Below are 54,588 nucleotides of genomic sequence, written 5' to 3' on the forward strand. Positions count from 1 at the left end.
GATATACGCCGTGATGCGCGACCGGGTGCCCTACCGGGAGTAGCCCCGACGGTTGACAAAACTATAGGAACACCCAATGACTGGGCCGCTTGCCTGCGATTTTTGACCGTTGGGCGGGCTTGCCGCCCTTGCCGCAAAAACGTTTTTGCATATCGGGTACAACGGGCTTTACGTGAGTAAAGTGCGCGCCGCGTCCACGTGTCGCGTTTTTAAAGGAGGCCCCATGCCTGGTGTTACCCCTGCAGAAGTTTTGTCCAACTTTGGTATTACGCTGGTCGAAGATCCCGCCGAGAATCAGCCCCGCCTGCTGGTCGATCTACCCGCCGCGGAGCTCGTCGAGCACGCCATCCGCCGCGAAGAAGGCCGCATGGCATCCAACGGCGCGCTGGTGATTGAGACGGGGGAGCGCACCGGCCGTTCGCCCAACGATCGTTTTATCGTTGACACCCCCGATGTTCACGACAAGATCGCCTGGGGTGCGGTCAACCGCCCGCTGTCCGTCGAGAGCTATGAGGCCATCAAGGCCGGCATCGTCGACTATCTCGACGAGCGCGACGTGTTCGTCACGCGCGGCATGGCGGGCGCCGACCGCAACCACACGCGTCGCCTGCTTGTTGCCTGCGAGCGTGCCAGCCAGGCACTCTTCATTAAGCAAATGCTCGCCCGTCCGCTCGCCCGTGAAATCGCGCGCACCGGCGAGCCCGACTTCTGCGTGCTCGCGGCACCCGGCTACCAGTGCGACCCTGCCATCAAGGGCCTCAACTCCAGCGCTGCCGTGGTCATCAACTTCCAGGAACGCGTGATTCTGGTCGCCGGCACCGGCTACTCCGGCGAGATTAAAAAGTCGATCTTTAGCGTCATGAACTATCTGCTGCCCGTCGAGGACGACGTGCTGCCCATGCACTGCTCGGCCAGCATGGATCCCGTCACGCACGAGACCGCCGTGTTCTTTGGCCTGTCCGGCACCGGCAAGACCACGCTTTCGGCCAATCCCACGCGCCTGCTGATCGGCGACGACGAGCACGGTTGGTCCGACATGGGTATCTTCAACATTGAGGGTGGCTGCTACGCAAAATGCGAGGGCCTGGACGCCTTCCACGAGCCCGAGATCTTCAACGCCGTCCGTTTTGGCGCCATTTGCGAAAACGTGGTGCTCGACGAGAACCGCAAGCCCAACTACGACGACATCTCGATCACGCACAACACGCGCGTGGCCTATCCCGTGGAGCACATTCCTAACGCGTGGACTAAGGGCATGGGCACCACTCCGAGTGTCGTGCTGTTCCTGACTTGCGACGCTTTTGGCGTGCTGCCGCCCATCTCGCGCCTGACGGCCGATGCCGCCATGTACCACTTTGTGACGGGCTTTACGGCTAAGATTCCCGGTACCGAGGTCGGCGTCACCGAGCCCACGCCCACGTTCTCTTCGCTGTTCGGCGAGCCGTTTATGCCGCTCGACCCCATGGTTTACGCCAAGATGCTCGGCGAGCGCATCGCCGACGGGCGTACGCGCGTCTACCTGGTCAACACCGGCTGGATTGGCGGCGGCTACGGCGTAGGCCATCGCATCGAGCTTGCCTACACGCGCTCACTGGTCGCTCGCGCCCTCGACGGTACCATCGAGGACAGCGAGTTCGTGCACGACGACATCTTTAACGTCGACATTCCCACGACGTGCCACGGCGTGCCCGATGGCATCCTGGTGCCGCGCCAATACTGGCAGAACACCGCGCGCTATGACGAGGCCGCGCACAACCTGGCGGTGATGTTCGAGGAGAACTTCGAGAAGAAGTACTCGCACCTGCCCGAGTCCGTCAAAGCCGCCGGCCCGCACGCTCAAGTACACGCCGACGCCCGTCATCGCGGCCGCGGGCTGCTGGGACTCCGCCACTAGCTTCGCCGTGAGTCCATATCCACCACAAAGGGGACAGGCACCTTTGTGGTGGTTTTGCTCGCGTGGATGACTCGGGTTACAATACGCCTGACATATCGTCCCCTTCTCCGGATGGGGACAGCGCAAGCGTTCTTGTGACGGCACCGTAGGACTTTGAAGGTGGCCGTTGTAAGGGCGCTTTTTGTTTAGGCGCCCTCACTCGGGCGCGCACAATGAAGGGAGAGCGTATGAAGAGCTTTATTGCCGAGGATTCATTCTGGGAGCTGTTTCCGCAGGCAGCGGTCGGTGTTGTGGTCGTGGAGGGCATGAAGCCCACGGCTCAGATTCCTCAAGAGGACGTGGATGCGATTGCGGCGTTTCTCGACCGCGCCAATATCGATGCGGAGCGTCATCTGACCAGCGACACTATCAGCGAGAACGCACCGGTCAAGGCATGGCGCGAGGCCTATCGTTTGTTCAAGACCAAGAAAGGCGCGCGCTGCTCGATCGAGAACTTGCTCAAACGCGTGCTCAAAGGCAAGCCGGTGGGCCACATTACGCCCGCGGTGGATATTTACAACACGGTGTCGCTGACCTACGCGCTGCCCGTGGGAGGCGAGGATCTGCATGCGATTGAGGGAGACCTTCGCTTGAAGGTGACCGACGGCGGCGACGCGTTCTTGCCACTTGGCGAGGAGGCGGATGATCCGACGCTGCCCGGTGAGCTTGCTTATATCGATGATGCGGGCGCCGTGTGCCGTTGCTGGAACTGGCGCGATGGCGTTCGCACGGCGCTGTCCGACGATTCGGCGGACGCATTTCTGGCGATTGAGTGCGTGGAGCCCGAGCGGATGGGGGATTGCCAGGCCGCCATCGATCGCTTGGCCGAGCTGCTCGAGCGCTATCTGGGAGCGACGGTTGTCGTTAAGACGCTTGTGACCCGCGACAATCCCTGCGTGGAGCTGTAGCGGCGCCTAGAACCTATTGATGCCCCAGACCACCACAAAGGTGCCTGTCCCCTTTGTGGTGGTTTTTATGTTGATGGGTTAACAATTGGGTCGCGTGGAGGCGGCAGTCGCTGAGTACGGCTAAGATGTTTACCCGTTAGCATCATGCAAGCGAAAGGCGGTCGTCTCCCATGCAGCAGAACGACGAGACACGTTTCGAGGATTTTGTCGGACTGATTAGCGGGCTGTACAAGGAGATTCAGCGTATCAAGACGTCCGAGGGCGCAAGGCTGGGCCTCAAGGGCTCCGACGTTATGTGCCTGTACTACCTGGAGCGCAGCAAGGACGGCATGACCGGCGCCGATCTGGCTCGCGTGGCCGGCGTGACGCGCGCTGCCGTTTCGCGCACGCTGGCGCACCTGGAGGAGGGCGGCTTTGTCGAGGTTGATGACTCGGGCGATGCTGCCGTCAAGTACCGCGCACCGGTTCGCCTGACCACGCTGGGTGGCGAGAGCATGAACGAGGCCGACCGTATCATCCACGACGTGCTCGACACCACCGGTAAGGCCATGGGCGTGGAGCAGCGCGAGCAGATGTATGCGTCGCTGCGTACGATTCTCAACACCCTGCGCGAGATCTAAGGCCGCCAAGGCATTTGCTTCCCATTAACAACTGCATAGTCCCGTTTGAGCGCGTATACCGTGCCGGGGCAATGCTGTCTAAATTCCCCGCGCGAGACCTGCGCAAGAAAGGATTTGTTATGTCCGTCCGCATTATTACCGATTCCGCAAGCGATATGTCGCCGGCGGAGCACCCCGCTCTGCGTGTTCTGCCGCTGTCCGTCACCTTTGGCACCGATGTGTACATGGATGGCGTCGACATCGATCACCAGCGCTTTTACGAGATGCTCGTGGAGCGCGATGAGCTGCCCAAGACCGGCCAGGTCAACCCGTACGCGTTTTCGCAGGCGATTGCCGAGGCGCGTGAGGCCGGCGACGAGGCCGTGATTATTACCGTGGGCGCCAAGCTTTCGGGCACCAATCAGAGCGCCCGTACCGCACTTGCCGAGGCGCCGGGCGGCGACGTGTTCGTCGTGGACAGCAATAACGTGACCTTGGGAGAGCGCGTGCTGGTCGAGTATGCGCTGCGCCTGGTGGATGAGGGCCGTAGTGCGGCCCAGATCGCGGCAGCGGTCGAGGCCGTGCGCGACCGCGTGGTGGTTATCGGCCTGCTCGAGACGCTGGAGTATCTGGTGCGTGGCGGTCGTCTGTCTGCTGCGGCCGGCGCCGTGGGTACGCTGCTCAACGTGAAGCCGGTCGTGGCCGCCGAGGACGGCCTCATCGTGCAGCTGGGCAAGGCGCGCGGTTCCAAAAACGGTCGAAACCTGTTGAACCAGAAGGTCGAGCAGGCGGGCGGCGTCGACTTCTCCATGCCGCTGGCGCTCGGCTATACGGGTCTTTCGGATGCGGTGCTCAAGAAGTATATCGAGGACAGCGCGGCGCTGTGGGCTGGCCATGCCGAGGGCGAACTGCCCGTTCACACCATCGGCGCCACCATCGGCACCCACGTAGGCCCCGGTGCCGTAGCCGTAGCCTTCTTCCAACCCGCCAACTAACCGACTTGCCATAAACCACCACAAAGGGGACAGGCACCTTTGTGGTGGTTTATGCTTTTCCGGGTGGAAGGGAGCGAGCAATGGCGTCTGAGGGCTTTTTTGAACGGGTGTACGAGGTGGTCGAGCAGATTCCCGAGGGGATGGTCGCCACGTATGGTCAGGTGGCGCTGCTTGCCGGTCGTCCACGAAGTGCGCGGTACGTGGGGTATGCCCTGCATAGTAATCCGCGTCCCGGCGAGATTCCCTGTCACCGCGTGGTGTTTGCCGACGGGCACATATGCGAGGGCTTCGCTTTTGGCGGTCCCGATGCTCAACGTGAGCTTTTGCTAGGGGAGGGTGTGGCGTTTAAGGACGACATGCACGTCGACTTGCCCGCCTGTCGCTGGCCAGCAGGGCTCTAGCGCTCTGCCGTGGCCAAAACCACCACAAAGGTGCCTGCCCCCTTTGTGGTGGTTTAGTTTACTTGGGCTAACTTATGGAGAAGCTATGGCGGCGGATATTGATGCTGCAAAGTAAACCACGGTGAACTATATTGGTTTCAGCAACGGAGCAGGCAATAGGCGATGAAAAAGCCTGCCCTGTTGAGTTTGATTCGCATTCCTCCCCTCTGTGCGATTCAACGGTGTACTTCGGGAACAGGCCCGCTGGCAACTAACTGCCAGCGGGCCTGTTCCTGTTTGTCGGGGGAGTGCGATGGACGGAGCCGAAGCGGTCCGCTCCAAAAAAGGCGGACGCCGTAGCGCCCGCCCTATAGCAATCGAAAGCTCAAGTCAGCAGATCGGCCTAGTACACCATACCCATGGCGTCCTGAACCTCGGCCAGGGTCTGCTCGGCGATCTCGTTGGCGCGACGGTTGCCCTCGTGCAGGACGTCCTTCACATAGTCCAGATCGTTCTCGTAGCGCTGGCGACGCTCGCGGATCGGTGCGAAGTACTCGTTGACGGCCTCGGTCACGTACTTCTTGAGCTGGCCGGAGCCGCCCATGCCAATCTCCTCGGCAATCTCGACCTCGGAACGGCCGGTGCAGATGGCGGCCGTCGAAAGCAGGCCGGACACGCCGGGGCGGTTCTCGGGATCGAACGTGATCATGCGCTCGGAGTCGGTCTGGCTCTTCTTGATGCGCTTGGCCGTCTCCTCGGCGGTCATCGAGATGTTGATGGCGTTGCCGTAGCTCTTGCTCATCTTGCGACCGTCCAGGCCGGGCAGCAGCGGGGTCTCGGACAGCAGCGCCTCGACCTCGGGAAATACCTTGCCGTAGCGGTTGTTAAAGCGGCGGGCGATGGTACGGGTGAGCTCGATGTGCGGCAGCTGGTCGCGGCCGACGGGCACCACATTGCCCTTGCAGAACAGGATGTCGCAGGCCTGGTGCACCGGGTAGGTGAGCAGAAGGCCGGTGAGCTCGTGGCCCGAGGCCTCCATCTCGGCCTTGACCGTGGGGTTGCGCGCCAGCTCGGCCTCGGACACCAGCGACAGGAACGGCAGCATGAGCTGGTTGGCGGCGGGCACGGCGGAGTGCGCGTAGATCATGGTCTTGTCGGGGTCGATACCGCAGGCAAGGTAGTCCATGACCATGTTGTACACGTTGTCCTGGATGTGCTCGGTGGTGTCGCGGTCGGTGATGACCTGGTAGTCGGCGATGAGTACGTTGGTCCTGGCGCCCATGTTCTGCAGCTCCACGCGGCCCTTGAGGGTGCCAAAGTAGTGACCCAGGTGCAGACGGCCGGTGGGGCGGTCGCCGGTAAGCATGGTGAACTTCTCGGGCGTCTTGGCCAGGCCCTCGCGAATGGCGTTGCTCTTTTGCAGCGCGACTTCGTAGCTGTTCTCGTTTGGCATGATTGCTCCTAACGTATGTTCATGGGTCAAGATGATAACGCGTTTATTGGAGGGGCGGGGCGTAAGTAGGCGAGGGGCGGGAGAGGGGTGGCTTGTGCGATGGGTGCGGCGCGGCTGCGCTTGGCCAACGGTGTCTGGGCACATCCTCGGCAGCTTATCCTAGAGCTTGTGGTGGCGCTCTTCTTTACGTTCCTCGGCTGCTTGCTCCTCCTGCTTAAAAGCGGGGTCGTCGGGGGTGACGAGCTCGTCCTCGTGCGTGCGCTTGTTGTAATGGTGGCGCAGCACGGGCTCAAACAGATGTAGATGCTTGGCAAAGGCCGCCGAGCCAATGGCGAGCACGGTAAAGATGAGCACGCGCATGGGCACCTCGACCTGGTTAATCGCGGCGGCGCCGGCCGAAAGCATGATGCACCAGGCATAGATGAGCAGCACAGCCTGTTTTTGGTTGTAGCCTTCTTGGATCAGGCGGTGGTGGATGTGGCCCTTGTCGGCCTGCCCGATGCTAATGTGGGCGCGCTTGCGGCGCACGATGGCGCTAAACGTGTCGATGATAGGCACGCCGGCAACGATGAGCGGGATGATAAGCGAGGTGAGTGCGGCGGTGCGGCTCACGTTGAGCAGCGAGATGGAGCCCAGCGCAAAGCCCAGAAGCAGCGACCCCGAGTCGCCCAAGAATATGCTTGCGGGGTTGAAGTTGTAGCGCAAAAAGGCCAGACAGGCGCCAAAGAGCGCAATGGAGAGCGCGGCGGCGTCGATGCGGCCCGAGAGAACGGCCATCGAAAACATGGTGAACGACGCGATGCCGCAGATGCCCGTGGCCAAGCCGTCGAGGCCGTCGATGAGGTTAATGATGTTGGTGAATGCCACCAGATAGATCACGGTGATGGGGTAGGCGAGCCATCCGAGCATGATCTCGCCGGGGGCAAACGGGTTGACGATGACGCCGATTTTTAGGCCGCCGATACAGGCGATGAGCGCGGCGAGGACCTGTCCGGCCAGCTTTTGCTTGGGCTTGAGCTGGAAGACGTCGTCGATAGCGCCGGTCGCAAAGATGACGGTAAAGGAGAGCGCCAGCATGGGATAGCTAATGTGAAGGCGCGGGTGCGGCACCAGGACGGGTGGCCAGCCTAGGTGCCAGGTGCCTAGGATTTGCACAATGCAGGCAACGACCAGGCCCAAAAACACCGCCGTTCCGCCCAAACGCGGGATGGGCTTGGTGTTGATGCGGCGCTTAGAAGGATAGTCGACGGCATCGAGCTTAATTGCCAAGCGCTTGACCAGGGGCACCGCGAGGAAGGTCGTGATAAAGGCCGCCGCTGCCACGCATAGGTACGGTATGTAGCTCGGGGATGAAGCCATGAATCTAAAAACCGCCAAGCGTCGAAGGAAAAGGTCAGAAGAACGCCATGCGCAAAGGGCATAGCCGAACCATAATACTCGACCAAGGGGGGTGCATGTAATTGCACGCAGCGATAATCACGCGCTTACCAGATATTGGGATGTTGTCGATGGCTTGTCGGGATGCCGGCGGGAATCCATATGGACTGTAATGGTGATTTTCGGCAAAAAAAACCACCCCCCACGTTACGAAAATGAACCCACCTAAAACAGGTGGGTGCCCTCATCGACTGTTCCAGCGTCCTTAACAACGAAGGATACCTGTACTAGGTACGACTGTGTGGGCTCCCTAAATAAACGCGACGGTTCACCCAGTTGCTCCGCGGGGGGCGGAATACCTACATCATAAAGCGGCACTTTGTGGATTCCAGTCTTGACATTACAAAAATCGTGTCGGACGATTACGGCGCCTTAGGGACGGAGCCGTCTACGCGGCCTGGCCCTTTACGTTTGAGCTGCTGAATCGTTGTTTTGGAGCATGTTTTTATGCCGACGTCGTTGACCGAACTTTTTTCGCCCGCCTGCCATTTGTGTCCGCGCCGTTGCGGTGCGGCGCGCGATGAGGGCGCGCACGGCGTCTGCGGTGCTAACGACACGCTCAAGGTGGCCCGCGCCGCGCTTCATATGTGGGAGGAGCCGCCTATCTCGGGCGAGGCCGGTTCGGGCACGATCTTCTTTAGCGGCTGCTCGCTCAAATGTATCTACTGCCAGAACCACGAGATCTCGACCGGCAATTTTGGCCTTGAGATTTCGCCTGAGCGCCTGGTCGAGATTATGCTGGAACTGCAGGACCAGGGTGCCAACAACATCAATTTGGTGACGGCGACGCACTATGCGCACCTGTTGCCTGCCGCGATTGCCGCGGCACGGGCGCGCGGACTGGTTATCCCAATCGTCTACAACACGAGTGGTTACGAGCGCGCGAGTGCCGTGGCGGCGCTGGGCGACCTGGTCGATGTGTGGCTCACCGACTTTAAATATGCCGATGCCGGGCTTGCGCAGTCGCTCTCCCATATAAAGGATTACCCGCGTGTGGCCGTGTCGGGTCTGGCCCAGATGGCGCGCGAGATCGAGCGCCGCGGGGGAGAGTTGGTGGACGAGGACGGGCTTATGAAGCGTGGCATGATCGTGCGTCACCTGGTGCTTCCGGGGCATGCAGACGATTCGTGTCGCGTGCTGGACCTGGTGTGGCAGACGGTGGGCGACGTGCCGATCTCGGTTATGAACCAGTACACGCCCAATGCGCTCATGCGCGAGCAGGGCGGCGACCTGGCACGCGCCGTGACGCGTGAGGAGTACGAGCAGGTGCTCGACCATGCCGACGACCTGGGTTTTACGACGATGTTCTGGCAAGAGGGCGGCGCGGTAGACGAGAGCTTCACCCCGGCCTTCGACACCACCGGTGTTCTTACCACCGCAAAGTAGCGCGTTCGTCGATGATTTTTCTGGGACGGGGATAAAAAATCATCGAGAGGATCGCCTGTTCGAAAAGTTGCCAAAATAGCCGCGCCCCAAAAAGACTGGTTATTGGGCGTTGACAGTTGGCGAGCCGTAGGTAAAATATCGACTTGTCCTGGGGACGTAGCTCAGTTGGGAGAGCGCTGCCGTCGCATGGCAGAGGCCGAGGGTTCGACTCCCTTCGTCTCCACCCTTGGATTTGATAAGCCGCTGACATTGTGTCGGCGGCTTTTTTTAAAAGAAAGGGCTATACCATGGCCGAGCTTGAGTCCCAACCATTGTCCGACGAGGAGCGCGCTGAGTTGGAAGAGCTCCGCGCTGAGAAGGCCCGCCGCGAGGCTCGGGAAGAGGCCCGTCGCGAGCGTGAGGAGCTGGCTGCCCTGCGCGCCGAGCGTGCGAAGGCCGAGGAGGTCGCCTCGAACGCCGCATCCGAGCGCAAGCCCGCGCCCGCACCCAAGCCCGCTGCTGCGAAGCCTGCACCTGCCGCGCCCAAACCTCAGCCTAAAAAGGCCGCTCGTCCCAAGTCCGTCGAGCCCAAGCCGAGCCGTGACGAGATGACCTTTGCCCAGCGCATGGTTGCCTCCAAGGAACCTACGGGCGAGAACGAGATCCCTGGCATGGCGCCGGCTCAAAAAATCATCATTGTCCTTGCCCTCATCGCGTTTGTCATCTTTATGGGCTACACGATCCTGACCAGCATGGGCCTGCTCTAACCGATTTGCATCGGGCGTCATGTCCGCATGCTCTGCTCTCGTCCAACCCTCAAATTCTGCACCACACATCTGAAAGGTCGCCCCATGGCTTTGACCGACATCTCGCATCCCACCGACATTGCAATGCTCACCGATCTGTACGAGCTCACTATGGCCCAGGGCCTGTGGGAGAGCGGCAAGGCCAATGAGCAGGGTTGCTTTACCGCGTTTTACCGCGACCATCCCTTTGGCAGCGCCTATGCCGTCATGTGCGGCACCGCCGAACTGCCCGAGCTGGTCGAGAACCTGCGCTTTACGCCCGAGGATATCGACTACCTCGCATCGCTTGAGGCCCCGGCCGGCGGCGCGATGTTTAAGTCCGCATTCCTCGACTATCTGCGCGATTTTCGTGCGCATGTAAACATCGACGCCGTGCCCGAGGGCGAGCTCGTCTTTCCGCGCGAGCCCATGGCGCGCGTCACCGGCCCCGCGCTGGAGTGCCAGCTGCTCGAGACGGCGCTGCTCAACATCGTCGGGTTCCAGACGCTTGTCGCCACCAAGACGGCGCGCGTGGTGCTCGCCGCTGACGGTCGCCCCGTGGCGGAGTTTGGCCTGCGCCGTGCCCAGGGCCCCGATGGCGGCCTAGCTGTTGCGCGCGCGAGCTACGTTGCCGGCTGCTCCTCTACGTCCAATGTGCTCGCCGGCCGCCGCTACGGTATTCCCGTCTTTGGCACGCATGCGCACAGCTGGGTGATGAGTTTCGATTCCGAGCTCGAGGCCTTCCGCGCCTTTGCCAAGTCGAGCCCCAAGAACTGCACGCTGCTCATCGACACCTATGACGTGCGCGAGGGCTGCGAGCATGCCATTACGGTTGCCAAGGAGATGGAGGCGGTGGGCGAGCGCCTGTCGGCTATTCGCATCGACTCCGGCGACCTTGCCAAGCTCTCCAAGTATGTTCGCGGCCGTTTTGATGCCGAGGGCCTGCCCTATGTGGGTATCTCGGTGTCCAACGACCTGGACGAGTACACGATTCAGTCGCTGCTCGACCAGGGCGCGCCCATCGATAGCTTTGGCGTGGGTACCAAGCTCGCGACCTGCTACGACCAGCCGGCGTTGGGCGGCGTGTACAAGCTTTCCGCCCGCCGTGCGAGCGAGGCCGACCCGTGGACGCCGGTGGTCAAGCTCTCCGAGCAGCCCTATAAGCGCACGATCCCGGGCGTACAGCGCGTGCGCCGTTATTACGACGGCTTTGGCGGCCCGGTCTGCGACATGATCTACGACGAGGACCATCTGGCGGGGGAGGGCGCCGCGCGCGGCAATACCCTCGTGGCCGTGAATGATGCCGCCCTGGTGACCGACGTGTCCGAACTTGAGTATCGTGAGCTGTTGGTGCCGATCGTGCGCGACGGCAGTGCGGTGGCTCCGCGTGAGAGCATCCAGGACGCGCGCGAGCGCTGTGTTTGGGCGCTCGATCATCTGGATGCGGCTTTCAAGCGCTTCCTGTATCCGCAGACCTACGTGGTGGGTATGGAACAGGGCCTGGCCCAGGTGCGCGACGAGCTCGTGCGCAAGAATATGGCCGCGGCCTCGGCTTTCCCCTGGGCAAAATGATTCCTTGGGCGGTAGGGGCGAGTCACGCTCCCTTGGCCGCCAGCTCGGCCGTTCGCTGAACAGTTGATTGGTTTGACGTATGACGACTTCTTATAAAACGATGGTGGTAAAGATCGGTTCGTCCACGGTGGTGGGCGCCGATGGCAAGGTCAACCGCGCCTTTATCGGCGGACTTGCCGATCAAGCCGCAGCGCTGCGCAAGCTCGGCTGGCGTCTGGTCGTGGTGAGCTCGGGCGCTATTGCCTGTGGCTATCCCGTGTTGGGCTTCGACCGCAAGCCGGTCGGCGACCTTCCGAGCCTGCAGGCCTGCGCCTCGGCTGGTCAGTGCATCATCTCGTCGGCCTACGACGAGGAGTTCCATGCGCGCGACCTGCTCACCTCGCTCGTGCTGCTCACGCGTCACGACACGGCGCGTCGCACGTCCTACCTGCACGCGCGCGACGCCCTGCTGCGTCTGGTGGAGCTGGGCGTGGTGCCGGTCGTCAACGAGAACGACACCGTTACCGTCGACGAGATCAAGTTTGGCGACAACGACACACTGGCGGCGCTCGTGAGCTGCCTGGTATCTGCCGATCTGTGCGTGACGCTCTCGGACATCGATGGTCTCTATACTGCCAATCCGCATGAGGACCCCACGGCCGAGTTTGTTCCTGTCGTGCATAAGATCGATGCCAAGATTATTGCCTCGGCGGGCAATTCTTCCACATCGGTGGGCACGGGCGGCATGATTACCAAGATCCGCGCGAGTCGCATCCTGATGACGGCGGGCATTCAGAGCGTGATTTGCTCGGGCGAGGAGCCCGATGCGCTCGTGCGCCTCGCCCGCGGCGAGAGCGTGGGCACGCTGTTCGATCCGCCGGCGGAGCGTCTGGACATCGCGCCCCGCAAGCTGTGGATCGCGCTGGGCGACAAGGCACATGGGTCGGTGACGGTTGATGATGGTGCTGCGAAGGCGCTGGTTAGCCGTGGCTCTTCTTTGCTTGCGGTGGGTATTCGCGAGGTCGATGGCCAGTTTGCCGAGGGCGATGTGCTCGATGTGTGCGATCCGAGCGGTATGGTCGTCGCCCGCGGTATCGCCGAGGCCGATTCGGACGTGCTGGAACTTGCTGCCGGTCGCCGCCAGGACCAGATCGCCAGCAACCGCCTGCTCGCTAACCTGGCCGAGAAGCCGGCGATACACAGGGATAATTTAATCGTCTTCGCATAACCAATTGACGCTGCAAACGCCCCTAAGCGGCAATCTGACGTTCAATCGTCGGGCATGACCAAAAGGTCAATGCCCTCCTCTTTCACGTCACCTTGCTCGCTTAGGGGCGTTTTCGCTTTCCGTTCTCTACCTGCGGCATTGTCGTTGCCGGCACTTGTTCGGCACTTGGGGACGTTCTTTTTGTGCCGGCAGGTGGGGACACTCCTTTGCTAGAAGATCTGGCGCAGGTCTCCGCGGTTGAGTGCTTCGTCGAAGAGGTGCTTGAACACCACGCCGCCGTGCAGGCCGTCGTGCTCGAACTCGTTGGTCACCCAGGCATGCGAGTTGCCCACGCGGCTGAGCGTATCGAGCTGCAGGCCCGAATCCACGTACATGTCGTCGAAATACACCGCGGCCTGGAGCGGAACTTCGTTGCAGGCCAGGCGCTGCGGGTCGTAGATCTTGTCCCAGCTGGTGTCTTCCATCAGCAGGTCCATGGCGGGCTTAAACGGCTTAAGCTCGGGCATCTGCTCAAACATCCACGGGAACATGGCCTCGCCGGTAAACATGAGCGGGCGTGCGAGCGTGTCGAACTCGGCGCGGTGCGCCTTCTCTTCAGCCGCGGCCCAGCCAATGGGCATAGTGTCGCCGTCGGCGTATATGAACTCCTGCAGCGTCCAGTACAGCGGATTCGTGCGCGTGTTGGTGCGCTCGAAGGCGCGCATCAAAAAGCTGTCGGATACCGAGGAGCCGCAGGTCAGCGTGCCGTCGCCGTCAACAAAAGCGTGATCGATAATCCAATGCATGCGCTCAAAGCTCGGCTTCATGCCAAAGTCGCTGCCCATGAGCTGTAGACGCTCGACCGTCATCGGCGAGCCGTCGGGCAGCACGGGCTTCTGGGCCTCGAGCGTATCGGCCAGGGCCGCCACGCGTTCGACGTCGGCGGGGTAGCGGTCGTAATACTGCTGAGTTTTAGCTGCCATGCGCGGGAAGGTGTGCGCGTAGACCTCGCTGGCGCTCGCTGGCACGTGTGGAATGCCGCCGCAGGTAAAGCTTGCCGCCACGCCTTCGGGGAAGAGCGACAGATAGCTCAACGTCAAAAAGCCGCCGTAGCTCTGGCCGAGCGTGACCCAGGGCTTGCCGCCAAAGCCCACCAGACGCAGGTACTCAAAATCGCGCACGATGGAGCTGGCGAGGTGGCGCTTGAGGAAGTCGGCCTGCGAGCGTGCTGTATCGGCGCCGGCGGCCGTTGCGCGATCACCCAGTGCCTTGATCGTGCGTCCGTCCACGCAGCTACTGCGTCCGGTGCCGCGCTGGTCGGGAAGGACCACACGGAAGTGCTTGACGGCCTCCTCGATCCAGCCGTCGCTTGTAGGCGACAGCGGACGCGGGCTCTCGCCGCCGGGGCCGCCCTGCAAAAACAGGAGCAGCGGCAGATCGTCGTTGATGCGGTCGGGCGCGCAAACCACGCGGTAGAAGAGCTTGATGCTCTCGGGCGCGCCGGCGATTGGTGCCGGCATAGCGCCGCGGCGCATGGTGCTGCCGACGGCCAGGAGCATCGGCTCCAGGCCGCGCCAGTCAAGGGGGACGTCGATGCTGTGGTCCTCGACGTAAAGGCCGGGGACGTGGTACGAAGTGATGAGGGCCATGTGAGTCTTCCGTTCGTTGCGGTGTTTCGGGTTGACCAATTCTACCGCCGCGGGCGAGGCCATGCGCAAATCGGCTACCATGGTTGCAAACTTCTAGGAGAAAGGGCCGCCCATGTCGGTCGATATAGCCACGTATGTCCACGATCTTGCCGTTGCCGCCAAGGCAGCGTCGGCCTCGCTTGCCACGGCGAGCGATGAGCAGCGCCAGGAGGCCGTGCGCGCCATGGCCGCAGCACTGCGCAACGGTGTCGACTCCATCGTCGCCGCCAACGAGCTCGATATGTCCGCCGCGCGCGATGCGGGCACTTCGGCGGGGCTCCTCGACCGTCTGCTGCTGACGCCTGAGCGCGTCGAGGGCATGGCCGCCGGTTTGGAGAAGCTCGCCGAGCTGCCCGATCCCGTCGGCCGCGTGCTCGACCACCGCGTGCTTGCGAGCGGTGTGGACCTGACCCGCGTGAGCGTGCCGTTGGGCCTGGTCGCCATGGTCTACGAGGCGCGCCCCAACGTGACGGCCGACGCCGCAGGCATCTGCATCCGTACCGGCAACGCCTGCATTCTACGCGGCGGCTCGCTGGCCTATCACTCGTGTGCCATGATCGCCGAGCTGCTGGCCGATGCGCTCGAGGCCAAGGGCTTCCCGCGCGAGGCCGTGTCGATGATCGAGTCCACCGACCGCGAGGCCACCGGCGAGCTCATGAAGCTCCGCGGTATTGTCGACGTACTCATTCCGCGCGGAGGTGCAGGCCTGATCCAGCGCTGCGTGCGCGAGTCGCTTGTGCCGGTGATCGAGACGGGCACGGGCAACTGCCACATCTACGTGCATGAATCCGCCTACTTTGATAAGGCGCTCAACATTATCGTTAATGCCAAGACCCAGCGCGTAGGCGTGTGCAATGCCGCCGAGTCGCTGCTGGTCGACCATGCTGTGGCCGATGCGTTTTTGCCTGCGGTCGTTGCCGTGCTGCACGATCACGGCGTGCTCATTCACGGCGACGAGGCCACGTGCGCCGCGTGCGCCGACGCCGGCTTTGTGGAGGGCGATGACTACGTCGCCGCGACTGAGGAGGACTGGGGTCGCGAGTACCTGGCGCTCGAGATGAGCGTGAAGGTCGTGGCAAACGAGGACCAGGCCATCGCACACATCAATCGCTACGGCACGATGCACTCCGAGGCCATCGTTGCCGAGGACACGGACGCTTGCGAGCGCTTCCTCGATGCGGTCGATGCCTCGGCCGTGTACGCCAACGCCAGCACGCGCTTCACTGACGGCGGCGAGTTTGGCCTGGGCGCCGAGATCGGCATCTCGACCCAAAAGCTCCACGCCCGTGGCCCCTTTGCCGCCGAGGCCCTCACTACCTACAAATACAAGCTCCGAGGCACCGGCCAGGTCCGCCCCTAACGACCGCGCAAGAAAAACCGCCACAAAGGTGCCTGTCCCCTTTGTGGCGGTTTAAGGTGGCGTGGGCGGTTAGGCCTGGAAGGTATCGCGGTCGGGGGCGAAGGACTGCATGGCCGCGATGGTGCGGTCAAAGAGCTCGGTGAGCTCCCAGCCCAACATCTCGGCGCCCTGCGAAATCACGTCGCGCGAGCAGCCGGCGGCAAAGCGCTTGTCCTTAAACTTCTTCTTGAGCGACTTGGTCGTAAAGTCCATAACGCTCTTGCTCGGGCGCATGATGACTGCAGCGCCGATCAGGCCGGTGAGCTCATCGCAGGCAAACAGGATTTTTTCCATCTGCAGCTCGGGTTTGGGCAGCGAGGTGTTGAAGTCCGACGTGTGCGTCTGGATGGCGCGAATGAGCTCGGGAGACGCACCTTCGCCCTTAAGAATCTCGGCAGCATAGATGGTGTGGTTCATGGGGTCGTCCTCATGCTCCTCCCAATCCAAGTCGTGCAGCAGGCCGACGATGCCCCAAAACTCCTCGTTCTCGGGGTCGAACTCGCGCGCAAAGTAGCGCATGGTGCCCTCGACCGTCTCGCCATGGGTGATGTGGAACGGGTCTTTGTTGTGCTCGTTAAGCAGTTCAAACGCGCGGTCGCGGGTGATTCCGGCGGAAAGCGGCTCTGCCATAGGAGACTCCTTGTGCTCGTGGGTAACGATAAGAATGAATACTACTAGAACAAGAAAACCACCACAAAGGTGCCTGTCCCCTTTGTGGTGGTTTTTGGCGCGGTTGGGTTAGTTGAGGGCGGCTTGGGCTAGGCGGGCTTCGGCGTCCTCCTCGGTGACGCCCAAGGCCACGGCGAACTCCTCGATGGAGCGGCGCTTGGCTTCCTTGAGTACGCGCATGTAGTAGGAGCTGGGCTTTTTATCAGCTTCCTCGGCCTGGCGAATGCGGTGCATCATGGTCTTTGCCACGCGGACCGTCTCGGGCGCACCCAGCTTGAGCTGCTGCTTAAAGTGCGTCTCCTCAAGTGAGCTGTTGCGCTCGGTGAAGGTGTCGCACTCCAGCTCGTCATAGTGGCTCAGCAGGTGCTCGGCATCTTGCTGAGAGATGGCGGCGTGCAAACGATCGGCCTGCGCCACGGGGTACATGAGGATCGTCTGCGCATGTCCCTGCTTGGTCTCGAGCAGCAGCATGGGCTGCGGCGTGTCGTCCCTAAAACCGACGACGGTGCAGACTCCCTGACCCGGATGAATGACGTGTTGACCGATTGAGAACATGCTACCTCCAACTTATACGAATTTACGTATGTCTAGAATAACACGCTGACGTGCGCAAATTCTCACTTTATGCAGGAAAAACACACAACTCCGATAGGTAAGAGTATTCGATAACAGACGCAGCTCATTCACACCTTTATGCATTTTCAACGCCTGCATAATCTGCAGGCAGACCGGCATCTTTGAGTGACTCCATACAAGCTGTAGTCAATTTTGTGCATATGCAATATCGATTGGCTTTACCCTGCGACAGTGCCCGTCGCTTGTGATAGAGTGCTACAAACTCTGGCTTTTGCCCTACGAGTGACCAAGAGCTCGGGGGCTTTAACACAAGGAGGATCTATGCCCGAGAAGATTGAAGAGCTGGTACGCGCTGCGCTTGCTGCGGCCCAGGAGGCCGGCGACCTTTCCGCATTTGAACTTGACGATTGCGCTATCGAGCGACCGGCTGACACTTCTCATGGCGAGTGGACCTCTACCATGGCCCTGAAGTCCGCCAAGCTGGCCCATTGCGCCCCGCGCAAGATCGCCGAGGCCATCGTTGCCCATATGCCCGAGGACCCCGCGATCGAGAAGGTCGAGATCGCAGGCCCCGGCTTCATCAACTTCTACCTCTCCGTTGCCGTCAAGAATGCCATCTTTGGCGAGGCTCGCGAGAAGGGTATGGACTTCGCTAAGTCCAACGTCGGTGGCGGCCTGAAGACCCAGGTCGAGTTCGTCTCCGCCAACCCCGTCGGCCCCATGCACATCGGCCATGGCCGCTGGGCCGCTCTGGGCGACTCCCTTTGCCGCGTTATGGACCACGCCGGTTACGACATCCAGCGTGAGTTCTACATCAACGACCACGGCTCTCAGATGAACACCTTCGGCAACTCCATCAGCACGCGCTATATGCAGCTTGCCGACATCATCGCCAAGCAGGGCGTGGATATCGATGAGGCTCACAAGCTGCTGATCGCCGACCGCGACGCCTTTGTTGCCGACGAGAACGACGAACACCCCGAGACCCATCCGTATCAGGACAACTTTGCCGAGACTCTGGGCAAGGACTCCTACGGCGGCGACTACATCATCGACGAGGCTGCCGAGTTCTGGCGCACCGACGGCGATAAGTGGGTCAACGCCGATCCGCAGGAGCGCATGGAGAGCTTCCGCGAGCGCGGCTATGTGAAGATGGTCGACAACATGCGCGACCTCTGCCACGCCGTCAATTGCGACTTCGATCGTTGGTACTCCGAGCGTTCGCTGTACGTGAAGGACACCGAGGGCGAGACCGCCGGCACCTCTGCCGTCGACCGCGCTTTTGAGAAGCTCGACAAGATGGGCTACCTCTACACCAAGGACGGCGCTCTGTGGTTCCGTTCCACCGATCTGGGCGACGACAAGGACCGCGTGCTGATCAAGTCCGACGGCGAGTACACCTACTTTGCCTCCGACGTCGCCTATCACTGGGATAAGTTCCAGCGCGTCGACCACGTCATCGACATCTGGGGCGCCGACCACCACGGCTACATCGAGCGCGTCCGCTGCGTCTGCGACGCTCTGGGTTACCCCGGCAAGTTTGAGGTTCTGCTGGGCCAGCTCGTCAACCTGCTGCGCAACGGCAAGCCCGTCCGTATGTCCAAGCGCAAGGGCACCATGGTGACCCTGCAGGAGCTCGTCGACGAGGTCGGCTCCGACGCTGCCCGTTACACGCTCATCTCCAAGAGCTCCAACCAGATGGTCGACTTCGATATCGAGGCCGTCAAGAAGCGCGACAACTCCAACCCGGTGTACTACGTGCAGTACGCTCACGCCCGCGTGTGCTCCATTCTGCGCCGTGCCGCCGACGTTACGCCCGAGCAGGCTGACGAGATGGGCATGAAGGCCGTCGCCGCCAAGGCTATCGGTGAGAACGTCGATTACTCGCTGCTGACCGACCCGACCGAGCTCGCCCTTTCGCGTAAGCTCAACGAGCTCACCGACCTCATCGCCAGCTGCGCTCGCGACCGCGCCCCGTTCCGTCTGACGCACTTTGCCGAGGAACTCGCCGGCGACTTCCACAGCTTCTACGCTGCCTGCCAGGTTCTGCCGAGCGAGGGCCGTCCCGTCGACCCCGAGCTTTCGCGCGCCCGTCTGGCCGCTTGCGATGCCGTTCGCGTGACGCTCGCCCTGGTGCTCACCCTCGTTGGCGTTTCCGCGCCCGAGCAGATGTAATCATCGAGTCATTTGACCGTACAGACTTGGTTTAACTAAGCCTTGAAAGCCCGATCTCCCACGGAGGTCGGGCTTTTTTGCAAACGCCGACGTATTGACGAATTTGGAACTGCTGGAAATACGAAACTATGTCGATTTACTACGATGAATTGAGGTATTCCAACCACGCCGGCTTTTCGCTAAAAAGTGCAAGGCATCTACCTGCGGTTTTAGTTCAACAAGTTTCGGAGTGGTCGCGGTTGAGCGATTCATCGTAGTAAACCGCCATAGTTTTGGCGGAGGCAGTCAGATTTGTGGGTGTTAAACCAAAGAGTGTCCCTTTTGACTAGTCGTTTAAGAACGTCCCCAATGACTAAGTTGCAGGTGGCGGCGGTTGTGTTACACTAACGCTGCGTATATGACGCAAATATCTCGATACAGATCAATGATGTCCGTCGGTATTTGACGGAGCTAGACCGTTTAGCCGCCCTGAAGGTTTATGCAGGGAGCATGTGATCACAGGGCTTGAAAAGAAAGTTGAGCAAACACTGTGTCTGATCAACAGCAAGAAAACGAAATAACGACGACGCAGACCGCTCCCGCTGCACCGGTTGCGTCGGACCAGGTCGCGGCGCCCGCGCAAGCCTCGGCTCCTGAGACGCCTAAGGCTGCTTCGACGCCTACGCCTGCAGCGGCTGAGAAGGCCGTGCCTGCAACTGGTGAGGAGGCTGCTCCGGCAAAGCCCAAGCGTACGCGCCGCACGACCAAGCCTGCTGCTGACGGCGAGGAGGTCACCAAGCCCAAGCGCCGTACCACGCGCACGACGCGCGCCAAGCGCACCGTTGCAGCTGACTCCTCGGCGCCGATTTCCGATGAGGTCGCGCAGGCACGTGCGTTGGCGCAGATTAGCGAGGCTCAGGTGGTGCGCGCCCGCCGTCGTGCTGCCGAGCGCGAGGCCGCGGCTCTGACCGAGTTTGCAGCCCCGTCTGTGCCCGAGACCCCTGCCGCCGACCAACCGACCGAGAAGCCGGCACCGCGCACACGCCGTCGCACGGCTGCTAAGGCCGAGCAGGTTGCTGAACAGGTAACCCCCGAGCTCACTGAGGCTTCGGTCCGTTCCGCGGCAGGGGAGGGCGCATCGCCAACTGAGCCCGCTGCGCCTGTCGAGGCCAGCGAAGTTCCCGTTGTCGATCCGGCTTTGCGCCCGCACCGTCGCGGTCGCAAGCCCAAGGCCTTCGTCGAGGCAGAGAAGGCCGCAGCCGCAGCCGCAGCTGCTCGGGATGCTGCGGCGACCGCCGAGTCTGCAACCGCTGCCGATGCACCCGTTCAGGATGCTGCGACTTCCGAGGCCGCTCCCGCCGATGTCGAGCCCGCCGACGTCCGTCCAGGTCGCAGCCGTCGCACTGCTGTTAAACGCACGTCCAAGGCTAAGGCCGCCAAGAAGGGTACGTCCGAGGATTCCGACGAGACGACCGCCGATGCATCGACTGATGCCGCCGAGCCCCAGGACGTCGAACAGCCTGCGTCCGAGAAGCCCAAGCGCGGTCGTAAGAAGTCCGCTAAGGCCAAGGCGTCCGAGCAGCAGGCTGATGTCGAAGCGCAGGTCGATTCCGGCGCCGAGGCCAATGACGCCGCTAAGGCCAATGCCGACGCCGCCGCAACCGATGACGCCGCGCCCGCTGAGGCCGATGACAACGCTCGCCCCAACCGTCGCCAGCACAAGCGCAACGACGAGCGCAACGAGCGCAAGGACGACCGCAACAACGACCGTCGCAACCGCCAGCGCGATCGCAAGCAGCGCAACAAGGAGCGTAATGCCGCCCCCACCGAACCCACGCTTTCGCGCGAGGAACTCGCTGCCATGAAGGTCGCCGAGCTGCGCGAGAAGGCCAAGGAGTTCGAGATCGAGACGACCGGCAAGAAGAAAGCCGAGCTTGTCGAGGAGATCTACACCACTGCCGCAAAGGCCGAGGGCTTCCGTGATATCAAGGGTATCCTGCAGATTCGCCCGGACAGTTCCGGCATCATCCACGCCCACGGTTACATGAAGTCCAACGACGACGCCTTCGTGCCCGCCTACCTCATCCGCTCCGCGCGCCTGCGCACGGGCGACGTTATCGAGGGCTCGCTGCGTCCTTCGCGCGGCGGCGACAAGCGCGCCGGCCTCGCCAAAATCACGACCGTCAACGGTCTGGACCCCGAGCAGATTCGCAACCGTCCCAAGTTCGGCGACCTCACCCCGGTCTATCCCAATGAGCCGCTGCGCATGGAGCACGGCAAGGACTCCATTACCGGTCGCGCCATCGACATCGTGTCGCCGATCGGCAAGGGTCAGCGTGGCCTGATCGTGTCCCCGCCCAAGGCCGGCAAGACCACGATCCTCAAGAAGATCTGCCAGTCTATCTCGATTAACAACCCCGAGGTGCACCTCATCTGCCTGCTCGTCGACGAGCGCCCCGAAGAGGTCACCGATATGCAGCGTTCCATCAAGGGCGATGTTGTGGCGTCGACCTTCGATATGCCCGCCGATAACCACACTCGCGTGGCAGAGCTTGTCATCGAGCGCGCCAAGCGCATCGTGGAGCTGGGCGGCGATGTTGTGGTGGTGCTCGACTCCATCACGCGTCTTGCCCGCGCCTACAACTTGGCGGCGCCCGCCTCAGGCCGCATCCTTTCGGGCGGCGTCGATTCGGCGGCACTGTATCCTCCCAAGCGCTTCCTGGGTGCAGCCCGTAATATCGAGAACGGTGGCTCGCTCACCATCCTGGCCTCTGCCCTCATCGACACCGGTTCCAAGATGGACGAGGTCATCTTTGAGGAGTTCAAGGGCACCGGCAACATGGAGCTTAAGCTCGATCGCGAACTGGCCGACCGCCGCATCTTCCCGGCTATCGACCCCGTTGCCTCCGGTACGCGTAACGAGGACCTGTTGGTCGACGAGCAGATGCGTCCGTTTGTCTTTGGTCTGCGTCGCATTCTTGCCGGCATGAACAACACCGAGCGCGCAGCCGCGTCGTTCATTAAGGGTCTTAAAGGCACCAACACCAACCAGGAGTTCCTGGTGCGTTCGGCCAAAAAGCACAGCGACTACGAGCAGACGTTCTAGGCTGTCATCCACGCGCAGCGATAGCCATCAATGCGATAAAGGGTCGGGGCTTGCGCCTCGGCCCTTTTCCATATCGCCGCTCCGCGCTTATTTTTAACCATAAGACCGACGAGCAGCAGGTTTCCCGTTTCAATCCGACATCGTCGCTTGCAATCGACGGGGCGGTTTCGCATAATAGCTTTTAAGCTTCGCGACGGAAAACGCAGATGAAACGAACCATATACCGTTGCTTTGGGGCATAGCCCCGCTTCATCTTCTCTCGCGCAGCCAACTGAATGATGCGATTTGGGTGCTGGAAGATGGGGAGAGCTCATGGCTTCTTCTGATGCAACACAACGAGCAGTCCTTGCCGGACTTTCGTGCGGGATCGGCCTTGCCGCTCCCGTGGTTATGTATGCCGCGACGCTGCCGTTTTCGTCGGTGAACGAGACGGTCGTGGCGGGTGCGGTTCCCTTCGCCGTGGGCGCGGTGGCGGGCGTGGGTATCTATGCCGCCTCGCTGGGTATCTCCGAGTACCGTGCGCAGCGTGAAGAGCGTCTGTTCCAGCCCGACGCCATGGGCGGTGCCGCCAATCTCAATCAGCATCAAAGCGAATTCAAGACCGCCTCGATTCCAGCTCAGCAGCAGGATGCTACTCCTTACGTTGCTGTTTCTGCTTCTCAGGCTCAGTCGGAGCAGTCTACCTCGGCATTCCTTTCCGGCCTGACTGGTGCGTTCCAGCGCCGTCATGCCGATGATGGTGTCCCTACCATCGCTCGAGCCGCAGATGCTATGGACGAGGACGAGGCTTGGTCCATGATCGACAGTATGCTCGACGACGATTCGCCGGTGAGCTGCGACCCTGCACACTCGCGCGACGTCTATCAAGTCGCCATCGACGAGCTCACCAACGGCGGGCAGACCGGCTCCTTCAATCGCGACGACATCGCCGCCGCGGCGCGTGCCGTGTCGGGCTCCCAGGCCGCCCCTGCGGGCAGCACGGCGGCTTTCGTGGCACTCGTTGCCAACGCGGCAGCCAATAACGCCTACAACGCTACCTCGGCGGACGCGAACGCTTCTGCCGACAATTCGTACATTGATGAAGCCATGGCCGCGGACGAGGAGGCCGTTGCCGCCCGCCGTGCCGCCGAAAGCTCGCTGTGGGGCGCTCCTGCCCAGCAACAGGCGGCTGAGGCTGCGCCGTACAATGCAAACCTCGCCAGCATGCCTATCATCTCCGGTGCCGCGGACATCGATCTCGATGACCTCGATGAGCCTGCAGCCATCACCGCATCGATTGATGCCCAAGATCGCATCGACACCGGCGACCTTCCGGACGCCTCGCTCGAGGTTGATGTCCCCATGGCCGATTACACGGGCCACGAGGACATGTGGGCCGCCGCCACCGCGATTCTGGATGAGATTGACGAGCCCGCTCCTGTTGTAGCGCCCGCTCCCGTCGCTGCCCCTCAGCCTGCTGCCCCCGCCTATGTCGGCCGTCACAGCGCTGTGTTCCCCGAGGATACCGCCCGCATCTCGCGCGAGAGCATCGAGCGGGCCGAGGCTATTGCCGCCGGCATTATGGAAAATCGTCGTCACGAGCGCGTCAATCAGATCCTCGAGGAAGAGATCGAGCGCCTACAGTCCTCTACCGCCAAGCGTACGGGCCGTGCTTATCTGAGCGTTATCGAGGGCGGTACCGCCAGCTTCGCGCCGCTCCGCGCGGAGGCATAACTTCTGCATGGTTAAGATCAATCGAAAATGGGCGGTTGTAACCTGCCTGATGGCGCTCTTGATCTGGGGCAATTCGCTGGTTCCCGGCTCGGGGTCGGGCTCGCTGAGCCAAACGGTCATGGAAGCTATCCGCGGTTTCCTGCACGGCGTGGGACTTCCATATGAATGGGTGACTAACTTTGTTGTTCGCAAGTGTGCGCATTTTACCGAGTATATGGTGCTCGGCATCCTGGCAACGCACGCTTTTGATTTTGAGGGCCGGCGCACCTTTGACGTGCTGCTGCCCACGGCGGTGTTCCTGCTGCTGATTCCCTCGATCGACGAGACGATTCAGCTCTTTGTGCCGGGACGCGCCGGCATGATCACCGATGTGATGATCGACTGCTGTGGAGCGGCAACGGGCGTTGTGCTCCGATATCTCTTACAGTCGCTGATGTACGCCAAAAAGGCCGCCTAGGACGTATTGTTTGGTCCTAGGCGGCCTTTTTTATTTGAGGGCTTATATGGGGCGTGGTGGCGTCGTTCCGTAGGTTGGATTTGCCGAGCGCGCCACGCCCTGTGGGTGCGTCTGCTACTGAAGCGCCTGTGCGCCCAGGGCCAGGCAGCCCATGATGCCCTGCTTGCCCTCGAGGCTGTTGTTGACAATGTAGGTGTCGATATCGTTGACCTCGGGCGTGACGATGTAGCTGTTGAGCATCTCGGCGCACTTTTTGCGGGCGAGCGGCACGATAGGGGTGTGATCGGCAACGCCACCGCCGATGATGATCTTCTGCGGGGCATAGCACAGCGTGTAGGTCATGAGTGCCTGTGCCAGATAGCCGGCGAGCAAGTCCATGGCCTCCGGGTCATCGGCCATGTCTCCGGCACTCTTGCCATTCCAGCGCTTTTTAACGCCGGGGCCTGCGATGAGGCCCTCGAGGCAGTTGTCGTGGAAGGGGCAGGCGCTATGCTCGCCGATGGTGTCGCGCGGGTCGCGCGTGACCAGGATGTGGCCAGCCTCGGGATGCATCATGCCGTGCACGAGCTTACCGCCCGAGAGCACGCCGGCGCCCACGCCGGTACCGATGGTCAGGTAGACCACATCGGTAAGGCCCTTGGCACAACCAAACGTGACCTCGCCCAGGCAGGCGACGTTGACGTCGGTATCGTAGCCGCAGGGGATATTGAGCTCGTTTTGGATAGTGCCCAGCAGGTCAAAGTAGCGCCATGCCGTTTTTGGCGTCTCCAGGATCTTGCCGTATTGGGGCGAGGCAGGGTTGACTGCGGTGGGGCCAAAGGCGCCGATGCCCAGCGCGGCGATGCCCTTGTCGGCAAACCATGCGTTAACGGCCTCAACGGTCTCCTGCGGGGTCGTGGTCGCGATCTGCTCACGCTCCAGGACCGTGCCGTCTGCATAGCCCGTGGCGCAGACCATCTTGGTGCCGCCGGCCTCGAGCGCTCCGATAAGCTGCTGCTCTACCATAGTATTCCTCTCTGGGACGAGTTGCTCCATGACTAAAGTATAGAGCTCTAAACCATTTAAGAAAGCGCTATAAAAAGAAGTCTCGTAACGCGGCGAGCGGTGCGAGACTTCTTTGGTTACTTAAGCTGCCCGGCCGTCCTTACCCGCGCGGCTTGATCTTATCACGTAGCGACTTGAGGTTCTCCAGCGCAGCGTTAAGCGTCTCGTCACGCTTGGCAAAGTGGAAACGAATCAGATGGTTGACGGGCTCGCGGAAGAAACTCGAGCCGGGCACTGCGCCCACGCCCACCTTAGACGCGAGGTCCTCGCAGAATTCGAGGTCGCTGTCATAGCCAAACTCAGAGATGTCCATCATGACGTAGTAGGCGCCCTGCGGCACGTTATGCTCAAGACCGATGCTGTCGAGTCCCTGGCAGAACAAGTCGCGTTTGGCGGTGTAGAGGTCAAGGACCTCATCGTAATAGCTGTCGTCGAAGTTGAGGGCAGTGACGACGGCTTCCTGCAGGGGAGCGGCGGCACCCACGGTGAGGAAGTCGTGGACCTTCTTGATGCGCTCGGTGATCTGGGCCGGGGCAATGGTGTAGCCAAGACGCCAGCCGGTGATGGAGTAGGTCTTGGACAGCGAGCTGCAGCTGATGGTTCGCTCGAACATGCCGGGCAGCGTGGCCATATAGACGTGCTCATGAGGTGCGTAGACGATGTGCTCGTATACCTCGTCGGTGATGCAGTAGGCGTCGTACTTTTTGCAGAGGTCGGCGATAAAGGTGAGCTCATCGCGTGTAAAGACCTTGCCGCAGGGGTTGGAAGGGTTGCACAGGACGATGGCCTTGGGGTCGTTGTCGCGGAAGGCCGCCTCGAGTGTCTCGCGGTCAAAGTCGAATGTGGGCGGGTTGAGCGGCACGTAGATGGGCTCGGCACCCGAAAGGATCGTGTCGGCGCCGTAGTTCTCGTAGAACGGCGAGAAGATGACGACCTTGTCGCCGGGGTTGGTGACCGTCATCATGGCGGCCATCATGGCCTCGGTGGAGCCGCAGGTGACTACGATATTCTCGTTGGGGTTCACCGGCATGCCCATAAAGTGCTCCTGTTTGGCGGCGAGCGCCTCGCGCATGGCCTGGGAGCCCCAGGTGATGGAGTACTGGTGATAGAGCGGCCTGGGATCGGCGGCGATGGTGCTCAGGCTGTTGAGCAGCTGCGCCGGGGGATCGAAGTCAGGGAAGCCCTGCGAGAGATTGACAGCGCCGTACTTATTGGAGATGCGTGTCATGCGGCGGATGACCGAATCGGTAAATCTTGCCGTGCGGTTGGAGAGTTCTTTCATGACGGTCCTTTCGAGCATTTGCAGTGGGGCAAGTTTACTCCTATGGAACTGGTAGGATTTGCCCGAAATGGATCCAAAAAACTCTTTTCAAAATTCTTGAAAATTGGGGCTTGCATCGCGTGGCGTTCCTTGCAATAATAGTCGAGCGCGAAGCGCACAGGACACGGTGGGTGTAGCTCAGTTGGCTAGAGCGACGGGTTGTGGTCCCGTAGGTCGAGGGTTCGAGTCCCTTTACCCACCCCAGTTCTTGCTTTGTGTTGATATCGGGTCGTTAGCTCAGTTGGTAGAGCAGGGGACTCTTAATCCCAAGGTCCAGGGTTCGAACCCCTGACGGCCCACCACACGATATCTCCTCTAAAGTCCGCCATAACGGACTTTAGCTTTGGGTCGTTAGCTCAGTTGGTAGAGCAGGGGACTCTTAATCCCAAGGTCCAGGGTTCGACCCCCTGACGGCCCACCCAAAGCATGTTAAAGCGGCTGGCTTAGACTGGTCGCTTTTTTTGTTAACCTCACATGGGGTCGAACCCGTCGGGGTGCGGAGCTGAGAAATCTGCACCGTGATTCCCTTAGGGAAAACACTGCTAAAGCCCCGTAGGCGTGTTCTCCTTAGAGGAATCATGCTCACAGGGCTCGATGCATGTTGAAAAGTTGTGATCAAACTCAAAGTGAGAATCGATTTAGTCTGCTCGATAGTGCGAACCTAAGCTTTCAGTCCGCTTGCGCATGGCTTTGACCATTTCTTGTGCTAGTTGAATCTGCGATTGCAGGCGGGCGAGGGCTGCGACTTCGCTGTCCTGGGCTTTCTGTGTGCTCAAGGTCGTTGCCTCTGCCTTCAAGCCCTCAAGCTCGTGTAGTGCCTCGGATAGGCCCGTCTCGGTGCGGTTGATCATGCAATAGGTGCTCATCGTGTGCTTAAGGCTGTGTGTCAGGCGTTCGGCATCTGTTGTGGCAATGCCATGCTGGGGGAGGGTGATATCCGCCTTCAGGGCCGCCTCAGGCTCTTTCTGCGCTGCAAGGGCTGCCGATGCGCCCGCGATACGTCCGAATACGATGCCGTTGGCGCTTGACAAGCCACCAATGCGGTCGGCGCCGTGCATGCCGCCTGTCGCCTCGCCGCAAGCGTAGAGGCCCTCAACGCCCGTGTGCGCGGTCTTATCGATCTTGATGCCGCCGTTAGCGGCGTGGGCATACATCGCAACGCGCATCTCGTCGGTCGGCGCGATGCCGTGCTCGTCTTGCAGCCAGGTGGCAAAGGTCTGCACAAACTCTGGGACATCCTCGCGGGGGAAGTCGTAGTGGAGTGCCAGGCCTTCGACACCTGCCTGATCGATGACGAGATCGATAGCGCGGGAGGCCAAGCGTGACGTGAAGGGACCATATCCAGAGCGCTGCTCGAGCAGGTCGTCCAGCTTGTCGTCGGCAATATCTACCGGCTGGTCTACGTGCACGTAGCGCCAGGTTTTCTCATTGAAGACCAAGTTACGCCTGGGCTCGATGAAGCCGGGCATCATCTGCATGAACTCTATATTAGTAAGTGTTGCGCCGTGCGCCAGCGCGATGGCCTGCGAGGAACTGAGCACATCAGCCGACGTAAGGCTGCGCTCGAACAGGCCGCCTGTGCCACCGGCTGCGATGACCGTGGCCTTGGCAGCAAAGGGCACGATTCGATTTTCGGTAAGGTCGTAGAGTACGGTTCCGGTTATTCTGCCGTTCGTGTCCTCAACAAGGTCGATAAGCTCATGGCGGGGGAGCAGGCGAATGCCGAGCGACTCGATCCAGGTCGTCAGAGCGTCCTCAAGGGGCTTGCGGGTGAGGCCGCGCCACATGCGCGTCTTGTGGTCAAAGCAGGGGATAAATTGCTTTTGTTGAGCACTCTTGGCGCTTTGCGGACGCTGGAGCTCAACGCCCAGGTCTTGCTCGAGCCAGTCAATCGCTTGGGGAATGCCGTGGACGAACGCTTGGACGAGTTCGGGGTCGGCAACGCCGCCGCCGACGGCCAGGATGGTGTCGATGAGGTCCTGCTCGTCGTCTTCGTTAACGGGTCCGATAAGCCCTAGGCCCCAGGTTCCGGGGAAGAAGCTCGATCCACTCATAGTCTTGCCGGCGCTTGCCACAGTGACGGTTGCACCCGTGCGTGCCGCTTCGATGGCGGCGCAAAGGCCCGCAATGCCAGATCCAATTACCAGTACATCAGTCGATTCCATCGGATTCCTTTCTCGTCCGGCGCATTGTCGCACGGGTGATCGGCAATGGGGCCGCAAAGACTCGGCAAATCGGTAAAGGGCAAATATGGCAGGTGGGCGTCATGGACGCTCTGACGCTCCATCTCATCACATCTTGTATTTCGCCCCAACTGATATATCGGCATTAGCTACCCTGCGACAGCGCAAACAAAAAGAGCCGCTACCTGGGTGGGTAGCGGCTCCAAAGCTCAACTATATGAGCATCGCGCGGGCGCGATTAGGCCTTGAGGGCCTCCTCGACGGCGACAGCGCAGGCGACGGTGGCACCGACCATGGGGTTGTTGCCCATGCCGATGAGACCCATCATGTCGACGTGCGCAGGCACGGAGGAAGAACCGGCGAACTGAGCGTCGGAGTGCATACGGCCCATGGTGTCGGTCATGCCGTAAGAGGCAGGGCCGGCGCCCATGTTGTCCGGGTGCAGGGTACGGCCAGTGCCGCCACCAGAAGCGACGGAGAAGTACTTCTTACCAGCCTCGAGGCGCTCCTTCTTGTAGGTGCCAGCGACGGGGTGCTGGAAGCGCGTGGGGTTGGTGGAGTTACCGGTGATCGAGATGTCGACGTTCTCGTGCCACATGATGGCAACGCCCTCGCGGACGTCGTCGGAGCCGTAGCAGTTAACGGCAGCGCGGGGACCATCGGAGTAGGGGATGGTCTCGACGACCTTGAGCTCGCCCGTGTAGTAGTCGAACTGGGTCTTCACGTAGGTGAAGCCGTTGATGCGGGCGATGATCTGAGCGGCGTCCTTGCCCAGACCGTTGAGGATAACGCGCAGCGGCTTCTTGCGAGCCTTGTTGGCGTTCAGAGCCAGGCCGATAGCGCCCTCAGCGGCAGCGAAGGACTCGTGGCCGGCCAGGAAGGCGAAGCACTCGGTGTCGTCGGAGAGCAGCATAGCGCCCAGGTTGCCGTGGCCCAGACCAACCTTGCGGTCCTCGGCGACGGAGCCGGGAACGGTGAAGGCCTGGATGCCCTCGCCGATGATGGCGGCAGCCTCAGAAGCGGACTTGGCGCCACGCTTGACAGCGAGAGCGCAACCGAGGGTGTAGGCCCACTCGGCGTTCTGGAAGGCGATGGACTGGGTGTTGTTGACGATCTCACGCGGGTTGAAGCCCTTGTCGGTGCAGATCTGCAGAGCTTCCTCGAGGGAGGCGATGCCGTTGTCGGCGAGGCACTTGTTGATCTTGTCAGCGCGGCGCTCGTAACCTTCGAACGTAACAGTCATAGTTATTTCCCTCCCTTTCTACTCGTGAACCGGGAACACGCTGGCGACGGAGTGAGTCTCCTCGTCGGTGCGCGGGTCGATGTACTTGGCAGCGTTCTCCCACTGACCATAGTGGCCCATAGCGCCAGCGATGGCCTCCTCGGGGGTCTTGCCGGCCTTGACGGCGTCGGTGAACTTGCCGAGGTTCAGGAACTCGAACGCGATGATCTCGTTCTTGTCGTTGAGAGCCATGCGGGTGACGTAGCCCTGAGCGAGCTCGAGGTAACGAGCGCCCTTGGCCTTGGTGCCGAACATGGTGCCGACCTGGGAGCGAAGGCCCTTGCCGAGGTCGTCGAGGGAGGCGCCCACGGGCAGGCCGCCCTCGGAGAACGCGGTCTGGCTGCGGCCGTAAACGATCTGCAGGAAGATCTCGCGCATAGCAACGTTGATGGCGTCGCAGACGAGGTCGGTGTTGAGGGCCTCGAGGATGGTCTTACCGGGAAGGATCTCGGAAGCCATGGCGGCAGAGTGGGTCATGCCCGAGCAGCCGATGGTCTCAACGAGGGCCTCCTCGATGATGCCGTCCTTGACGTTCAGCGTGAGCTTGCAGGCGCCCTGCTGAGGTGCGCACCAACCCACACCGTGCGTAAGACCGGAGATGTCGGAAATCTCCTTAGCCTGGACCCACTTGCCCTCCTCGGGGATGGGTGCGGGGCCGTGGTATGCACCCTTGGCAACGGGGCACATGTTCTCCACTTCCTGTGAGTACTGCATGCCTCTCCTCTCTATCGTGTTGGCGTCCCGTCTGGGGGTCGTGGCTGGCGATTGCCGGGCGACCCTTCGAAAGGGACATGACATGCAGCCCCTATAATACCGCGAAATGCACGGAATATTCGGCGAACGGCTCAGTTTTCGTAGCGAGAAGCGCGGAACTTTCAATTGAAACGATTTAACTCTATGTTCTGTGGTTGTGAACTTCCGTAGAGGGGGTCCTTCTTGGGCAAGCTTTTGGTCTGCTCTTGTAAGCGTTGCAGGGGTTGACCTGTTGCAACGGTGCCGTTCGCCGCCTGTTTACTGCCTTTGGCCGCGCGAGTGTATTGTTTTGCGTGAATGTTTTGATGGCACGCTTCAATCGTGCTGTATTGGATGGCAAGCAGATCCCAGCGAAGGGAGCGCCATGCAGCGCGTTTGGAGAACGGTTACCGGCTTTTACCATGTCTGTGCCCGCGGTACGGGCAAGCGGCTCATCTTTGAGGGCGATGACGACCGGTGGGAGTTTTTGGAGCTGATGCGTGAGTGCTGCCGCAAGGCGGGCGTGACGGTTATCGCCTGGTGTCTTATGGGCAATCACGTGCGTCTGGTGCTTGCAGATTACGAGGACGCGATGAGCGCGGCGATGCACCGGCTGCTTTTGACGTACGCGCGGCGGTTCAATAAACGCACGGGGCGCACGGGCCATCTGTTCCAGAACCGTTTTGACCGGCGTTCGCTCGATACCGATTGGCAGGTGATGGAGGCTATTCGCTCCGTACACGCCGATCCGCAGGAGGTGGGCGTTAGCCTAATCGAGCGTTATCCCTGGAGCAGCTTTGCGGAACATCTGCGCTCTTACGACTGTGATGCGGCCGATGCCGCGAGGGGATTTTCTGATCCTTCTTGCGTGCTTGAACTTTTTGGTTCTGCCGAGGGCTTTATTGCCTATTCGCTTTCGACGCCGGACGGTAGCGAGCCGGCGCTGTGCGATATGAAAGAGACAGAGTGGGAACGCCACGCCTTTGCCGACAAGATGGCGAAGAGCCTCGGGGTTCCGCTCAATGTGGTTAAAACTGCACCGCCGGCGCAGCGCGATACCGTTATTGTTGGATTGAGCAATGCCGGCTTTACGGTGCGCCAGATTGAGCGGTATACCGGGATTGGCAAAAGTACCGTCTCTCGTATCGTGCGCGCCCGCGCGCGAACGGCGATGCGGGCTGGCGGAAACGTGATGTAAGGTCGCCTGTTCATCGCAGCTGGGGTCGTCCATACGCCGCAACCAGCGTTCAAAAGCTTGGTACGGTAACTGCACTTCTTAATATGCATAGAACAATCGTCATCTTGCATAAAATAACGGCTCGGTCCGGGTTTGCCCGTGCCTACCCCCGTCTGCGCCGTGCAAAAAACGGAGTTTTCAGCATCGTGTTGCTGTCGGCACCGCCGCAATCTTGCAACATACGGGTCCCGAAGCTATTGATTCCCGCCGTTGCGCCCCCGAAGCACGTGCCTGCGCCCCGTCAGACCGCGATGCTTGTTCTAAAACACAATATATATGCGCCTAAAGACGTTGATTAACGCTTTCGATGCGTATACACACAGCTTGGCGTGCTGAATACTCGCAAAAATGCACGCCGCTCCCTATGGGACCCGTCTGCGGCAGGCGCGAAGCGAGTCGGAGCTTCGCAGAACGGGGCTTGGCGCATTGCTTGGCGGGCCCGGGGCCCTGCCGCAGGCCTTTGGTGCTGTGGAAAACGCCCGTGCTCGCGTCTGGCTGTGTGGCAAATGTCAGACGGGGCGCCGGACGCGCGGACTTTGTGCGTTCGCGCTCATTAGGTAAAAACAGAGCCGCCCGTATCGGGCGGCTCGGCAATCAAAAACCTTGGATTCGGGGCATAAACTACTGGTTTGTTTGCCCCTCGAGCATGCCGTCGAGGGTGCGCCAGGCGAGCTCGGCGCACTTGACGCGGGCGGGCATGTGCGAGATGTCCTGGAGCTGGGCGGCCTCGTCCAGGTCTTCCAGGTCCTCCTCGGAGAGCTGCTCGCCGCGGATCATGGCGAGGAAGAGCTCTGCCAGGCGGTGAGCTTCCTCGACGGTCTCGCCGGTGATGAGGTCGGCCATGATGTCGGCACTGGCCTGACTGATGGCGCAGCCGTGGCCGGTAAAGGAGGCCTCCTCGATCACACCGTTCTCGACGCGCAGCTGCAAGGTGAGCTCGTCGCCGCAGCTGGGGTTGATGCCGTCGTGCTCGTGCGTGGGAGCATCCATCTCGTACTTATAGTCGGGGTGCGAGTTGTGCTCCATAAATGTGGTGGAGGTGTACAGATTACCCATTGAACGTGCTCCAAACGTGATGTAGGCCGGCGATGAACTTGTCGATGTCGGCCTTGTCGTTGTAGAAGGCCACGCTGGCGCGGCAGCAGGCGAGGTTCTCGACGCCCAGCCAGGTGAGCAGCGGCTGTGCACAGTGGTGGCCGGCGCGAATGCAGACGCCGTCCATGTCCATGATGCTCGCGACGTCGTGCGGGTGGATGCCCTTGACGTTAAAGCTCACAACGCCGTGGTGGTTGTCCCAATAGATGGAGCCGATGATCTGGACAAAGTCGAGCTGCATGAGCTCGCCCATCAGGTAGTGGACGAGTGCCTGCTCGCGGGCCTGGATGTTCTCGTAACCCACCGTGTTGACCAGGTAATCAAGGGCGGCGCCCGTGGCGAAGATGCCGGCGGCGTCCTGCGTGCCGGCCTCGAACTTCTCGGGGACGGGCGCCCAGACGGCGTCCTGCTCGGTGACAGAGTCGATCATTTCGCCGCCGGTGAGCATCGGCGGCATGGCGTTGAGCAGGTCCATCTTGCCCCACAGCACGCCGATGCCCATGGGGCCCATGGCCTTGTGTGCGCTAAAGGCAAAGAAGTCGGCTCCCAGGTCGGCCACATCGACCGGCATATGCGGCAGCGACTGCGCGCCGTCGACGACCAGATAGCCGCCGTACTTGTGGACGAGCTTGCCGAGGTTCTTGACCGGGTTCTCGACGCCCAGCACGTTAGAAACCTGACCCACGGCCAGAATCTTGGTCTTGGGACCAACCTTGGCAAGAACCTCCTCGGTGGTGAGCTGGCCGGTCTTATTGGGGTAGAGGTAGACGAGCTTGGCGCCGGTTTCGCGGCAGACCTGCTGCCACGGGATTAGGTTGGAGTGGTGCTCCATGATGGTGATGACGACCTCGTCACTGGGCTCGAGCACCGTGGGTGCAAAGCTCTTGGCGACCAGGTTGAGCGACTCGCTCGTGTTGCGGGTGAAGACGACCTCGTTGGCCTGGGCGGCGCCGATGAGGTCGGCGATCTGTTGGCGGACCTTCGCGATGGCGTCGGTGGCCTCGACGGACAGCGAGTACAGGCCGCGAAGGGGGTTGGCGTTCATACGCTGATAGAAGTCGCGTTCGGCGTCGAGCACACAGGCAGGGCGCTGCGCGGTGGCGGCGCTATCGAGGAAGGCGATCTCGGGGTGCTGCTGGAACAGCGGGAACTGGCCCTTGTAGGGGTTGGTCTCGATGTCCACAGTGGGCCAGCCGCGCGAAGCCTCGTCGCTGGCGTCGAGCTCCATGGGCTCGGGGGCAGTACAGGTGTCGCATTTAACGTGCTCGGTGTCAATCATGCGAGCTCCTCTTCAAAGTTGTCGATCAGGTTGTTGCCCAGGCGGACGACGGCGGCGCGAGTGCGCTCGTCGGTGGCGGAAAGCGCAGCGTCCTCCAGCTTGGCGCGGATGAACAGGTCCTCGGCGGCGTTTTGGTCAAGGCCGCGGCAGGCGAGGTAGAACAGCTGCTCGTCGCGGACGTGACCAATGGTGGCGCCGTGGTTGCCGGCGACGTCGTCCTCGTCGCAGAGAATGACGGGAACGGTCTTGTTGTCGACGACCTTGTTGGCCAAAAGCACCGTCTCGCGCTCGGTGCCGGTTGCACCCTTGCAGCCGTGCACGAGGTCGATGGTGCCGCGGTAGACCTTCTTGGACGTGCCGGTCAGTACGCCGTTGGCGTCGATCTCGCACTCGGTCTTGCGACCGCGGTGGCGCAGCTCGTAGTTAAAGTCGCGCACCTGCTCGCGAGCGCCCAGGTAGTCAGTATCGATGGTGACCTTGGCGGTATCGCCCAGCAGGTCGCCGGCAAGGCCGGTGGCGCTGGCACCAGCACCTAGGACGGTGTGCTGCACGTTGACGCGCGCGCCCTCGTCCAGGAACAGGCCGGTGTCGTCGAGCGCGATCCAGCTATCGTCGAGCGTCTGCGTGCAGGTCACGTTGACGGTGGCGTACTCGTGGGCGCACACGCGTAGCACGGATCCCACGACGCCTTGGCCGGCAACGGGGGAGTCCAGGGCTATGCGCAGATCGAGTGTTGCCTGCGGACGGGTGACGACGTCGATGGCGGCGATGGCCGCGGCTGCATCGACGCCACTCACGCGTACCGTGGCCGTGGCGTGCTTGTATGCGGGCACATCGATGACGATGCGCTTGGTAGCGTGGTCGGCCAGGTAGGTGTAGGCAGCCTCGCCCATGCCAGTCTCGAAGGCCTCGGCGGGGGAGAGCTCCTCCTCGAGCTTGATGGCGCCGGCCTGGTAGACGGAGGTGGCGGGCACGTCGAGCTCGGTCTCGGGCGTGATGCGGGCGCGGTCGGCGGCATCGCCGGGGGCGGAGGCGCGGCGCTCGGGGAAGCGCTCGGCCATGGCTTCCATGGCGGCATCGAAGGCGTCGTCCGAGCCGGTAAACTGCTCGTCCAAGCCCTCGACCTCAACGGCCCCGGTGGGAGCGGCGGCAAGCTCGTCAGAGAGCTCGAGCTTGGTCTGATTCATCTTCAGCCAACCCCAAGTGGCAGCTGGCATCGCATTGACCTGCTCAAGGGTGGTAGCAGCGGTGTTCGTGGTCTGTTTCATTATCCGATCGCTCCTTCCATCTCGAGCTTGATCAGGTTGTTCATCTCGACGGCGTACTCCAGCGGCAGCTCCTTGGAGACCGGGTTGGCAAAGCCGTTGACGATCATGGTACGGGCCTCTTCCTCCGAGATACCGCGGCTCATCAGGTAGAACACCTTATCGTCGCCGATGCGGCCGATGGTGGCCTCGTGGCCGATGTCGACGTTCTTGGCGCGGATGTCCATGGCCGGAATAGTGTCGGAGCGGCTCTGGTCGTCGAGCATCAGCGACTGGCAGCTGACGGTTGCCTTGGAGCCCTCGGCCTTGGGCGTTGCCACGATGGAGCTACGGAAGGTCTGGATGCCGCCGCTCTTGGAGATGCCCTTGGTCTCGACAGTTGCCGAGGTCTCGGGCGCGTTAAGCACGACCTTGCAGCCGGTATCGAGGTTCTGCCCGGCGCCGGCAAAGGTGATGCCGGTAAAGCTCGAGCGGGCGCGACGGCCGTTGAGCACGCTCATGGGGTAGAGGTAGCCCACGTGGCTACCGAAGGAGCCGCTGATCCACTCGATGTCGCCGTCCTCGTCCACGCGCGCACGCTTGGTGTTGAGGTTGTACATGTTCTTGGACCAGTTCTCGATGGTCGAGTAGCGCAGGTGCGCACGCTTGCCCACAAAGAGCTCGACGGCGCCGGCGTGGAGGTTGGCTACGTTGTACTTGGGCGCGGAGCAACCCTCGATAAAGTGCAGGTCGGCATCGTCCTCGACGATGATGAGCGTGTGCTCAAACTGGCCGGCACCCTTGGCGTTGAGGCGGAAGTAGCTCTGCAGCGGGAAATCGAGCTTGGTGCCCTTGGGCACGTAGACAAACGAGCCGCCCGACCATACGGCGCCGTGCAGGGCCGCAAACTTGTGGTCGGTGGGCGGGATGAGCGTCATAAACTTCTCGTGGATGAGCGGTTCCCACTGCGGGTCGTGCAGGGCCTCCTCGATGCCGGAGTAGACGATGCCCATCTTAGACGCCGTGTCCTGCATGTTGTGGTAGACGAGCTCGGAGTCGTACTGCGCGCCGACGCCTGCCAGATAGCTGCGCTCGGCCTCGGGGATGCCCAGGCGCTCAAAGGTGCTCTTGATGTCGTCGGGCACCGACTCCCAGTCGTGCTTTTGGTCGGTGTTGGGCTTGACATAGGTGACGATGTTATCCATGTCCAGGCCCTCGATGGAGGGGCCCCACGTCGGGTCGGGAAAACGATTAAAGATCTCGAGGGACTTTAAGCGCAGGTCGAGCATCCACTGCGGCTCGTCCTTCTTGGCGCTGATCTCGCGCACGATGTCGGGCGTGATGCCGGCGTCGAGGCGCTCAAATCCCTCCTCGCCATAGGTGAAGTCGTAGAGGCTGCGGTCGATGTCCGCGACCTCGGTGCGGTTCTTGGTCATTGCGTCGCCCCTTTACGCCTGCTGCTCGGCAGCGGCGGCCTCGGCTTGGGCGCGCTGCTCGGCGGCCTCGCGCTCGAAGGTCTCAAAGCCGTTCTTGTCGATCCAGGGGATCAGCGAGGCGTCGTCCTCGCGCACGATGTGGCCCTTGACCATAACGTGGACGCGGTCGACATCCAGGTGCTCCAGGATGCGCGTGTTGTGCGTGATGATGAGCATGGAGCCGTCGCAGCTCTTGCGGTAGGCGTCCATGCCATGACTGACGGTGGAAAGGGCGTCGACGTCCAGGCCGGAGTCAGTCTCGTCCAGGATGGCGAGCTTGGGCTGCAGCAGCAGAAGCTGGAGCATCTCGACCTTCTTTTTCTCGCCGCCCGAGAAACCCACGCCCAGCTCGCGGTTGAGGTAGGCGGTATCCATGTTGAGCTCGGCCGCGAGCTCCTTCACGCGGCGGCGGAACTCCTTGCCCTTCATCTCTAGGCCAGGGCGGCCGGCGATGCTGGCACGCAAAAAGCTCGACAGCGGCACGCCGGGGATCTCGACCGGTGCTTGGAAGCTCAGGAACAGGCCGGCGCGCGAGCGCTTGTCGGTGGTGAGCTCGGTGATGTCCTGGCCGTCAAAGACGATACGGCCGTCGTTGACCGTGTAGACGGGGTCGCCCATGACCAGGTGGCCGAGGGTGGACTTGCCGGCGCCGTTGGGACCCATCAACACGTGGGTCTCGCCGGCGGCGACGTTGAGGCTGACGTTGTGGAGGATGGTCTTCTCGTCCACGGAGGCGGTCAGACCTTCGATGGAAAGCAGCGGATTTGCGCTCATGCTGTCCCTCTCTGTATATGGTGTACTCATAGGTGTACTAAACCCTAGGAATCTTCTCGGAATAAAGTTACTATGGGTTCGGCGTTAGTCAAGGGAAAACCCGACTAATCCACTCGACTTTTCAAATTCTGGGACAAAATAACCTGTTGTGTTTGTCCCACTTACTTTAAATTTGGGACAAACAAACCTGGTTATGTTGTCCCAGATGCGATGGGAGGGTAGGTATGCTCATTTCTTCCAAGGGCCGCTATGCCCTCCGACTGATGATCTATATCGCGGCGCTGGGCGACGCCGAGGGCAAGATTGCCTTGCGCGAGGTTGCCGACCGCGAGCGCATTTCGCAGAAGTATCTGGAGCAGCTGGTGCGTCCGCTTATGAAGGCGGACCTGCTTAAGAGCGTGCGTGGCAAGGGCGGCGGCTACATGATGGCCAAGGACCCGGCCGAGGTGCGTGCCGGCGACATCTTGCGTGCCGTTGAGGGCAGCACGGCTCCGGTGGCGTGCGATGGCATCGACAACAGCTGCGCCCGCAGTGACTTGTGTTCCACCGTCAAGTTCTGGCGTGGTCTGGATGACGTGATCGAAAAGTACGTCGACGGCGTGACGTTGGCCGACCTGGCCGCCGTCCCCGAGATCAACTTTGACATTAAGCTGTAGGGCTGCAAATGGCATCTCTCGACAAGGTGTATAAGCAAATCGAAGTTTTTGCTCGGGAATGTGACGCCGAGACGGTCGTGTTGTTTGGTTCTCGTGCTCGAGGCGACAACTTGCCCAAGAGCGATATTGACATCGCCGTAGCAGGTTGCCGGGATTTCGGCCGTTTCTCATATTTGATCGAGGAACATCTTGATACTCTTTTAGATGTAGATGTCGTCAATCTCGATGAGCCCTTATCGCAGCAATTGCTCGATGAAATTGCCAGGGATGGTGTGATTCTGTATGAAAAAATATGAGAACTTTGCCAGCGCCTTGGCGAATCTTGAGGATGCGCCCAATCAGGATCTTAACAATGATTTTGTTCAGAGTGGATTGATTAATAAGTTCAATCTTCAATTTGAACTGAGCTGGAAGCTCCTTAAGCGTCTGCTCGAGTATGAGGGCGCCACGCTTGCCGCGTCGGGGTCTCCTCGTGCCATCTTGAAGGAGTCCTACCGATTCTACGACTTTATTGATGAGGCAGCCTGGCTGGATATGCTCAGAGACCGCAATACGAACGTCCATATCTACGACAACAAGCTCGCTCAAGATTTGATTCAGCGCATCTTGAACGTCTATATTCCCGCTTTCTGTCAGTTGAGAGACGGGCTGACGAAACGTTACGGCGAGCTTCTGTTGGCGCCCGACGACCAGTTTGTCTAATTCCTTAAGATTTCGCGGAGGGTTGTTGCCGTTTACCGAGGGGTTGTTGTGTAACAACGGGCGAGCTGCAATACTTACTTTTATCTTTGCAAACTGCACTTTAACTATACCAATGCAGGGAGGATCTTATGCAGCCCAAGCATTCCGCGATTGTTGCGGGCCTGACGCTGGCGCTTTCGTTTAGCGCCGTTACCGCGCCCGCGCCCGCCGCTGCCGAGGAACCCACGCCGGGCGTTGCCTCGGATGCCACCGATATCGACAAAGGCCTCTACACCCAGCAGTCCTTCTCGGGCGTGCTGAGGTCGGTCCAGGGCGTTTCGTTTGTCAACGTGACTCCCGAGATGAAGTACTTTACCAAGTACGAGAGCCATGGCAACTACAACCAAGGCTTTTCGTATGGCGACGGTTATAACGCGCTGGGCTATTACCAGTTCGACCGTCGTTGGTCGCTCATCCCGTTTATGAAGCAGGCCTACAACTACAACCCCGAAAAATACTGCATGCTCAAGGATGCGATTGATCGCGGCAGCGAGATTTCCAACACGAGCAATGCCATGTACGAGAACGGCCAGCTCACCGAGCTGGGCCATATCGCGCAGGATGCCTTCCAAGGTGCTTATAACACCGATCCTGTTGAGTTCTCAGCACTTCAAGATGCCTATGCGTACAACTCGTACTATGCGGTGACCGAGGCGTGGCTTAAGAGCGCTCTTGGCATTGACATCTCCGGCCGCGCCGATTGCGTCAAGGGTATGGTGTGGAGCATCACCAACATGTGCGGTACCGGTGGCTGCAGAGACTTCTTCCGCTGGGCGAATCTTTCCAACGATATGTCCGACCGCGAGTTTGCGACGGCGCTCTCCAATAGCGTGGTCAACAATGTCGCCACCAAGTTTTCAAGTCAGCCCCAGTATCATGAGGGCTGGAAGAACCGCTACCGCAACGAGCTGAAGGACTGCTTGGTTTATATCGCCGAGGACGAGGCCGCTGCCGCTGCGACGCCCGTGCAGCCCGAGCCTGCGCCGGCGCCCTCGCCGACACCTGATTCGAATGACGGCTCGAGTGACGATGCCAACGATGACAGGATGGATGCGCCCTCGACCGATGCTGACGGTAATGGCTCTGCTGGTGGCACTACCAACGACGGCTCTACCTCGAACGGCTCCGATTCGAACGGCTCTGCTGCGAGCGATTCGCCTTCAAGCTCTGCCGGCAATACGGACAGCGACGCTTCTGGTTCGACCGACGCTGGCACCTCTAACTCATCTACCGGCTCGAGCGATTCGTCCGTTGACACCGGCTCTAACAACGGCTCCGGCTCTGACACGACCCCTGATTCCGATGCTTCCAAGGACGACTCGAATAAGGCGCCGGACGCTCCCGTTGCTTCGCCGGACAAGAAGCCTTCTTTCTCCGAGCAGCTTGGTTCTACGCTGGGTTCTTCGCTGATGGCTGGCGTCAATAACGGCTCGGCCCAGAACAAGGACAGCTCTGATCAGGTTTCCACGGAAAAGACCGAAGCCGCAAAGGGCGACTCCAAGGACAAGGCTTCCGAGAAGGCTGAATCCGATAAGGGTCCTAGCTCTGATGAGAAGGGCGACAAGTCCGGTCAGAAGAAGGACGAGAGCAAGACCGAGGGCGAAAAGAAACAGCCCGAAGACGACGACAAGAGCGGTGCTGACAACCAAGTCCAAGAGCAAGATGACTCCAAGACGGTGACCACTACAACCACTACAACCACGACGACTACAACGACCAAGTCATCTGGCGGTAACATGCCCAAGACGGGCGACCTTATCGTTATGGCGAGCCTTGCCAGTGCAAGCTTGGCCACGCTGGGTGCCACGTCTATTGTGAGTGGCAAGCATAAGCTCGATCAGCAAAAGAAGGCTGCTGGGCAGAACGACTCCGAGGAGTAGTCCCTTTCGGTTGCCCGACAACTAAAGATTCGCAATGGGGGCCGGTGCAGTTGCATCGGGCCCCATTTTGCTGCACAACGATTTGTTATGCCCCCTCAAGGCCTTTGTTCCTACCGTTGCCCGATGCCTTTGCACGGATCCAGCGTTGCGCTTGAACTGCTCGCTACAATGGGCTTCGTGCTGCGTTTTAGGGAGAAGTTACGGTGTCTGAACAGGAGTATTGCAACAGTGGCGATACTTTTGGCGTACGGCTTGTCAACCATGTCGATGATGCGGTTTTGCCGGTCGGTGTGCATGATTTTGCCGATGCCATTGGTCGTTGCATGCTGGTTGACAAGACCATGTTTATTGCCGATGTGTTGGACTACGACGCGTCCGTTGTGGTGTGCTGTCGACCCGAGGGTTTTGGCAAGAGCATGAACTTGTCGATGCTCAGGGCTTTTCTGGAGCGTCCAGCGGTCGGTCGCTCTGGTCAGCGTTTGTTTGCCGATGCTCAGATTTGGGATGCGAACGGCGGGCGCTATCGGGATGAGTATGCTTGCTATCCGGTGATATCGCTGGACTTTTCTGGCGCTGGGAGACGTGGCCCCGCTGTTGCCGGCGTCGTGCGCGATGCCCTTTCGGGCGAGTGCGCTCGCTTGTTGGCGCTCTTGGAGGCTCCGGATTTAGCTCGAGATAAGGTGCGTCACATCGAACGTGTCGCGCGTGGCGTGGCGAGCGCGGACGAGGTTGACTCGGTGCTCGGTGTGCTCATAGAGCTGCTGGAGATTGCCTGCGATGAGCAGGTTGTATTGCTCGTTGATGGGTACGATGCGGCGTGGTCTCGCCGTGCGAGCGCGAGGGACGCTTCCGACGCCGATCCGGCAGAACTACTTGACCGTGCGCTGTTTGACGCCATTGCCACTGCGCGCGATTCGTTGCGGCTGACGTGTTTGATGGGGGAGTGTCCCGGCCCTGCCGAAGCGGCGCTTTCTTTGCACTGCTGCTCGTATTGTCTGACGACGCCGCTTTCGACCTGGTGTGACCGTTGGTTCGGCTTTTCGGATGCCGAGGCCGAGGCTCTGCTGAATCATGCTGGGCGCGAGGAATACCTGGATGATGCGCGTGAATGGCTCGAGGGGTATCGGTTTGGCAGGGCCTATTGCTCGAGTCCAGAGCGTGTGATTGGGTTTTTGGACCGAGGCTGCACGGCGCCCGTGCGTGCCGATCTGTATGGATATGCCGATTGCCTGAGTAGAGTAGTTGCCGGGTGGAATCTCGACCGCCTTTCGGTCTTGTTTGATTTGCTCGAGGCCCATGGATGCGTTGAGGTCCCGCTTTGTTTGGGCACTGCAGAGCCAGATGTCTCGCCTGACGATAGCATGTGGACAGCGCTGTATCTGTCCGGTTTTCTCACGACGGATATGACTGAGGAGCCAGAGCATGGCGATCGTCTCCGTGCTTTGCGATTGCCCAATAAAGAGCTTCGCCAGGCCTTGCGTCTAGTGATTGTTGAGTGGTTTGAGTGCGCTGCCGAAGACATTCGAGACGTCGATGCGTTTCGCGACGGGCTGTGCCGTGGGAACGAGGATACCGTAAGGCGGGCGCTAAGCCGCATCCTGGGGGATGCGGGAATCGGTGAGACCGACCCAGATAAGCCGCTACCATATCACCTACTCTTGCAAGGACTCTGCTTTGGATTGCCGGGCTATGCCAATCCTGCTTCGAGGCGAAAGTGTGGCGCGGATCGCTGGGACATCCAGGTTTTTCCCACGGGCGCCGTGTTCGACATAGCCGATACGATCGGTATGCTCGATGAACGTCCGCTGATAACGATCAACATGATGTATGACCCCGGTGTGGATGCGCTGGGCCTGGAATTGCTGGCCGTGCAGGCGCTGCTCGACATAGAGCGCGACGGCATCGACGAAATCCGTGTGCCACGCCCCGCCATTGGACGCATGCGCTGGGGCTTTGGCTTTGACGGGCAGCGTGTGTCCGTGGTGTGCCAGCGGTTATAGGGGATGACGAAAGCCCTTTACTACTCCGCGTCCTTCATGGGCGGCATGGGCTTCCAGTTGGGGTCCTTGATGATCTTGCGGGCGTCCTTCATGCCGCGGCGCAGCGCCGGAATTCCGGTCTTAAAGCACTTGTCAACGGCGGCCAGGCGAATAAATTCCTTGCAGAAGGTCGCGGCGTTGCCCAGACGGAACAGCACGGGGTGATAGTCGCCGTAGATCTGCATGTAGCGGGCCAGATAACCGCGGTTGCGCATGATGTAGTAACGGTTGGTGTCGCTCGTAGAGTTGAGCTGGCGCTTGCCGGCGATATCCCAGTTAGAGACAGCGCGGGCGCGCTTGAGAACCACGTCGGCAACAACGGCGGCGGGGAAGTGCTGGCTGGCCACGTAGCCATAGCAGGCATCGTCGCCGTAGATAAAGAAGCGCGCGTCGGGCAGGCCAATCTTGTCGACCACGCGGCGCGAGAACATGCCGCCCTCAAAGCACAGCTGGTTCATGGTGCGGTAGCCCTCGGGACCCAGATCCCACTTGGCGACAGGGTTTGGAATGCCGAGCGAAAGGATCAGTTGGTACTGCCAAAAGAACGCGCCTCCGTCGAAGTCCAGGCGCGAACCCTGGATGACATCGTAGCGGTCGGTCCACTTGGCCAAGCGCTCGATGCCTTCGGGGATGACGAGCACGTCGTCGTCCATCACCCAGAACCACTGGGCGCCCAGGTCGTAGGCGCATTTAGTGCCGGCGGAGAAGCCGCCCGCACCGCCGCCGTTTTCGAGCTGCGGTGCGTAGATGACGCGGTCGGTGCCGCCCTGCGCGTCGGGCTGCTCGGTGTCGATGCCCCACAGGTTGGCCAAGCGCTCGTTGAATGCGGTGCACATGGCCTCGGTCTCGCGCGAATTCTCGTTATCGACAATCACGATGCGCCAGGGCGTTGCCGTGAGCTCGGTCATGGAGTCGAACAAGTTGGCCAGGAGTTCCTGGCGCTTGTACGTAACGACGACGATGGCGAGCTTATCGATGGGAGCGGGGAGGGTTGAAGGCATGGGGCAATATATCCTTTCACGCGCGGCGGGCGAGTGCTGCGCGGAAGCTATCGAATACGTCCTTGGGACTGTCCTATTGTAAAGGCTCGGCGCACCTTGGCGGCAAGCTTTGAATAAAACGCAGGAACCTGCCACGGCTGTAGCGGCTTTAGCGTCTTACGGCAGCGTATCTATTGCCGCTTGAGCTTGCGAGCGATAAGGCTTCTAGCTGCGTCGATGGTGAGAAGTGTCAGGGCAAAGACGATGCTAATGACGGTACCCGTGACGATACATATAACTGCCGGGCTGTTTTGGCTGACCAGTATGTTTGCGAGCAACGTATTGAAGACGGGACGCCACAGGCTACTGGTGAGCGACTGCATCACATAGAAACCGAGCGTGGCGGTCGATAAGGTGACGATGGCACCTGCAGTCCGCGAATTGCCTGAGGCACTGCGTCGGGTAGCCGCAAAGAGCAGGGAGGCGGCAGCGAGGGCAAACGAGATCAGCGAGGTCGATTTGTAGGAGAGGATTGTCATCGCCGTGAGGTTGTCGGTGAAGGAGAGTGCTCCTTCCAGGATGATGGTGAGCACCAAAACCGTTACGAGCGAGCGCATGCCCAAGGCGCCCACCCTGTCCGAATCCATGACATCGGTAACGTCGCGGAGCAGTCCGCCGATCAAAAACGCGACTACGTACGTGGTAGCGCTCATGAGCTTTTGGAGCCAAGAAAACTCGCCGGCGCTTGTCGCACTCATGGCGGCCAAATACCCGTTAGCAACGAATGCGAGGATGCTAACGGCGATGACCGTCGTCGTGTAGCTCTTCTGGGAGAGTCGACTCTTGGCCAGTCCAAACCATGGCGCCATGAAGACCGTGGCCGCATAGACCCAGATAAACTCAAGGCCTAGCGTGTACCAGTAGTGCGTATTGAGGGTAACATCGGGAATGGGTGAGACGACCGTGGACCACGCGAGCGCCACGAGGCAATAAAACGCAGTGGGCATAATGACCTTGCCAAGGCGCTGCGCCGTCCGTTGCATTTGCGACTTCCACGTTGCTCCACCGTCCCAAGCACGCGCGGCCGAAGCGATGAGAAAATAGCCCGAGATCATAAAGAAGACCTCGTTGGCCCAGCAGCCAAGCAAGTTAATAAAACCGAGCGCGCCGGAATAGGGGAATATCGCAAGTGGGGCATATTCCACGGCGCCGACGCAGACGGCTTGGAAGGTCCACTGAAAGGTGTGGAACACCGCGATGCCGGCGACCGCGACCAAACGCAGCGCTTCGATGGGTATGTTGCGTGCGGCTTTGGGCTGCATGACGTCCTTTCTTATCGGTTTGCCTCTGCGAGCTCCATAGATTATATAAACGCCCGCTGGCGCGCTGACCCTTTGATACCATGAAACGACAGGTATTTCCTAAGGAGCACATTTGTCTACTAACGCCTCTGGCAGCCCTGTTCTGTCGCTGCTTATTCCCATTTACAATGTTCAGCGCTACCTGCGCGAGTGCCTCGATTCCGCCCTGGTGCAGACGCTCAAGGATATTGAGATCATCTGCATTAACGACGGGTCGACCGACAACTCGCCGGCGATTATCCGCGAGTATATGGAGCGCGATGGGCGCGTCAAGATGATCGACAAGGCCAACAGCGGCTACGGCGACTCGATGAACCACGGCCTGGAGATGGCGCGTGGCAAGTACGTTGGCATCTTGGAGTCCGATGACTTTATGGCGCCCGACGCACTCGAAAAGCTTGTCTCGGCCGCCGATAGCAATAATGCCGACTTCGCGAAGGCGAACTTTGATTTCTACTGGTCTAAGCCCGAGGAGCGTCGTTCGCTGCACGAGATGTTTAAAGCCAAGGACTGTGGCAAGCCGGTGCACCCGAGCGATACGACTCAGTTCTTTAAGCAAAAGCCGTCGATTTGGTCGGCCGTGTACCGTCGCGATTTTCTTGAGCGCAACGGCATTAAGTTCCTGCCGACTCCGGGGGCATCCTTTCAGGACACGTCATTCGCCTTTAAGGTGATCGCGTGCGCCGATAAGGCTGTTTACCTGCATGATGCCGTGTTGTCGTATCGTCAGGACAACGAGAATTCCTCGGTCAATTCTTCGGCTAAGGTCTTTTGCGTCAATACCGAGTATGCCGAGATTGAGCGTTGGATTCGAGAGGATTATGCCCGCGACCACGCAAACGGCGATGTCGCGCGCATGCTCAAGTTCAATCAGCTCATTAAGTACGATTCGTACATGTGGAACTACGTGCGCCTGGCGCCTAAGTTCTATAAGGAGTTCCTGGTTCAGATGGCCAAGGAGTTCCAAGCGGCCTTGGACGCCGGGGACTTTTCGCTTGACGACCTCAAGCCGTGGAAGCGCGCAAATCTCGCTGCCATCCTCAAAGATCCTGAGGGCTGGGTTGACGAGCATCCGAGTTTTGCGACGGATGGTGCCTTGGGGCGTGCTAAGTATTACGCCTCGGTTGGAGGCCCAGGTGTGGTTGCTGCCTTCCTCATCGAATCGCTGAGGGGGTAGGTCGACATGGGAGAGACTTTGACCCCCAAAGCGACCATTGTCGTTCCCGTCTACAATTCGTCGCGCTCCATTCAGCGATGCCTCGATTCGCTGTTGGTCCAGTCTGAGCGTTCGATTCAGGTTGTCTGCGTCAACGACGGTTCGACTGATGATTCGTTGAACGTGTTGCGCCAGATCGCGCAGGCCGACGATCGCGTACTGGTGATTGACCAGGAAAACGCGGGTGTCTCGTGCGCTCGAAATACCGGTATCGATGCGGCCGAGGGCGAGACTGTCTTCTTTGTGGACGCCGACGATTACATCGATGCCCAGACGGTCGAGCGCGTGCTGCATGCCATGGAGTCGTCAGATGCCGAGGTCGTCGTTTTTGGCGGCGTCTGTGAACCTGCCGATGCCGCCCCCAAACGTGTCCAGCAACTCATGAGCCCCAAAGCTGGTACCTTCGGCGCCCGTGATCCCCAACTGCTGTTCCATTCGAATGCGCAGCCCTATGCCTGCCGTGCGGCTTTTTCGCGCGAGCTGCTCAATCGCGAAGGCATTCGCTTCGCCCCCGGTTTGGCTTTGGGCGAGGACGTCGTCTTCCAATTTGCGGCTTATGCGCTTGCCCGCAGGACCGTCGTCATGCCGGACAAGTTCTACCACTACGTGATGGAGAGTGAATCGGCGACGCACGAGTTCAACAGTGCCGAGGCTCGCGCCAAAAAGCTCGATGCCCATATGAGAATGCTCGAGGAGGTCTTGGAGGACTGGGCAGCCTACGGTCTTTTGGACCTGTGCCCCGGCGAGCTGATAACTTGGTTTTTGGACCTTATTGTGTTCGACCTGGCGCGCTTGGATGCCGATGGTTTCCATCGCGTGGCGGCTCGCGTCAATATGGATCTCACGACGTTTTTGGGAACGGCGTGGGCGGATATGCCTGCCAAGGGCGCCGTTTGCCGTGTTGCCCACAAGTTCGTTGCGACGACCTCGGGCGTTTCGATGGCAGACGCCACGCTGTTCTATCTTTCGACTCGCGGTCTCAAAGCCTGCCTGGAGCGCTTTATCTAATTCCAAGCGCTGCCGCCCGCCGCAACTCGGCTGCTAAAATAACCCTGTTACACGCTATTCAACAGGAGGTTCTCTTGCAGATCTCTGATACCCCTAAAGTTTCGCTGCTTGTGCCCATTTGCAATGTCGAACGCTACCTGCGCGAGTGCCTCGATTCCGCCGTGGCGCAGACGCTTAAGGACATCGAGATCATCTGTATCAACGACGGCTCCACCGATAGCTCGCCAGATATCATCCACGAGTACATGGAGCGCGACTCTCGTGTAAAGATGATCGACAAGGCCAACAGCGGCTACGGCGACTCGATGAACCGCGGCCTGGAGATGGCGCGCGGCGAGTACGTGGGCATCCTTGAGTCCGACGACTTTATGTTTGAGGATTCGCTCCAAAAGCTGGTCGCCAAGGCCGATGCCGAGCATGCCGATGTGGTAAAGGGCGACTTTTACCTGTATTGGTCCACGCCCAGCGAACGCCGTGAACTGTTTGGGATTATCGACGAGCATATGACGGGCGCCGCGTATCGCCCCGTCGATCGCCCGGGCATCTTCTACCGCAAACCATCCATTTGGTCGGCTATCTATCGGCGCGAGTTCCTCAACGACAATCAGATTCGGTTCCTTCCCACGCCGGGTGCCTCGTATCAGGACGCAGGCTTTAACTTTAAGGTTTGGGCTTGCGCCGAGCGTGCCGCGTTTATTACGGACCCCATTTTGTGCTATCGCCAGGATAACGAGAAGAGCTCCGTTAATTCGTCCAACAAGGTGTTTTGCGTGTGCGACGAATACGCCGAGATGCAACGTTTTTTGGACGAGCGTCCCGAGCTCAAGGCTCAGCTCCAAGGCATTTTAATGCGCATGAAGGTTGATACGTACCGTTGGAATGATGAGCGTCTGGTCGATGAGTTGCGCGAGCGGTTTTGGGAGAAGGCCTCGCCCGAGCTCAAGGCCGATTGGGATGCTGGTCGCTTTGACCTGTCGCTATTCGACCCGCGCGGCGAGACTGACTTGCGCCTGATGGTCAAGTCGCCCCGCGCCTATATCGATTCGCGCTTTGACTTTAAGAAGCCGGGCAAGCTCAATACGTTTAAGCATTACTTTAAGATTGGCGGCCTGCCGCTGGTTTGGCGTGTGTTGACGTATCAGCGCACCTACGGCGACAACCCGCACCCTGACGACGTTCCGGCCGCACAGTAGGAGCGCGTGACTATGGCTACCCCTAAGATTTCCGTCGTTGTTCCCATTTACAAGGTGGAGGAGTGCCTGGCCTGGTGCCTGGACTCCCTGCTTGCGCAGGACATGCCCGATTGGGAAGGCGTGCTGGTCAACGATGGCTCGCCAGATGGTTCGCGCGATATTGCGGCTGCTTATTGCGAAAAGGACGCGCGCTTTACGCTGGTCGATAAGGAGAACGGCGGCCTGTCGAGCGCCCGTAATGCAGGCATTGCTGCGTCCACGGCGCCTATCGTCGCGTTTTTGGATTCCGATGATCGGTTCACGCCCGATGCATGCCGCGTGATCGTCGATGCCTTTGGGCGCGAGGACTGCGACGTGTTGACCTTTGGTGCGAATCCGTATCCGCTGGAGGCGGGATATCCGTGGCTTAACTATGTGCTGAGCCCGCGCGATGTGTCGTTTGAAGGCTATAGCTCCGACCTGCTGTTTAAGGAAGCTTCTCGCCCCTTTGCATGGCGCACTGCCTGCAAGCGTGAGTTTTTGCTGGGCAACGGGATCGTGTTCGACGAAACCGTTAAGTATGGCGAGGACCAGGTCTTCGATTTTGCCGTGTACGGTCGTTCGCACAAGACCGCGCTTATCTCGAGCAAGCTGTATGACTACCGCGTGGCGCGCAAGGGTTCGCTCATGGATACCATGCGCTATGACGACGAGACGCGTCTGCTGGAGCATGTGAAGATTTACTCCGCTGTGCTGGCTGACTGGCGGCGCGACGGTCTCGATGCCCAGCATGCCGATGACCTTGCATATTTCCTGTGCGATCTGGTGCTGTACGATGCGCTCAGGTTACTGGGTTCGGACTGCGGCAAGGTGTTTGCTGCCGTTGCCACGGCGCTTGCCGGTTCTGCCGTGGGCAGGGATGCTGCGCTCACACAATGCGCTCCTTCTGTTGCTGCTATGGTGCGTGCGGCGCTTACCAGCAAGGCCCCCAATGCCCGTGAGTGCAAAAAGCTCATGTTCGATTACGACGTCTTGAGGTTTGGGCGCCTGGGTGCCTGCAAACGCATGGCAGCGAACGCCCTAGGAAAGCGAGAAGTGTAGATGAGTATCAAGCGTTTGGCGCTTTGCCGCAGCCAGGGCCGTCTGTTTGTGCTGCTTCGTTTTGCCGGTCAGGATGTCGCCGCGCTTATTGAGCGGGAGGATTCTCAAGCGTTTGCCCATGCGACGACGAGCGGTTCTTGTGTGCCGTCGCTGGTACTCCCGGTCGATCATGGCCGTGTGCTGGCGCTTTGCCCTTCCGTTTCCGATTACGAGCGCGAGCTCGCCGTCTTGGTTCTTCCGTTTTTGGATGGCTCGTCGATGGATGCCGTTTTTGCATTCGGTGGCCAAAGGTTGGGCTCTATTCGCCTCGATAGCCGCGTGGCCAAGCTGGAATCCAAGATTAACTACAAAGCAAAGCCTGCGCTGTGTGCGCTTATCCGCGATGCGCAGCGTGGCGAATGCTGCGGTCGCTACGAGATCGATGCCATTCGCTATTTGCCGGCAGACGCCGGCGCGGTGTGGCGTTATGAGGTTACCTGGGCGGGAGACCCCCAGTGCGCGCCTGAGCTCCAGATCTTCGATACGCATATGAATGCCATCGATGCTACCGTGCATGTGTTTGAATCGCAGGTCGATGTGCCGCAGCGCAACGGTTGCCGCGTCAATAAAACGTATTTGAGCGTTGAGATGCCCCAGGATATACGTGATTTTGTCGCGATTGCGGCTGATCCCACGGGCCTAATCCAGAGCGGTTTTTGCGCCATGGATGGTCGCCTGTACAACGGCATGGTCGACGACAGCTGGAACCGCATGAAGGATGCACGCGCTGACGACGCAGCTTATCGATGTTGGTTTGAGCAACATCGCGCAAAGCCGGGCGATCTGGCGTGCCAGCGTGTCGCTTCGGTGGCTTTTGCCTATAGACCACTCGTGAGTATTGTGGTGCCGTGCTACAAGACTGATCGGGAATACCTGCGCGAGCTGCTGGACTCGGTGCTAGCCCAGAGTTATGACAACTGGGAACTGCTCCTTATGGATGCCTCGCCTGAATGGGATGCGGTGGCCGCCCTTGCGGCAGGCGCCAACGACGAGCGCATCCGTCGCATCGAGCTTCCCGGCAACGGCGGCATTGTGCTCAACACCAACGCAGGTATCGAGCGAGCGACAGGCGACTACGTCGCGTTCTTGGACCATGACGACATTCTGGAACCGGACGCGTTATTCCAGTATGTTTCCGCGCTGAATAAGGCGGCCGAGGACAAGCGTCCCCAGGTCCTGTTCTGCGACGAGGACATGTTCCAGAAAACGGGGGAGTGGGGCCAGCCGGTCTTTAAGACGCGGCTCAACGTCGACCTGCTCTATAGCCATAACTGCGTGACGCATTTCCTGATGGTGGAGAAGGCGCTCATCGATCGTATTGGCACGTCCCCGGAAGACGTTGCGGGTGCCCAGGACTACGACTTGACGCTTCGCTGCCTTTCGGCGGACGCGCGGTTTGAGCATGTTGTGCATGTGCTGTATCACTGGCGCGTGCATCCGGGATCGACCGCCGATGGCTCTGCCGATAGCAAGCCGTATGCTATTGAAGCCGGTCGTCTTGCGCTGCAGCGCCACTTTAACGCGCTGGGCATTTGCGGAACGGTTGAGGATACCGAGACGCCGTTTGTCTACCGCATGCGCTATGCGCTGCCGGAGCCTGCGCCGCTGGTGAGCATTGTGATTCCCACCAAGGATCACATTGAGACGCTTGACGCCTGTGTGATGTCGATCGCCCAGAAGGCAACGTATGCCAATTACGAGATCGTCTTGGTGGAGAACAACAGCGAAGCCCCGGAGACGTTTGCGTATTACGAAACCCTGCCAGAGCGCGTGGCTGCAGCATCCGAAGGCAGGGGCATCGCGCGCGTTGTGTACTGGCCGGGTGAGTTCAATTACTCCCAGATCATTAACTTTGGCGTGGAGCACGCCAAAGGCGATTATCTGCTGCTGCTCAACAACGATACCGAGGTCATTAGTCCCGACTTTATTGAAGAGATGATGGGCTATCTGCAGCGTTCCGAAGCGGGCGTGGTGGGTGCCAAACTCTACTTTGCCGATCATCTGGTGCAGCACGCTGGCATTGTGGTTGGCGTGCGCGGCGCACTTGCCCATGCCAACCAGGACTTCTCGGCAAAGCGCGAGGGCTATCTTGCCCGTGCCGTGCGCCCGGGCAACTTTAGCGCCGTAACGGGTGCCAGCCAGATGGTCCGACGCGACGTATTTGAGCAGGTCGGCGGCTATAACGAGGAATTCGCCGTTGGCTTTAACGACGCAGACTTTTGCCTGCGCGCATGGGAGGCGGGCTACCGCACCATCTTTACGCCCTATGCCGAGCTGTACCACTACGAGTTCACCTCGCGCGGCAGAGAAGAGGCCAACGAGGAAAAGATGTGTCGCTGGAAGCGCGAGCAAGCACTGTTCATGCAGCGCTGGCCTGAGTTCTTCCTCGATGGCGACCCGTGGCTCGGACCAAACCTATCCTCCGACAGTGAGTACTTCTCGTTTTAGTGCGAAGTAATGCCAAGTTCCGGCAAAGTATCCTCAAGAGCTGCAAAGGCGGTGGGGTTCAGGTACTCCTCGTTCAAGCAGCTCTTGTCATATCGAAAACGTGTGTCTCGTGAGCATTCAATGAGTTCCGCAGTAAAGAACCTCTCCCAGCTAAAGAACTTTGAGCTTTCGATATGTTCGGCGGGGTTAAGCAGCATGTCCTTAATGTGTTTGCTGTTGAATAATCCCGACTTCAACACGAGCCATTCAAACGATTCCGGTAGGAATAGCTTGATGTTCTTTCGGCGCAATAGAGCAGCTGCTTCCGCAATTTCTGGTCCAAAGGCGGCGCCGTCGGCAATCACGAGGATGTCGTTTTCCGGTGCGTCCATAATGCAGTTGCAAATATTTGATTTTCCTCCCGCGCTGATGCACTTAATGCTGCTCTTTTTGCATAGCAAACTGAAGAATTCGTAGCCCGAATTTGTGTCCTCGACGATGACAAGCTCGGGCCTCTCGCCTCTAAATTCAGTATCATCGTAAATACGATATGTAGAGGTGTAGACACGAGAGTAAACGGGATACTTCGTTGTGGTTCGGTTGGTGTTCTTAAGACCGTAGATTTCATCAACGCTATAGGGCAGTTGGCGCAGTGACTCTCTGGCGACGATTACGTAGTAGTTTGAACTACGTTTTGCTTCATGGGCAAATTCTCTTGATCGAACAAAAGTATTGCCCTCATCAATAAAAACAATACTGCTGGAAATCTCTTGGAGATCTCTGCGCCAATATTTTCCAGATATTGTTTTACAGGGCACTTTGCAACTTACTGTTACGCCGCTTTGTGCCCCAAGCTCTTCATGGGCTGCCACCATATCAAGCAGAGTTGTCTTCCCTGTAGCACTGTTTCCTTGGATGATGGTCAGATTTCTATTGATGGTCAGTTTAAACTGAACACGGTTATTTTGAATAATTACCTTGTATGATCCGCGCATCAGGAGTTCTCCCTAAGGCATTTTCCAGCTATGGGGACAAGGTCAAACATCGTGTGAACGACATCGCCTGTGTTCGCAATGACAGCCGTGAATTTGCCGTTTCCAAAATCCATTAAATGGTAGAGATTGATTGCTAAATCCTTTTGCGCGGCGATCCGCAGAATCCAGTAGGCGCAATTATCACCGCAATTTGAGGCGTTATATACGTTCTCCGGCATAAAGTACATAAGCAGCAGTGTTTTGGTGCCGCTGGATAGTTTTTCGGGAGGAATGATACCTAGAATCTTGGTATCGATTGCATTGGGGCCTACCACGGTGCCTTTGTCGATGGATTTTATGACCCTTTGAGCAAAGGCATCTTGAAACCACTGGGGCGAATAGACGTTATCGAAGTAAACCGACGTGTTGTAGATAACGTTTTCCATATCACCATAGTGAATTGTTAGCACGTTAGCTCCTTCGGCTTGCTGATTTGGCATTTAGTGAGATTGATTATATCGCAGCACATGAGGCGGGCGTTATCGGCCCGCGGTAGATGTGATTGATGACCAAGGTTTGAATTTAATTTGACCATGCCCGTGCGTAGCTTGCTTTAGTGGCTTGAGTTATAGATAATAATCTTGAGCTAAGCTCCGTGTGGCGGCACGTAAAAGCTGTACTGTGCTTGGGCAGGTAAAAAGTCCAAGACGATTAGATATCCGAGAGGATATCGAGCCCGCACCGGGGAGATAAGGTGAGTCCGCGCCGGGGACTATAATTCCGGCGACAACTAGGTTTCCGTGAGGATGCCGCGGCTGACAGCCAGCAGAAAACCGCCTCTTTGATTATCAGCCGGGGTTATCCCGGCTTTTTTGATTCAAGACTTTAGTCTGCTGGCCGCGCAGCGGCCAGCTTTAAACCACCCGCTACGCGGTTGGAGACAAACGGCTTTA

44 protein-coding genes and 4 tRNA genes are annotated in these 54,588 nt (G+C 60.0%); 29 read left to right on the plus strand and 19 right to left on the minus strand.

The window, feature by feature from the left end; genetic code table 11:
• Positions 1-223 precede the first annotated feature (223 nt).
• The 5 genes from pckA (at position 224) to PMX21_RS05475 (ending at position 4,836) form a co-directional block, all read left to right on the plus strand.
• Positions 224-1,894: a phosphoenolpyruvate carboxykinase (ATP) gene (gene pckA, locus PMX21_RS05455; protein WP_271758553.1), complete on the plus strand. Its 1,671-nt coding sequence runs from the start codon at positions 224-226 to the stop codon at positions 1,892-1,894.
• A gap of 227 nt (positions 1,895-2,121) precedes the next feature.
• Positions 2,122-2,841 carry a B3/B4 domain-containing protein gene (locus PMX21_RS05460; protein WP_271758556.1) on the plus strand — a complete coding sequence of 240 codons (720 nt, stop codon included), beginning with the start codon at positions 2,122-2,124 and terminating at the stop codon, positions 2,839-2,841.
• A gap of 170 nt (positions 2,842-3,011) precedes the next feature.
• Positions 3,012-3,461 carry a MarR family winged helix-turn-helix transcriptional regulator gene (locus tag PMX21_RS05465; protein WP_196032736.1) on the plus strand — a complete coding sequence of 150 codons (450 nt, stop codon included), beginning with the start codon at positions 3,012-3,014 and terminating at the stop codon, positions 3,459-3,461.
• A 119-nt stretch (positions 3,462-3,580) separates the two neighbouring features.
• The gene (locus tag PMX21_RS05470) at positions 3,581-4,435 is read left to right on the plus strand and encodes a DegV family protein (protein ID WP_271758558.1); all 855 of its coding nucleotides are present in this window, start codon (positions 3,581-3,583) and stop codon (positions 4,433-4,435) included.
• Between the two features lie 80 nt (positions 4,436-4,515).
• Entirely contained in the window at positions 4,516-4,836 is a 321-nt protein-coding gene (locus PMX21_RS05475) for an MGMT family protein (protein WP_117770205.1), read from the plus strand.
• A gap of 382 nt (positions 4,837-5,218) precedes the next feature.
• Here the strand turns inward: PMX21_RS05475 and trpS are convergent, their stop codons facing one another.
• Positions 5,219-6,268, minus strand: coding sequence for a tryptophan--tRNA ligase (gene trpS / locus PMX21_RS05480; protein WP_138112823.1), 1,050 nt, complete (start codon positions 6,266-6,268; stop codon positions 5,219-5,221).
• A gap of 159 nt (positions 6,269-6,427) precedes the next feature.
• Positions 6,428-7,627: an MraY family glycosyltransferase gene (locus PMX21_RS05485; protein WP_271758560.1), complete on the minus strand. Its 1,200-nt coding sequence runs from the start codon at positions 7,625-7,627 to the stop codon at positions 6,428-6,430.
• A 525-nt stretch (positions 7,628-8,152) separates the two neighbouring features.
• Here PMX21_RS05485 and PMX21_RS05490 point away from each other — a divergent pair.
• The 5 genes from PMX21_RS05490 to proB all read left to right on the plus strand — a co-directional run bounded on the left by PMX21_RS05490 (position 8,153) and on the right by proB (position 12,634).
• The gene (locus PMX21_RS05490) at positions 8,153-9,091 is read left to right on the plus strand and encodes a radical SAM protein (RefSeq protein WP_271758562.1); all 939 of its coding nucleotides are present in this window, start codon (positions 8,153-8,155) and stop codon (positions 9,089-9,091) included.
• 150 nt (positions 9,092-9,241) lie between these two features.
• Positions 9,242-9,314 (plus strand) — tRNA-Ala (locus PMX21_RS05495).
• Positions 9,315-9,378: 64 nt separating this feature from the next.
• Positions 9,379-9,837, plus strand: coding sequence for a hypothetical protein (locus PMX21_RS05500; RefSeq protein ID WP_271758564.1), 459 nt, complete (start codon positions 9,379-9,381; stop codon positions 9,835-9,837).
• 84 nt (positions 9,838-9,921) lie between these two features.
• Positions 9,922-11,427 carry a nicotinate phosphoribosyltransferase gene (locus PMX21_RS05505; protein ID WP_271758566.1) on the plus strand — a complete coding sequence of 502 codons (1,506 nt, stop codon included), beginning with the start codon at positions 9,922-9,924 and terminating at the stop codon, positions 11,425-11,427.
• A gap of 79 nt (positions 11,428-11,506) precedes the next feature.
• Positions 11,507-12,634 (plus strand): glutamate 5-kinase, encoded by a 1,128-nt coding sequence (gene proB / locus PMX21_RS05510; RefSeq protein ID WP_271758568.1) that lies wholly within the window; start codon positions 11,507-11,509, stop codon positions 12,632-12,634.
• A 209-nt stretch (positions 12,635-12,843) separates the two neighbouring features.
• Here proB and PMX21_RS05515 read toward each other — a convergent pair whose 3' ends face one another.
• On the minus strand, positions 12,844-14,262 hold the full coding sequence (locus PMX21_RS05515; protein ID WP_271758570.1) for an alpha/beta fold hydrolase: 1,419 nt from the start codon (positions 14,260-14,262) through the stop codon (positions 12,844-12,846).
• A gap of 112 nt (positions 14,263-14,374) precedes the next feature.
• Between PMX21_RS05515 and PMX21_RS05520 the strand changes: the two genes are divergently transcribed.
• Positions 14,375-15,661 (plus strand): glutamate-5-semialdehyde dehydrogenase, encoded by a 1,287-nt coding sequence (locus PMX21_RS05520; protein ID WP_271758572.1) that lies wholly within the window; start codon positions 14,375-14,377, stop codon positions 15,659-15,661.
• A gap of 69 nt (positions 15,662-15,730) precedes the next feature.
• Here the strand turns inward: PMX21_RS05520 and PMX21_RS05525 are convergent, their stop codons facing one another.
• On the minus strand, positions 15,731-16,330 hold the full coding sequence (locus PMX21_RS05525; RefSeq protein ID WP_271758574.1) for an HD domain-containing protein: 600 nt from the start codon (positions 16,328-16,330) through the stop codon (positions 15,731-15,733).
• Between the two features lie 108 nt (positions 16,331-16,438).
• Positions 16,439-16,924: a CarD family transcriptional regulator gene (locus tag PMX21_RS05530; protein WP_022094807.1), complete on the minus strand. Its 486-nt coding sequence runs from the start codon at positions 16,922-16,924 to the stop codon at positions 16,439-16,441.
• A gap of 342 nt (positions 16,925-17,266) precedes the next feature.
• Between PMX21_RS05530 and argS the strand changes: the two genes are divergently transcribed.
• The 4 genes from argS to PMX21_RS05550 all read left to right on the plus strand — a co-directional run bounded on the left by argS (position 17,267) and on the right by PMX21_RS05550 (position 24,375).
• On the plus strand, positions 17,267-19,120 hold the full coding sequence (gene argS / locus PMX21_RS05535) for an arginine--tRNA ligase (protein ID WP_006235481.1): 1,854 nt from the start codon (positions 17,267-17,269) through the stop codon (positions 19,118-19,120).
• A 529-nt stretch (positions 19,121-19,649) separates the two neighbouring features.
• Entirely contained in the window at positions 19,650-22,205 is a 2,556-nt protein-coding gene (gene rho / locus PMX21_RS05540) for a transcription termination factor Rho (RefSeq protein ID WP_271758576.1), read from the plus strand.
• A 312-nt stretch (positions 22,206-22,517) separates the two neighbouring features.
• Positions 22,518-23,918, plus strand: a complete 1,401-nt coding sequence (locus PMX21_RS05545) for a hypothetical protein (RefSeq protein ID WP_271758578.1) — start codon at positions 22,518-22,520, stop codon at positions 23,916-23,918.
• 7 nt (positions 23,919-23,925) lie between these two features.
• Positions 23,926-24,375 carry a VanZ family protein gene (locus PMX21_RS05550; RefSeq protein ID WP_271758579.1) on the plus strand — a complete coding sequence of 150 codons (450 nt, stop codon included), beginning with the start codon at positions 23,926-23,928 and terminating at the stop codon, positions 24,373-24,375.
• A gap of 114 nt (positions 24,376-24,489) precedes the next feature.
• Here PMX21_RS05550 and PMX21_RS05555 read toward each other — a convergent pair whose 3' ends face one another.
• Positions 24,490-25,380 (minus strand): ROK family protein, encoded by an 891-nt coding sequence (locus tag PMX21_RS05555; protein WP_271758581.1) that lies wholly within the window; start codon positions 25,378-25,380, stop codon positions 24,490-24,492.
• A 139-nt stretch (positions 25,381-25,519) separates the two neighbouring features.
• Entirely contained in the window at positions 25,520-26,701 is a 1,182-nt protein-coding gene (locus PMX21_RS05560; RefSeq protein WP_271758583.1) for a pyridoxal phosphate-dependent aminotransferase, read from the minus strand.
• Between the two features lie 166 nt (positions 26,702-26,867).
• On the opposite strand from PMX21_RS05560, the gene PMX21_RS05565 reads away from it, so the two are divergent.
• From PMX21_RS05565 to PMX21_RS05575, 3 genes are all read left to right on the plus strand, one after another.
• A tRNA-His gene (locus tag PMX21_RS05565) sits at positions 26,868-26,944 on the plus strand.
• A gap of 22 nt (positions 26,945-26,966) precedes the next feature.
• A tRNA-Lys gene (locus PMX21_RS05570) sits at positions 26,967-27,042 on the plus strand.
• A 43-nt stretch (positions 27,043-27,085) separates the two neighbouring features.
• Positions 27,086-27,158, plus strand: a tRNA-Lys gene (locus PMX21_RS05575).
• Positions 27,159-27,378: 220 nt separating this feature from the next.
• On the opposite strand, the gene PMX21_RS05580 is transcribed toward PMX21_RS05575, so the two are convergent.
• From PMX21_RS05580 to PMX21_RS05590, 3 genes are all read right to left on the minus strand, one after another.
• Positions 27,379-28,905, minus strand: coding sequence for an FAD-binding protein (locus PMX21_RS05580; protein WP_271758585.1), 1,527 nt, complete (start codon positions 28,903-28,905; stop codon positions 27,379-27,381).
• A gap of 256 nt (positions 28,906-29,161) precedes the next feature.
• Positions 29,162-30,166 carry a GGGtGRT protein gene (locus tag PMX21_RS05585; protein WP_117800431.1) on the minus strand — a complete coding sequence of 335 codons (1,005 nt, stop codon included), beginning with the start codon at positions 30,164-30,166 and terminating at the stop codon, positions 29,162-29,164.
• 18 nt (positions 30,167-30,184) lie between these two features.
• Entirely contained in the window at positions 30,185-30,919 is a 735-nt protein-coding gene (locus PMX21_RS05590) for an iron-sulfur cluster assembly scaffold protein (RefSeq protein WP_006235554.1), read from the minus strand.
• A gap of 403 nt (positions 30,920-31,322) precedes the next feature.
• Here PMX21_RS05590 and PMX21_RS05595 point away from each other — a divergent pair, with 403 nt between their 5' ends.
• Positions 31,323-32,135, plus strand: coding sequence for a transposase (locus PMX21_RS05595; protein WP_271758587.1), 813 nt, complete (start codon positions 31,323-31,325; stop codon positions 32,133-32,135).
• A gap of 660 nt (positions 32,136-32,795) precedes the next feature.
• Here PMX21_RS05595 and sufU read toward each other — a convergent pair.
• From sufU to sufC, 5 genes are read right to left on the minus strand one after another with little or no spacing between them, the layout of a single operon-like run.
• Positions 32,796-33,230, minus strand: a complete 435-nt coding sequence (gene sufU / locus PMX21_RS05600) for a Fe-S cluster assembly sulfur transfer protein SufU (protein ID WP_117770218.1) — start codon at positions 33,228-33,230, stop codon at positions 32,796-32,798.
• Positions 33,223-34,548: an aminotransferase class V-fold PLP-dependent enzyme gene (locus PMX21_RS05605; RefSeq protein ID WP_271758589.1), complete on the minus strand. Its 1,326-nt coding sequence runs from the start codon at positions 34,546-34,548 to the stop codon at positions 33,223-33,225. The genes sufU and PMX21_RS05605 overlap by 8 nt, the downstream gene beginning before the upstream one ends.
• The gene (locus tag PMX21_RS05610; RefSeq protein ID WP_271758591.1) at positions 34,545-35,816 is read right to left on the minus strand and encodes a SufB/SufD family protein; all 1,272 of its coding nucleotides are present in this window, start codon (positions 35,814-35,816) and stop codon (positions 34,545-34,547) included. The genes PMX21_RS05605 and PMX21_RS05610 overlap by 4 nt, the downstream gene beginning before the upstream one ends.
• Positions 35,816-37,228, minus strand: coding sequence for a Fe-S cluster assembly protein SufB (sufB, locus tag PMX21_RS05615; protein ID WP_117848423.1), 1,413 nt, complete (start codon positions 37,226-37,228; stop codon positions 35,816-35,818). The genes PMX21_RS05610 and sufB overlap by 1 nt, the downstream gene beginning before the upstream one ends.
• Before the next feature lie 12 nt (positions 37,229-37,240).
• Positions 37,241-38,041 carry a Fe-S cluster assembly ATPase SufC gene (gene sufC / locus PMX21_RS05620; protein ID WP_055252285.1) on the minus strand — a complete coding sequence of 267 codons (801 nt, stop codon included), beginning with the start codon at positions 38,039-38,041 and terminating at the stop codon, positions 37,241-37,243.
• A gap of 224 nt (positions 38,042-38,265) precedes the next feature.
• Here sufC and PMX21_RS05625 point away from each other — a divergent pair, with 224 nt between their 5' ends.
• The 5 genes from PMX21_RS05625 to PMX21_RS05645 all read left to right on the plus strand — a co-directional run bounded on the left by PMX21_RS05625 (position 38,266) and on the right by PMX21_RS05645 (position 43,318).
• Positions 38,266-38,697 (plus strand): RrF2 family transcriptional regulator, encoded by a 432-nt coding sequence (locus PMX21_RS05625; RefSeq protein WP_055252284.1) that lies wholly within the window; start codon positions 38,266-38,268, stop codon positions 38,695-38,697.
• Positions 38,698-38,705: 8 nt separating this feature from the next.
• Positions 38,706-38,993 (plus strand): nucleotidyltransferase family protein, encoded by a 288-nt coding sequence (locus tag PMX21_RS05630; protein WP_055252283.1) that lies wholly within the window; start codon positions 38,706-38,708, stop codon positions 38,991-38,993.
• Positions 38,980-39,399, plus strand: coding sequence for an HI0074 family nucleotidyltransferase substrate-binding subunit (locus PMX21_RS05635; protein WP_035138648.1), 420 nt, complete (start codon positions 38,980-38,982; stop codon positions 39,397-39,399). Before PMX21_RS05630 ends, PMX21_RS05635 begins: the two co-directional genes overlap by 14 nt.
• Positions 39,400-39,527: 128 nt before the next feature.
• Entirely contained in the window at positions 39,528-41,318 is a 1,791-nt protein-coding gene (locus tag PMX21_RS05640; protein ID WP_271758593.1) for a VgrG-related protein, read from the plus strand.
• Positions 41,319-41,521: 203 nt separating this feature from the next.
• Positions 41,522-43,318, plus strand: a complete 1,797-nt coding sequence (locus PMX21_RS05645; protein ID WP_271758594.1) for an AAA family ATPase — start codon at positions 41,522-41,524, stop codon at positions 43,316-43,318.
• 20 nt (positions 43,319-43,338) lie between these two features.
• Here the strand turns inward: PMX21_RS05645 and PMX21_RS05650 are convergent, their stop codons facing one another.
• Together PMX21_RS05650 and PMX21_RS05655 are read right to left on the minus strand one after the other, a co-directional pair.
• Positions 43,339-44,358, minus strand: coding sequence for a glycosyltransferase (locus PMX21_RS05650; RefSeq protein ID WP_271758596.1), 1,020 nt, complete (start codon positions 44,356-44,358; stop codon positions 43,339-43,341).
• A gap of 170 nt (positions 44,359-44,528) precedes the next feature.
• On the minus strand, positions 44,529-45,659 hold the full coding sequence (locus PMX21_RS05655) for an acyltransferase family protein (protein ID WP_271758597.1): 1,131 nt from the start codon (positions 45,657-45,659) through the stop codon (positions 44,529-44,531).
• A gap of 112 nt (positions 45,660-45,771) precedes the next feature.
• On the opposite strand from PMX21_RS05655, the gene PMX21_RS05660 reads away from it, so the two are divergent.
• The 5 genes from PMX21_RS05660 to PMX21_RS05680 all read left to right on the plus strand — a co-directional run bounded on the left by PMX21_RS05660 (position 45,772) and on the right by PMX21_RS05680 (position 52,682).
• Complete coding sequence (locus PMX21_RS05660; RefSeq protein WP_271758599.1) at positions 45,772-46,875, plus strand: glycosyltransferase family 2 protein; 1,104 nt, start codon at positions 45,772-45,774, stop codon at positions 46,873-46,875.
• A 6-nt stretch (positions 46,876-46,881) separates the two neighbouring features.
• Positions 46,882-47,922, plus strand: a complete 1,041-nt coding sequence (locus PMX21_RS05665) for a glycosyltransferase family 2 protein (RefSeq protein WP_271758601.1) — start codon at positions 46,882-46,884, stop codon at positions 47,920-47,922.
• 74 nt (positions 47,923-47,996) lie between these two features.
• Entirely contained in the window at positions 47,997-49,115 is a 1,119-nt protein-coding gene (locus tag PMX21_RS05670) for a glycosyltransferase family 2 protein (RefSeq protein WP_271758603.1), read from the plus strand.
• A 12-nt stretch (positions 49,116-49,127) separates the two neighbouring features.
• On the plus strand, positions 49,128-50,195 hold the full coding sequence (locus PMX21_RS05675; RefSeq protein WP_271758605.1) for a glycosyltransferase family 2 protein: 1,068 nt from the start codon (positions 49,128-49,130) through the stop codon (positions 50,193-50,195).
• A complete protein-coding gene (locus PMX21_RS05680) occupies positions 50,196-52,682 on the plus strand; it encodes a glycosyltransferase family 2 protein (protein WP_271758607.1) in 2,487 nt (828 codons plus the stop codon).
• Here PMX21_RS05680 and PMX21_RS05685 read toward each other — a convergent pair.
• Together PMX21_RS05685 and PMX21_RS05690 are read right to left on the minus strand one after the other, a co-directional pair.
• Positions 52,679-53,656, minus strand: coding sequence for a hypothetical protein (locus PMX21_RS05685; protein ID WP_271758609.1), 978 nt, complete (start codon positions 53,654-53,656; stop codon positions 52,679-52,681). The two genes, PMX21_RS05680 and PMX21_RS05685, sit on opposite strands and share 4 nt — an antisense overlap.
• The gene (locus tag PMX21_RS05690; RefSeq protein WP_271758611.1) at positions 53,656-54,105 is read right to left on the minus strand and encodes a DUF4869 domain-containing protein; all 450 of its coding nucleotides are present in this window, start codon (positions 54,103-54,105) and stop codon (positions 53,656-53,658) included. The genes PMX21_RS05685 and PMX21_RS05690 overlap by 1 nt, the downstream gene beginning before the upstream one ends.
• Positions 54,106-54,588 lie beyond the last annotated feature (483 nt).

The organism is Collinsella aerofaciens, from assembly GCF_028209885.1.
GTDB classification, from domain to species: Bacteria; Actinomycetota; Coriobacteriia; order Coriobacteriales; family Coriobacteriaceae; genus Collinsella; species Collinsella aerofaciens_BA.

What these genes read in the sequence shown, in the direction of transcription:
- PMX21_RS05630 (WP_055252283.1), top strand. Translation starts at nt 38,706, where the DNA reads ATGGCATCTCTCGACAAGGTGTATAAGCAAATCGAAGTTTTTGCTCGG.
- proB (WP_271758568.1), top strand. Translation starts at nt 11,507, where the DNA reads ATGACGACTTCTTATAAAACGATGGTGGTAAAGATCGGTTCGTCCACG.
- PMX21_RS05610 (WP_271758591.1), bottom strand. Translation starts at nt 35,816, where the DNA reads ATGAAACAGACCACGAACACCGCTGCTACCACCCTTGAGCAGGTCAAT.
- PMX21_RS05585 (WP_117800431.1), bottom strand. Translation starts at nt 30,166, where the DNA reads ATGACTGTTACGTTCGAAGGTTACGAGCGCCGCGCTGACAAGATCAAC.
- sufC (WP_055252285.1), bottom strand. Translation starts at nt 38,041, where the DNA reads ATGAGCGCAAATCCGCTGCTTTCCATCGAAGGTCTGACCGCCTCCGTG.
- PMX21_RS05625 (WP_055252284.1), top strand. Translation starts at nt 38,266, where the DNA reads ATGCTCATTTCTTCCAAGGGCCGCTATGCCCTCCGACTGATGATCTAT.
- PMX21_RS05475 (WP_117770205.1), top strand. Translation starts at nt 4,516, where the DNA reads ATGGCGTCTGAGGGCTTTTTTGAACGGGTGTACGAGGTGGTCGAGCAG.
- PMX21_RS05530 (WP_022094807.1), bottom strand. Translation starts at nt 16,924, where the DNA reads ATGTTCTCAATCGGTCAACACGTCATTCATCCGGGTCAGGGAGTCTGC.
- PMX21_RS05560 (WP_271758583.1), bottom strand. Translation starts at nt 26,701, where the DNA reads ATGAAAGAACTCTCCAACCGCACGGCAAGATTTACCGATTCGGTCATC.
- pckA (WP_271758553.1), top strand. Translation starts at nt 224, where the DNA reads ATGCCTGGTGTTACCCCTGCAGAAGTTTTGTCCAACTTTGGTATTACG.
- PMX21_RS05525 (WP_271758574.1), bottom strand. Translation starts at nt 16,330, where the DNA reads ATGGCAGAGCCGCTTTCCGCCGGAATCACCCGCGACCGCGCGTTTGAA.
- PMX21_RS05490 (WP_271758562.1), top strand. Translation starts at nt 8,153, where the DNA reads ATGCCGACGTCGTTGACCGAACTTTTTTCGCCCGCCTGCCATTTGTGT.
- PMX21_RS05485 (WP_271758560.1), bottom strand. Translation starts at nt 7,627, where the DNA reads ATGGCTTCATCCCCGAGCTACATACCGTACCTATGCGTGGCAGCGGCG.
- PMX21_RS05655 (WP_271758597.1), bottom strand. Translation starts at nt 45,659, where the DNA reads ATGCAGCCCAAAGCCGCACGCAACATACCCATCGAAGCGCTGCGTTTG.
- PMX21_RS05550 (WP_271758579.1), top strand. Translation starts at nt 23,926, where the DNA reads ATGGTTAAGATCAATCGAAAATGGGCGGTTGTAACCTGCCTGATGGCG.
- PMX21_RS05515 (WP_271758570.1), bottom strand. Translation starts at nt 14,262, where the DNA reads ATGGCCCTCATCACTTCGTACCACGTCCCCGGCCTTTACGTCGAGGAC.
- PMX21_RS05675 (WP_271758605.1), top strand. Translation starts at nt 49,128, where the DNA reads ATGGCTACCCCTAAGATTTCCGTCGTTGTTCCCATTTACAAGGTGGAG.
- PMX21_RS05595 (WP_271758587.1), top strand. Translation starts at nt 31,323, where the DNA reads ATGCAGCGCGTTTGGAGAACGGTTACCGGCTTTTACCATGTCTGTGCC.
- PMX21_RS05590 (WP_006235554.1), bottom strand. Translation starts at nt 30,919, where the DNA reads ATGCAGTACTCACAGGAAGTGGAGAACATGTGCCCCGTTGCCAAGGGT.
- PMX21_RS05650 (WP_271758596.1), bottom strand. Translation starts at nt 44,358, where the DNA reads ATGCCTTCAACCCTCCCCGCTCCCATCGATAAGCTCGCCATCGTCGTC.
- trpS (WP_138112823.1), bottom strand. Translation starts at nt 6,268, where the DNA reads ATGCCAAACGAGAACAGCTACGAAGTCGCGCTGCAAAAGAGCAACGCC.
- PMX21_RS05465 (WP_196032736.1), top strand. Translation starts at nt 3,012, where the DNA reads ATGCAGCAGAACGACGAGACACGTTTCGAGGATTTTGTCGGACTGATT.
- PMX21_RS05685 (WP_271758609.1), bottom strand. Translation starts at nt 53,656, where the DNA reads ATGCGCGGATCATACAAGGTAATTATTCAAAATAACCGTGTTCAGTTT.
- PMX21_RS05505 (WP_271758566.1), top strand. Translation starts at nt 9,922, where the DNA reads ATGGCTTTGACCGACATCTCGCATCCCACCGACATTGCAATGCTCACC.
- PMX21_RS05580 (WP_271758585.1), bottom strand. Translation starts at nt 28,905, where the DNA reads ATGGAATCGACTGATGTACTGGTAATTGGATCTGGCATTGCGGGCCTT.
- sufB (WP_117848423.1), bottom strand. Translation starts at nt 37,228, where the DNA reads ATGACCAAGAACCGCACCGAGGTCGCGGACATCGACCGCAGCCTCTAC.
- PMX21_RS05500 (WP_271758564.1), top strand. Translation starts at nt 9,379, where the DNA reads ATGGCCGAGCTTGAGTCCCAACCATTGTCCGACGAGGAGCGCGCTGAG.
- PMX21_RS05555 (WP_271758581.1), bottom strand. Translation starts at nt 25,380, where the DNA reads ATGGTAGAGCAGCAGCTTATCGGAGCGCTCGAGGCCGGCGGCACCAAG.
- argS (WP_006235481.1), top strand. Translation starts at nt 17,267, where the DNA reads ATGCCCGAGAAGATTGAAGAGCTGGTACGCGCTGCGCTTGCTGCGGCC.
- PMX21_RS05470 (WP_271758558.1), top strand. Translation starts at nt 3,581, where the DNA reads ATGTCCGTCCGCATTATTACCGATTCCGCAAGCGATATGTCGCCGGCG.
- PMX21_RS05545 (WP_271758578.1), top strand. Translation starts at nt 22,518, where the DNA reads ATGGCTTCTTCTGATGCAACACAACGAGCAGTCCTTGCCGGACTTTCG.
- PMX21_RS05520 (WP_271758572.1), top strand. Translation starts at nt 14,375, where the DNA reads ATGTCGGTCGATATAGCCACGTATGTCCACGATCTTGCCGTTGCCGCC.
- sufU (WP_117770218.1), bottom strand. Translation starts at nt 33,230, where the DNA reads ATGGGTAATCTGTACACCTCCACCACATTTATGGAGCACAACTCGCAC.
- PMX21_RS05460 (WP_271758556.1), top strand. Translation starts at nt 2,122, where the DNA reads ATGAAGAGCTTTATTGCCGAGGATTCATTCTGGGAGCTGTTTCCGCAG.
- PMX21_RS05605 (WP_271758589.1), bottom strand. Translation starts at nt 34,548, where the DNA reads ATGATTGACACCGAGCACGTTAAATGCGACACCTGTACTGCCCCCGAG.
- PMX21_RS05635 (WP_035138648.1), top strand. Translation starts at nt 38,980, where the DNA reads ATGAAAAAATATGAGAACTTTGCCAGCGCCTTGGCGAATCTTGAGGAT.
- PMX21_RS05680 (WP_271758607.1), top strand. Translation starts at nt 50,196, where the DNA reads ATGAGTATCAAGCGTTTGGCGCTTTGCCGCAGCCAGGGCCGTCTGTTT.
- PMX21_RS05665 (WP_271758601.1), top strand. Translation starts at nt 46,882, where the DNA reads ATGGGAGAGACTTTGACCCCCAAAGCGACCATTGTCGTTCCCGTCTAC.
- PMX21_RS05640 (WP_271758593.1), top strand. Translation starts at nt 39,528, where the DNA reads ATGCAGCCCAAGCATTCCGCGATTGTTGCGGGCCTGACGCTGGCGCTT.